55 protein-coding genes and 2 pseudogenes (2 of these 57 running past the window's edge) are annotated in these 56,756 nt (G+C 57.1%); 26 read left to right on the plus strand and 31 right to left on the minus strand.

Features of this window, described 5'->3' with window-relative positions:
* The 3 genes in view from BS630_RS23430 to BS630_RS38705 are tightly spaced (each overlapping or abutting the next) and all read left to right on the plus strand, a layout consistent with a single transcriptional unit that may run on beyond the window.
* Positions 1 to 695, plus strand: the 3' portion of a protein-coding gene (locus BS630_RS23430; RefSeq protein ID WP_077979324.1) for a Mu transposase C-terminal domain-containing protein. The gene continues 943 nt to the left of window position 1, outside the view; 695 of the gene's 1,638 nt are visible here — the last part of the coding sequence; its start codon lies beyond the left edge, outside the window; it ends in the stop codon at positions 693 to 695.
* On the plus strand, positions 692 to 1,606 hold the full coding sequence (locus BS630_RS23435) for a TniB family NTP-binding protein (RefSeq protein WP_077979325.1): 915 nt from the start codon (positions 692 to 694) through the stop codon (positions 1,604 to 1,606). Before BS630_RS23430 ends, BS630_RS23435 begins: the two co-directional genes overlap by 4 nt.
* Entirely contained in the window at positions 1,606 to 2,670 is a 1,065-nt protein-coding gene (locus tag BS630_RS38705; protein WP_077979326.1) for a TniQ family protein, read from the plus strand. Before BS630_RS23435 ends, BS630_RS38705 begins: the two co-directional genes overlap by 1 nt.
* Here BS630_RS38705 and BS630_RS23445 read toward each other — a convergent pair.
* Complete coding sequence (locus BS630_RS23445; protein ID WP_077979327.1) at positions 2,657 to 3,574, minus strand: recombinase family protein; 918 nt, start codon at positions 3,572 to 3,574, stop codon at positions 2,657 to 2,659. The two genes, BS630_RS38705 and BS630_RS23445, sit on opposite strands and share 14 nt — an antisense overlap.
* Before the next feature lie 120 nt (positions 3,575 to 3,694).
* Here BS630_RS23445 and BS630_RS36670 point away from each other — a divergent pair, with 120 nt between their 5' ends.
* The 5 genes from BS630_RS36670 to BS630_RS23465 all read left to right on the plus strand — a co-directional run bounded on the left by BS630_RS36670 (position 3,695) and on the right by BS630_RS23465 (position 7,843).
* Entirely contained in the window at positions 3,695 to 3,991 is a 297-nt protein-coding gene (locus BS630_RS36670; protein WP_143529482.1) for a hypothetical protein, read from the plus strand.
* Positions 3,992 to 4,085: 94 nt separating this feature from the next.
* A complete protein-coding gene (locus BS630_RS23450; protein ID WP_077979328.1) occupies positions 4,086 to 5,222 on the plus strand; it encodes an RHE_PE00001 family protein in 1,137 nt (378 codons plus the stop codon).
* A gap of 24 nt (positions 5,223 to 5,246) precedes the next feature.
* On the plus strand, positions 5,247 to 5,753 hold the full coding sequence (locus BS630_RS23455; RefSeq protein WP_077979329.1) for a GIY-YIG nuclease family protein: 507 nt from the start codon (positions 5,247 to 5,249) through the stop codon (positions 5,751 to 5,753).
* A gap of 27 nt (positions 5,754 to 5,780) precedes the next feature.
* Complete coding sequence (locus BS630_RS23460) at positions 5,781 to 6,854, plus strand: hypothetical protein (protein ID WP_077979330.1); 1,074 nt, start codon at positions 5,781 to 5,783, stop codon at positions 6,852 to 6,854.
* Positions 6,855 to 7,018: 164 nt separating this feature from the next.
* On the plus strand, positions 7,019 to 7,843 hold the full coding sequence (locus BS630_RS23465) for a hypothetical protein (protein ID WP_143529484.1): 825 nt from the start codon (positions 7,019 to 7,021) through the stop codon (positions 7,841 to 7,843).
* A gap of 502 nt (positions 7,844 to 8,345) precedes the next feature.
* Here BS630_RS23465 and BS630_RS23470 read toward each other — a convergent pair.
* Genes BS630_RS23470 through BS630_RS23485 form a run of 4 tightly spaced genes read right to left on the minus strand, consistent with a single transcriptional unit; the run spans position 8,346 to position 12,089 of the window.
* Positions 8,346 to 8,993 (minus strand): PIN domain-containing protein, encoded by a 648-nt coding sequence (locus BS630_RS23470; RefSeq protein ID WP_077979332.1) that lies wholly within the window; start codon positions 8,991 to 8,993, stop codon positions 8,346 to 8,348.
* Positions 8,968 to 10,158, minus strand: coding sequence for an XRE family transcriptional regulator (locus BS630_RS23475; protein ID WP_077979333.1), 1,191 nt, complete (start codon positions 10,156 to 10,158; stop codon positions 8,968 to 8,970). The genes BS630_RS23470 and BS630_RS23475 overlap by 26 nt, the downstream gene beginning before the upstream one ends.
* On the minus strand, positions 10,142 to 11,536 hold the full coding sequence (locus BS630_RS23480; protein WP_245310469.1) for a 7-cyano-7-deazaguanine synthase: 1,395 nt from the start codon (positions 11,534 to 11,536) through the stop codon (positions 10,142 to 10,144). Before BS630_RS23480 ends, BS630_RS23475 begins: the two co-directional genes overlap by 17 nt.
* Positions 11,517 to 12,089: a hypothetical protein gene (locus BS630_RS23485; protein WP_077979334.1), complete on the minus strand. Its 573-nt coding sequence runs from the start codon at positions 12,087 to 12,089 to the stop codon at positions 11,517 to 11,519. Before BS630_RS23485 ends, BS630_RS23480 begins: the two co-directional genes overlap by 20 nt.
* 317 nt (positions 12,090 to 12,406) lie before the next feature.
* On the opposite strand from BS630_RS23485, the gene BS630_RS38100 reads away from it, so the two are divergent.
* The 4 genes from BS630_RS38100 (at position 12,407) to BS630_RS23505 (ending at position 19,169) form a co-directional block, all read left to right on the plus strand.
* A complete protein-coding gene (locus tag BS630_RS38100; RefSeq protein WP_245310471.1) occupies positions 12,407 to 13,297 on the plus strand; it encodes a hypothetical protein in 891 nt (296 codons plus the stop codon).
* 448 nt (positions 13,298 to 13,745) lie between these two features.
* A complete protein-coding gene (locus tag BS630_RS23495) occupies positions 13,746 to 15,272 on the plus strand; it encodes a Shedu immune nuclease family protein (RefSeq protein WP_158081424.1) in 1,527 nt (508 codons plus the stop codon).
* A 71-nt stretch (positions 15,273 to 15,343) separates the two neighbouring features.
* Positions 15,344 to 17,416 carry an ATP-dependent nuclease gene (locus BS630_RS23500; RefSeq protein WP_077979336.1) on the plus strand — a complete coding sequence of 691 codons (2,073 nt, stop codon included), beginning with the start codon at positions 15,344 to 15,346 and terminating at the stop codon, positions 17,414 to 17,416.
* Positions 17,409 to 19,169, plus strand: a complete 1,761-nt coding sequence (locus tag BS630_RS23505) for a UvrD-helicase domain-containing protein (RefSeq protein WP_077979337.1) — start codon at positions 17,409 to 17,411, stop codon at positions 19,167 to 19,169. Before BS630_RS23500 ends, BS630_RS23505 begins: the two co-directional genes overlap by 8 nt.
* A gap of 45 nt (positions 19,170 to 19,214) precedes the next feature.
* Here BS630_RS23505 and BS630_RS23510 read toward each other — a convergent pair whose 3' ends face one another.
* On the minus strand, positions 19,215 to 20,156 hold the full coding sequence (locus BS630_RS23510) for a hypothetical protein (protein WP_062577887.1): 942 nt from the start codon (positions 20,154 to 20,156) through the stop codon (positions 19,215 to 19,217).
* A 361-nt stretch (positions 20,157 to 20,517) separates the two neighbouring features.
* Here BS630_RS23510 and BS630_RS23515 point away from each other — a divergent pair, with 361 nt between their 5' ends.
* The 4 genes from BS630_RS23515 to BS630_RS23530 all read left to right on the plus strand — a co-directional run bounded on the left by BS630_RS23515 (position 20,518) and on the right by BS630_RS23530 (position 23,170).
* Positions 20,518 to 20,913: a hypothetical protein gene (locus tag BS630_RS23515; RefSeq protein WP_143529486.1), complete on the plus strand. Its 396-nt coding sequence runs from the start codon at positions 20,518 to 20,520 to the stop codon at positions 20,911 to 20,913.
* 68 nt (positions 20,914 to 20,981) lie between these two features.
* Positions 20,982 to 21,281, plus strand: a complete 300-nt coding sequence (locus BS630_RS23520; protein WP_143529488.1) for a hypothetical protein — start codon at positions 20,982 to 20,984, stop codon at positions 21,279 to 21,281.
* Between the two features lie 591 nt (positions 21,282 to 21,872).
* Entirely contained in the window at positions 21,873 to 22,853 is a 981-nt protein-coding gene (locus BS630_RS23525) for a 3'-5' exonuclease (protein ID WP_077979340.1), read from the plus strand.
* A 170-nt stretch (positions 22,854 to 23,023) separates the two neighbouring features.
* A complete protein-coding gene (locus tag BS630_RS23530) occupies positions 23,024 to 23,170 on the plus strand; it encodes a DUF1127 domain-containing protein (protein ID WP_003551724.1) in 147 nt (48 codons plus the stop codon).
* A 361-nt stretch (positions 23,171 to 23,531) separates the two neighbouring features.
* Here the strand turns inward: BS630_RS23530 and dinB are convergent, their stop codons facing one another.
* Positions 23,532 to 24,614 (minus strand): DNA polymerase IV, encoded by a 1,083-nt coding sequence (dinB, locus tag BS630_RS23535; RefSeq protein WP_077979341.1) that lies wholly within the window; start codon positions 24,612 to 24,614, stop codon positions 23,532 to 23,534.
* 77 nt (positions 24,615 to 24,691) lie between these two features.
* Complete coding sequence (locus tag BS630_RS23540; protein ID WP_077979342.1) at positions 24,692 to 25,369, minus strand: SOS response-associated peptidase; 678 nt, start codon at positions 25,367 to 25,369, stop codon at positions 24,692 to 24,694.
* Positions 25,370 to 25,462: 93 nt separating this feature from the next.
* On the opposite strand from BS630_RS23540, the gene BS630_RS37085 reads away from it, so the two are divergent.
* The 4 genes from BS630_RS37085 to BS630_RS23560 are packed head-to-tail and all read left to right on the plus strand — an operon-like array spanning position 25,463 to position 31,370.
* Positions 25,463 to 25,981: a hypothetical protein gene (locus BS630_RS37085; RefSeq protein WP_158081425.1), complete on the plus strand. Its 519-nt coding sequence runs from the start codon at positions 25,463 to 25,465 to the stop codon at positions 25,979 to 25,981.
* Positions 25,920 to 26,675: an ImuA family protein gene (locus BS630_RS23550; RefSeq protein ID WP_077979344.1), complete on the plus strand. Its 756-nt coding sequence runs from the start codon at positions 25,920 to 25,922 to the stop codon at positions 26,673 to 26,675. The genes BS630_RS37085 and BS630_RS23550 overlap by 62 nt, the downstream gene beginning before the upstream one ends.
* A complete protein-coding gene (locus BS630_RS23555) occupies positions 26,596 to 28,107 on the plus strand; it encodes a Y-family DNA polymerase (RefSeq protein ID WP_077979345.1) in 1,512 nt (503 codons plus the stop codon). Before BS630_RS23550 ends, BS630_RS23555 begins: the two co-directional genes overlap by 80 nt.
* Entirely contained in the window at positions 28,107 to 31,370 is a 3,264-nt protein-coding gene (locus BS630_RS23560) for an error-prone DNA polymerase (RefSeq protein ID WP_077979386.1), read from the plus strand. Before BS630_RS23555 ends, BS630_RS23560 begins: the two co-directional genes overlap by 1 nt.
* 68 nt (positions 31,371 to 31,438) lie before the next feature.
* On the opposite strand, the gene BS630_RS23565 is transcribed toward BS630_RS23560, so the two are convergent.
* A complete protein-coding gene (locus BS630_RS23565; protein ID WP_077979346.1) occupies positions 31,439 to 31,642 on the minus strand; it encodes a cold-shock protein in 204 nt (67 codons plus the stop codon).
* Between the two features lie 145 nt (positions 31,643 to 31,787).
* Between BS630_RS23565 and BS630_RS23570 the strand changes: the two genes are divergently transcribed.
* Positions 31,788 to 32,174, plus strand: coding sequence for a type II toxin-antitoxin system RelE/ParE family toxin (locus BS630_RS23570; RefSeq protein WP_077979347.1), 387 nt, complete (start codon positions 31,788 to 31,790; stop codon positions 32,172 to 32,174).
* 30 nt (positions 32,175 to 32,204) lie between these two features.
* Here the strand turns inward: BS630_RS23570 and BS630_RS23575 are convergent, their stop codons facing one another.
* The 4 genes and pseudogenes from BS630_RS23575 to BS630_RS23595 all read right to left on the minus strand — a co-directional run bounded on the left by BS630_RS23575 (position 32,205) and on the right by BS630_RS23595 (position 36,750).
* On the minus strand, positions 32,205 to 32,699 hold the full coding sequence (locus tag BS630_RS23575; RefSeq protein WP_245310473.1) for a helix-turn-helix domain-containing protein: 495 nt from the start codon (positions 32,697 to 32,699) through the stop codon (positions 32,205 to 32,207).
* Positions 32,700 to 33,474: 775 nt separating this feature from the next.
* A pseudogene (locus BS630_RS23585) lies at positions 33,475 to 33,879 on the minus strand (Glu/Leu/Phe/Val dehydrogenase dimerization domain-containing protein); the annotation flags it as partial.
* Positions 33,880 to 33,902: 23 nt separating this feature from the next.
* Entirely contained in the window at positions 33,903 to 35,531 is a 1,629-nt protein-coding gene (locus BS630_RS23590; RefSeq protein ID WP_077979349.1) for a thiamine pyrophosphate-dependent enzyme, read from the minus strand.
* A gap of 31 nt (positions 35,532 to 35,562) precedes the next feature.
* Entirely contained in the window at positions 35,563 to 36,750 is a 1,188-nt protein-coding gene (locus tag BS630_RS23595) for an amino acid aminotransferase (RefSeq protein WP_077979350.1), read from the minus strand.
* 133 nt (positions 36,751 to 36,883) lie between these two features.
* Between BS630_RS23595 and BS630_RS23600 the strand changes: the two genes are divergently transcribed.
* Positions 36,884 to 37,372, plus strand: coding sequence for an Lrp/AsnC family transcriptional regulator (locus tag BS630_RS23600; protein WP_077979351.1), 489 nt, complete (start codon positions 36,884 to 36,886; stop codon positions 37,370 to 37,372).
* Between the two features lie 9 nt (positions 37,373 to 37,381).
* On the opposite strand, the gene BS630_RS23605 is transcribed toward BS630_RS23600, so the two are convergent.
* The 8 genes from BS630_RS23605 to BS630_RS23640 all read right to left on the minus strand — a co-directional run bounded on the left by BS630_RS23605 (position 37,382) and on the right by BS630_RS23640 (position 44,829).
* Entirely contained in the window at positions 37,382 to 37,732 is a 351-nt protein-coding gene (locus BS630_RS23605) for a hypothetical protein (protein ID WP_077979352.1), read from the minus strand.
* Positions 37,732 to 38,541 (minus strand): 4-hydroxy-2-oxoheptanedioate aldolase, encoded by an 810-nt coding sequence (hpaI, locus tag BS630_RS23610; protein ID WP_077979353.1) that lies wholly within the window; start codon positions 38,539 to 38,541, stop codon positions 37,732 to 37,734. Before hpaI ends, BS630_RS23605 begins: the two co-directional genes overlap by 1 nt.
* Before the next feature lie 9 nt (positions 38,542 to 38,550).
* Entirely contained in the window at positions 38,551 to 39,354 is an 804-nt protein-coding gene (hpaH, locus tag BS630_RS23615) for a 2-oxo-hept-4-ene-1,7-dioate hydratase (protein ID WP_077979354.1), read from the minus strand.
* A 1-nt stretch (position 39,355) separates the two neighbouring features.
* Positions 39,356 to 40,225: a fumarylacetoacetate hydrolase family protein gene (locus BS630_RS23620; RefSeq protein ID WP_077979355.1), complete on the minus strand. Its 870-nt coding sequence runs from the start codon at positions 40,223 to 40,225 to the stop codon at positions 39,356 to 39,358.
* Positions 40,226 to 40,237: 12 nt separating this feature from the next.
* Complete coding sequence (gabD, locus tag BS630_RS23625; RefSeq protein WP_077979356.1) at positions 40,238 to 41,704, minus strand: NADP-dependent succinate-semialdehyde dehydrogenase; 1,467 nt, start codon at positions 41,702 to 41,704, stop codon at positions 40,238 to 40,240.
* 82 nt (positions 41,705 to 41,786) lie between these two features.
* On the minus strand, positions 41,787 to 42,767 hold the full coding sequence (gene hpaD / locus BS630_RS23630) for a 3,4-dihydroxyphenylacetate 2,3-dioxygenase (protein ID WP_077979357.1): 981 nt from the start codon (positions 42,765 to 42,767) through the stop codon (positions 41,787 to 41,789).
* Positions 42,768 to 42,865: 98 nt separating this feature from the next.
* Positions 42,866 to 44,383 carry a 5-carboxymethyl-2-hydroxymuconate semialdehyde dehydrogenase gene (gene hpaE / locus BS630_RS23635; RefSeq protein ID WP_077979358.1) on the minus strand — a complete coding sequence of 506 codons (1,518 nt, stop codon included), beginning with the start codon at positions 44,381 to 44,383 and terminating at the stop codon, positions 42,866 to 42,868.
* Between the two features lie 56 nt (positions 44,384 to 44,439).
* Entirely contained in the window at positions 44,440 to 44,829 is a 390-nt protein-coding gene (locus BS630_RS23640; RefSeq protein WP_077979359.1) for a 5-carboxymethyl-2-hydroxymuconate Delta-isomerase, read from the minus strand.
* 119 nt (positions 44,830 to 44,948) lie between these two features.
* Here BS630_RS23640 and hpaR point away from each other — a divergent pair, with 119 nt between their 5' ends.
* The 4 genes from hpaR to BS630_RS38110 all read left to right on the plus strand — a co-directional run bounded on the left by hpaR (position 44,949) and on the right by BS630_RS38110 (position 47,901).
* On the plus strand, positions 44,949 to 45,407 hold the full coding sequence (gene hpaR, locus BS630_RS23645) for a homoprotocatechuate degradation operon regulator HpaR (RefSeq protein ID WP_077979360.1): 459 nt from the start codon (positions 44,949 to 44,951) through the stop codon (positions 45,405 to 45,407).
* Between the two features lie 82 nt (positions 45,408 to 45,489).
* Positions 45,490 to 46,905 (plus strand): aldehyde dehydrogenase family protein, encoded by a 1,416-nt coding sequence (locus BS630_RS23650; protein WP_077979361.1) that lies wholly within the window; start codon positions 45,490 to 45,492, stop codon positions 46,903 to 46,905.
* Between the two features lie 145 nt (positions 46,906 to 47,050).
* Complete coding sequence (locus tag BS630_RS38105; RefSeq protein ID WP_245310474.1) at positions 47,051 to 47,506, plus strand: ABC transporter permease; 456 nt, start codon at positions 47,051 to 47,053, stop codon at positions 47,504 to 47,506.
* A 32-nt stretch (positions 47,507 to 47,538) separates the two neighbouring features.
* A complete protein-coding gene (locus tag BS630_RS38110; protein WP_245310476.1) occupies positions 47,539 to 47,901 on the plus strand; it encodes an ABC transporter permease in 363 nt (120 codons plus the stop codon).
* Between the two features lie 318 nt (positions 47,902 to 48,219).
* Here BS630_RS38110 and BS630_RS23660 read toward each other — a convergent pair whose 3' ends face one another.
* From BS630_RS23660 to BS630_RS23705, 10 genes and pseudogenes are all read right to left on the minus strand, one after another.
* Positions 48,220 to 48,627, minus strand: coding sequence for a DUF3830 family protein (locus BS630_RS23660; protein ID WP_077979363.1), 408 nt, complete (start codon positions 48,625 to 48,627; stop codon positions 48,220 to 48,222).
* Between the two features lie 17 nt (positions 48,628 to 48,644).
* Positions 48,645 to 49,385 carry a GntR family transcriptional regulator gene (locus BS630_RS23665; RefSeq protein ID WP_077979364.1) on the minus strand — a complete coding sequence of 247 codons (741 nt, stop codon included), beginning with the start codon at positions 49,383 to 49,385 and terminating at the stop codon, positions 48,645 to 48,647.
* A gap of 37 nt (positions 49,386 to 49,422) precedes the next feature.
* Complete coding sequence (locus BS630_RS23670; protein ID WP_077979365.1) at positions 49,423 to 50,943, minus strand: amidohydrolase family protein; 1,521 nt, start codon at positions 50,941 to 50,943, stop codon at positions 49,423 to 49,425.
* Between the two features lie 3 nt (positions 50,944 to 50,946).
* On the minus strand, positions 50,947 to 51,699 hold the full coding sequence (locus BS630_RS23675; RefSeq protein WP_077979366.1) for a maleate cis-trans isomerase family protein: 753 nt from the start codon (positions 51,697 to 51,699) through the stop codon (positions 50,947 to 50,949).
* A gap of 65 nt (positions 51,700 to 51,764) precedes the next feature.
* On the minus strand, positions 51,765 to 53,264 hold the full coding sequence (locus BS630_RS23680) for an amidohydrolase family protein (protein ID WP_077979367.1): 1,500 nt from the start codon (positions 53,262 to 53,264) through the stop codon (positions 51,765 to 51,767).
* The gene (locus tag BS630_RS23685) at positions 53,264 to 53,740 is read right to left on the minus strand and encodes a RidA family protein (protein ID WP_077979368.1); all 477 of its coding nucleotides are present in this window, start codon (positions 53,738 to 53,740) and stop codon (positions 53,264 to 53,266) included. The genes BS630_RS23680 and BS630_RS23685 overlap by 1 nt, the downstream gene beginning before the upstream one ends.
* A 16-nt stretch (positions 53,741 to 53,756) precedes the next feature.
* Positions 53,757 to 54,521, minus strand: coding sequence for an amino acid ABC transporter ATP-binding protein (locus tag BS630_RS23690; RefSeq protein ID WP_028743859.1), 765 nt, complete (start codon positions 54,519 to 54,521; stop codon positions 53,757 to 53,759).
* A 22-nt stretch (positions 54,522 to 54,543) separates the two neighbouring features.
* Complete coding sequence (locus BS630_RS23695) at positions 54,544 to 55,194, minus strand: amino acid ABC transporter permease (protein ID WP_011654132.1); 651 nt, start codon at positions 55,192 to 55,194, stop codon at positions 54,544 to 54,546.
* A 54-nt stretch (positions 55,195 to 55,248) separates the two neighbouring features.
* Complete coding sequence (locus BS630_RS23700) at positions 55,249 to 56,016, minus strand: transporter substrate-binding domain-containing protein (RefSeq protein ID WP_028743858.1); 768 nt, start codon at positions 56,014 to 56,016, stop codon at positions 55,249 to 55,251.
* 668 nt (positions 56,017 to 56,684) lie between these two features.
* Positions 56,685 to 56,756, minus strand: a pseudogene (locus BS630_RS23705) (GlxA family transcriptional regulator); its annotated part runs 540 nt beyond the window's last position; the annotation flags it as partial.

A 56,756-nucleotide genomic window follows, 5' to 3' on the forward strand; every position in this document is an offset into this window, starting at 1 on the left:
GTGATGTAGCCTCCCGCGGCGATTATGATCCCCGAAAACATGCCGTCATGACCTTTGACGAGCTCGAGCGCTGGCTGACCCTGGAAATTGTTGGCCGCTATCATGCCGACATTCATCGCGCTCTGAGGATTCCACCTCGCCTAGCTTGGGAAGACGCCGTCCTTGCACGCCACGAGCTTTTGCGGCTCCCATACGACGAGCATCGTTTTGTTCTCGATTTTCTTCCCTTCGAGGAGCGTGTCATCCGCCGAGACGGATTGCATCTATTCGGCCTGAAATACTGGGATGATGTCTTGAGCCCTTGGGCTGGTGGGCCGGGCAAAATGCGGGTCCGCTATGATCCCAGGGACATTTCATGCGTATTCGCCGATGCGCCAAATGGCGAAAGCTGGCCGGTCCGGTTTGCAAACCTCGGCCGACCACGGATCACGCTCGGAGAGCATCGACAGGCTGTTGCCGCTTTGAGAGCCCGTGGACTTCAATCGGTCGATGAACACCTGATTTTCGAGACCATCGAAGCCCAGCGGCAGATCGTCGAAATGGCCGGCCGTCAGACACGCAGCATGCGTCGAGGAGTGGAGAGGCGGGCGCGAGCGTTGGCCGCCACCGAGCGACATACGATCGGAACGAAGGATGATGACGACGAGAGCGAATTCCTCGACCTGTCGCCGTTATCGGTAGAGGAGTGGTCATGACGGAATATCCCCATCTCCTGCCGGCCTATCGCCAATATGCCGAGATGGGGATTGAAGAACGGGTGGCCTGGATCCGGGCAGATCGTTGGTTGGAAACGGCCGATGCGAGGGCAGCGCTGGCGCGGCTTGAGGATTTGCTCTCTTATCCGCCGCGAGACCGAATGCCATGTCTGCTCCTCTACGGCGACACCGGGATGGGAAAGACCAAGATCATCCGAAAGTTTCTTCGCGACCACCAGCCCAAGTTCGATCGCGGAACCGGGGTGACCATCATGCCCGTCGTGGCGATGCAGATGCCCGCCGAACCTGTTGAGCGCGACGTCTATGGTGAGCTTCTCAATGCGATGAGCGCGCCTGGCCCGGGCGGAGATGCAACGTTCCGTCTGAAGACCACTTGCCGGACCCTCATGCGCAAGATGGGGGTGCGGATGCTGATCATTGATGAGATCCATGCCATGCTGACCGGGACATATCGGCAGCAACGGATCTTCCTCAATGTCATTCGCTTTCTGGCAAATGACCTCAAAGTTCCGCTGATTTGCGCCGGCACGGATCTGGCCCGCCAAGCGTTGTTGACGGATCCGCAGCTTGCGGAGCGGTTCGAGGCCTTTCACCTCAAGCGCTGGTCCAATACGCAGCAGCTTTCTCAACTGCTTGCAAGCCTTGGGAGCATCCTCCCTTTGCGCGAGCCGTCGCAGCTTGGGACTGCAGCGGTGCGCCGCAAGGTGCTGGATATGACCGACGGCGTTACGGTGCGAGTTTTCCGGCTCATCGAGACCGTTGCAGTTGACGCGGTCCGGACTGGGGCGGAGGCAATCAAACTGGACAGTTTCGATGGTGACAACCTCGTGCTGCCACTGGTCGCCATGGCACGGCGATCGGAACGCCGCCTACAGCGGCAGGCAAGCTGATGAGGCAGGTGCGGCTGCTGGCCATAGCACCTCGTCCCTGTGACGACGAACTCCTGAGTTGTTGGCACTGGCGGGTCGCAAGCCATTATTCCACCTCGCCCCAGCAGGTTGAAAGCTGGATATCCGAGTCGAGTGGCGGCCAGAACCAAAATTTTTCCAGCTGGGACTTCCATCCGGATCGAGACCAAACTCGGCTTTGGGCACTTGCCTGTCGGATCCGTAAACCCGATCTGGACCGACTGTCGCTGCAAAGCGCGGGGCGGCCCAGGAGTTCTTTCGTGAGTGATCCCATAAACAGAGGCGTCTGTCCGGTGTGCCTTGATGAGGATGCCGAAGAGGGGAGGGACCACTATTGCCGGCGACGGTGGGCAGGCGTCGAAGCAGTGGTCTGTCCTCGACACGAAATCGGCCTCGAGAATAGCTGTGCCCGGTGTTTTCGCAGTGGTCTGTTTCAGTTTCGGCAGACACCCGCCGGTGTCGCCAGGCTGTTTTGTCGTTATTGCGGAGCAGTCGTCTCGGCGCGGGGTTTTCAGCGAGGCGATCAAGCAGAGATAGCGCAGGTAGCTTCGGTGATCACCGGTGCCATCGCCAAAGGCGGAAGGGAGCTTGACCTTGTAGCCATGGCAAGTCGCTTCTTCTGGGCGCCGACTTCGGAAGGAGCGCCCTACATCACCTCGCTGGGCCTGCCGCTACCCTATGGTCGACGTCCCTCGGCACCTACAGACGTTGCGCCGCTGACGAACCTTCCACCGGCATGGCGGGCGGTGACGATTGCGGCGATCGCAGACCTGCTCTTTGGGATGAGCTCCGAAACGAAACGACTTCCGGTTTCCGCTCGCGCGGCTTTTCGGCACTTCGGACTCGAGCTCCCCGCCCCAGATCCTCACGCCCCTTTACCGGCGCCGGTGACTTCACCCATGAACCTCCGCCCCGAACCCGAATACCGAAAGCTCGCCAGCGACATCATCCGGAGCCAAGCCTGGAAATCTCTGCCGCCAAAAACAGGGCGCGCAAGAAACCGCGCAATCGGCAAGTTGATGCTCCGTGCCCTCAATGACGGATGAGACCAAACCGATGCGCCTCATCCAGCAGGTGACGAACGGATGATGGCTGCCATTTGCGTCCGCCGCGCGCCGGCCGTTCTCCCATTTGATCAAGCTGGGCGGCGATGTCGCGAAGCGATAGATCGGGATCGGCAATGGCAATCGCTGCGACGAGCTTCACGAGGTGGTCTTCTGGCGCGCGGCGCGGAGAGCGGACCAATAGCTCAGGCTCGGCCAGCTTCTCGCGGACCATGCGATGCACGGCTCGACGTAACCTTTCCACCGTCCAGTCATGGCCTCGGCGATTGAGGACCCGCACGACATTGTCCCAGCTATGCTTTGGACGAAGTTGCCGAACGGTTGGGAGCCAGGTCTGGGCGGTGGAGATCAGTTCGTCGAGATAGAGTTTTTCCCGGGCCTTCGACACCGCCTTGATCGCCTCCGGTCGCCTCTCCCGAAGGCCTGGATTGCCCGGCAGCTTGCCGCGGGCTTTTGCCGCCTTGATGCCGGCCTTGGTTCGCTCAGCAATCAACGCTCGCTCGAGCTGCGCGACGGCACCAAGGACCTGGAGAGAGAACATGCCCTGTGGCGTGGACGTATCGATCGGATCGCGGATCGACCGAAAATGGACACCACGCTCTTCGAGATCTTCGATCACTTGCAGAAGGTGGCTCACAGACCGGGCGAGGCGATCCAGCCGGACGACGACCAGCACGTCGCCGTGTGCGAGCTCGCCGAGCAGTCTCGTAAGAACCGGTCGGGCTCGGGATGCGCCCGAACCGTGCTCCTGAAATATCCTCTCACAGCCGGCAGCACGCAGCTCGTCCATCTGTGCGTCATGCACCTGATCGTCGGTCGAAACCCGGGCGTATCCAATGAGGCGCTTAGGAGCGGGTGGCGGATCGGCGGATTGTCGTTTTGCCATCGGTTTTTTCGGTTCTTTTATGGTGCTTTGTACAAATAAGGAATGCGTGAGAAAATGACCAGTTGCAAGCGTGTTTTATGGTCTAAATGCAGCCCCACCAGACTCAATATGCAGTGCAGAATGAGCGTGGGTCTCCGGGATCTGCAAAACGCGCGCTGGCGGCGCTCTGCGGCGAAAATGCCTGAAAATAAGGAGATCGGAGGAGGGGAGGGCCATGAAGGCCCGCTCGAGCGAAAGGACGATGGAGAATTCTGCGCTCATCGGCAGGGGAGGGCTGCTCTCAGTGGCCCGAGAGCGAAGACGGTTCCGCCGAACCTGGCCGGAATCTACCAAAAAGGCCGGAAAACCAGCCGTTTCCGTTCATCCAAGCCGACCGACAACGGTGATTTGCGCGTCAAATCAATCAACCATCGATAAACGCTTGTTATCGATGGTTAAGCCGCCAACCACCAATCATACCATGTGAGGAACCGTAATAATCAGATAGAGTTCTTATAAGAAATCATTTACCATAATATCAATGGCTTACGATCTCGCGAAAATCAGCATGACTGCTTTCATGGAGCCGGCATTCCGCGCCGGTGTCGAATTGGCGCGTCTGGACGAGCGGATCGCCCGTTCGGCGGTCGGGCAGGGATGGATCGAACGATCCCAATTCACCGACGCCTGCGCCTCTTTGTGGATTGACGGCGAACTCGTCCATCTCGAAGACCTCGTCCTCCATGACGCCACGAAGGATATTCGCACACCCACCCATGAGCTGACAATCGCCCGCGACGTGCTGCGCACCCGTCGGCGCATCGCCACCCAACTCCCCGGCTGGGCACTTTCGACCGAGGGCGTCCGCACTCTCAGAAAAACCGCGGAGATCAGGTCGGCCGCCGCCGAAGCGGAGCCGGCAGCTGCCAACCGGCGCCCGGTCGCGACAGATCCGGAAGGGGAGGCAGAGGATGGTGATGAGGTCGAAAATCTCCTCGGCGTCGACTACGCCGCCATCGATGCGGTTCTGGCCCGATCAGACGCGGCGATCGAGAACGCAACACGACCCGGCCGTGGCGTGACGCAAGAGAAAGATCCGCTGATCTATGATCTCGATTGGGACGAGGACGCGCGGCTCGAGGAATGGCGCGGCGTGCTGCGGCATGCCCAAGGACAGCCGGCGATGCTACAGGCCATCGTTGCCCTCGATGCCTGGAACGAACTCTCCGTCCTTCAGCACGCGCCCTGGCTCGGCCGGTTGCTGGCCGCTTCGATCCTGCGGCAGGCGGGCATCACGTCAGGTGCTCATCTCGCGGCCATCAACTTTGGCCTCAAAACCATTCCGGTCGATCGGCGCCGGCATCGGGATCGCGAGACCCGGCTGCTGGCCATCGCCCACGGATTTTTGGCGGCCGCCGAGATCGGAATTAAAGAGCATGACCGGCTGACTCTGGCGAAGACGATGATGGACCGAAAACTTGAAGGACGGCGAACCTCGTCGAAATTGCCGGAGCTGGTCGAGCTGGTGATGGCGAAACCGCTGGTGTCGGCTGGGATGGTGGCGAAGACGCTGGACGTCACTCCACAGGCGGCGCGGCGGATTGTTTTGGAGCTGGGTCTGCGGGAGATGACGGGGAGGGGGAGGTTTCGGGCGTGGGGTGTCATATAATGCAAATACTTAGGGGAGGGGCATATGTCTGTCCATTTTCTAACAGAACTCGATAACAGTTTTTCAGGCCGGCTGTATGTGAAGATAGGAAGATCGAAAGCACTGAAGCGCCGTATTGCAGATTTGCAAACTGGTAATAGGCGAACAATCGCACTAATGGGGGAAATCCGGACGTCTTCTATCAAGGAAGATAAGGAGATCGAGAGGGATCTTCACGATCGCTTCAGTGATAAGTCTGATACGCGTGAATGGTATTTTCTCAGCATCGAAGACGTAATCACTGGTTTGAAGCAATATTCTGCCACAGCCTATATTACGGTCGGCAATGACGCTTTCGAGATTGTGTCATATGACAGAGACGCGGTACCAGAATTTGCTAGTCCGTGGCTGTGGGGGGATGTCGATGTCTACGAGTTCTGCCCAAACTGCGGGTGGGCATGCGGGTGGACTTACAGCGAGAATTTTGGCGGCGATTTGTGCTTGGAATGTGGTGCCTCGGAGCACGACTATGATACTTCCAACCCAGATTAAACGTTCAGCTATCTACGAGTGACAGCTATGAAACGAGTGAGAAGAGATCCAGCCAAATTCGACGCCATTGAATTGTATACGGCGGTCGGCCGGGACCGGGGATACAGGCTCAACGTTGAAGGCGACATGGAAAACTTCCTCGACACAGTGAAAGGCTCTCTCCAGGCGTCGCAAACAAACCCACTCTTGCTCCATGGAAAACGCGCTGAGGCGCTCTTCGCTTATGTTGCCGGCGCATTGGGCCACTGCAGGCTCATCAAAAAGGAAGACTCCGGCGATATTTTTACGGCGGCGGGAAATGTTATCGCTCCAGATTATAGGATCGTGCTCAACGACGGCTCGAAATTGCTTGTTGAGGTGAAGAACTTCTTCATCAAATCGTTCAGCAAGGAATTTACGCTGCCCGTTAAGACTATGGCCGGTCTCGAACATTATGCTGAGCTCAACGGACTACCATTGAAAATCGCGGTCTATTTTTCCAACGCAAATGCATGGGTCTTGTTGTCGAAGAGTGCGTTCAAAAAGAGCGGAAAGCATTTTGCGATATCGTTTGTTCAGGCTATGGCCGTCAACGAGATGGCTACTCTTGGTGATCGTAGCATAGCCACGCTTCCGAGATTGGCGATCCAATTTTGGACAACGCCAGAACTGGCGATGGAACCCGACGAGAACTCGGAAGTGGTTTTCACCATCAAAGCGATTAAATTCGAGTGCGGGGACACCGAGATCATTGGTGATGAAGCTCGCGACATCGCATTTTATCTAATGAGATATGGGCGATGGTCATGCGGTGAGCAAACACCTCTGTTCGACGGAAATAAGGTCATCGCGCTGCAGTTCGTGTTCGAGCCGGACGAGGTGCATGCAGACCAAGGGTTCGAAACGATCGGTGGCCTTAGCCAAATGGTCAGCAGTGCATACAGGGAGCTGACGGTTGACGACACAGGTGTTATGGCGCTCGATATCCGGCATGATCCTGAAGTATTCACTCTCCGCATTCCGCAAGGCTTCAAGAACGAGACCTTGCCGCTTTGGCAATTCATCCTGCAGCCTAACCCGAAGTTCGGCAAAGCCGATGCAGAGAAGTCTATAGATTTGTAGGCGTGCGATAGAGTGAGCCCATAAGCCGAAAAGTAGCAGCTGTTACTTTTCGATCCGGTGGTCTGACAGGCGGCTGACGCGGATAGCTTGGCGGAAGCAGGCAACCTGTTGAGATCGAACGAAATTCTCAATAGAGTTTCAGAGGGGACTCGGGGATTTCGAAAATGACTGCGATGCTATCTAAAGAGGTTGAGGTTGACGATGACGTCACCGGGCAACTGTGGACGGTGAAAGACAGGAAGAAGCTGGCGCAACTGATAGCGGTGATCGCACTCGGTCAAGCACAGCACGCGGTTAGAATAATCGACGAGCTCGAGCCTCTTGCCCCTGCCCTGTCAGCTGCGGAGCTCTTTCGAGGAGCCCGGGGACAAATGCTTATCAGGGGGACGACCGAGGCACAGAAAGACACATCGCGCTACCATCGAGATGGCTTTCTATTTGAGTGCATCTCATGGATCGTCGCGCGCCAGTCGAGCTCAGCGCGCACTTTCATGAAGGATCCGCATATCGCAGCGACGACGCAGGGTCTGGATGGCCTGGCGATTGAGATGGACTCCGAGAAAGACGTGATGATCGGGGCAACCATATTCGAGGACAAATGCACGGATAACCCGAGGAAGAAGTTCCATAGCGAGGTGATGGTGACCTTCGGGGAGCATCACACGAGCAAGCGGGTCCGAGACCTGGTCGCCAATGCGGTGTCTCTCATAAGAGAGAGCGGGCTCAACGGTTCAGAAGCGACGAAGGCGGCAGCAAGAGTGCTTGACCGGTCGTTTCGAACCTATAGGGCATCGCTCACGGTAGGTTCGGACATCTCGACCCCACAGCGGCGGAAGAAGCTGTTTAAGGGGTACACTGACCTCGAAGAGATCAAGAAAGAGCAACGTATTGGAGCAACCTTGATCGTGGAAGAACTCCGCGAATGGTTTCAGGGCCTGGCCGATGAGGTCATCGTCGCCCTCAACGAATACGAGGATGCCGATGTTTGACGTACGGACCGCGGAACTGCTTCGCTCATCGCGAGATCTTAGGACGAGTTCAGCTTCATCGGTTCTATGATGAGACCTACTCCTTCCCTGAGCTGGACCTTGACGACGAGCTGTAGTGGCCGGGGTGCTCCGCACAGCCTTAGAAGGCCCAGTCGGCCCGAAGCTGCGATTTCGGCCAACTCGAAGAACGTTGTGGGAACATAGCTTGCGGGATTGACCCGCGACGCGCAGGGGGTGAAGCACGTCTATGCCTTGGACGGCTCAAATATTGTAGAGGTTCGGCGCGGGATGTCTAAACGGCCTTCCGTATCTCTCTCGTGGAACTGTCGAAAAGGCTGGTGCGATGAGCTATCTTAAATTCTGCCTCGGCGTGGCATAAGCTCGCTTTCAAGATTTCAGCCCGGCAGCTTTCGGTTTCCAGATATCCAGAAAATTCTAGTCGGCATCTTTACGCGACATCTCGGTCAATTAACGAGTGCCGCTTCGCGCTGAAACGAATGTGTTAAAGGAGCAACCGGTCGACATGCATTTGCCGCTGAGCGCGGCGTGCGAAAAGCTGCTTGTAACCCGGCAGACAGGTGCAGTATTCGGCATTTTCAATGCCTATGATACCGACAACATGGGACGTGCTTTCTGGAGGAATGCGCATTCGACCGTCGCGCAGTGCCCGGAATAAGGCCTCCCTGTGACCCTCCGCCCCCAGGCTCTCAGCAGTAACCGGATGAAGAACGAGATCGAGCGACCATGCAGGTTCGACACCCATGATCGCTTTGGCACGAGTACGGCCGCGTTTCTCGTCTATTACCGGGAAGAGGCCTCTCGCGCTTGCGAGCGCGATCGTCGCCGCCTCACCGTCATCGAGTGATGGCGATACTGAAGTGAGCTTGAAAAACATCTCGAATTCCTGATCCGACAGATCAACCACCGCGACGTGTCCAGCTGCGGAAAGCGCTCGCAGGAATGCCTCTTCGCCATTGCGACGGCTCGTCTCATTCTCAAGCTCACCAGCTACGACGTTCGCGACGACGATCGGATTGGGGATCGAAGTAAGGATATCGACCCCGCACCTGGAGGCATGCAGGTTGATGAGCACGCTCGTATCGAGAACCAAAGGGACGGTATCGTCACTCAGGGAATTTGAGTAGGTCATCCGTCTCTTTTTCCTCGAGCTCGATTTCGTCGACGATCTCGCGCAGCTGCAGCCTCGTGATTTTCAGGAGTTCGGCGAGCTGTCCCTCAGACATTAGCTCGCGCTTCCAAGCCGCATGTGCCATCAGACTCATTCGTTGCGAGACCAACCGATCTGCATCAGCCTTTCCAACGTCGCGCCGGTCTGCAGCGCCCCCAAGAACCTCTCGTGCCTGCTCGTCCGTGATACCTCCGTTATCTTCAAACCAGGACCACGTTCCCTTCTTCACAAGCCCCAATTCTTCCAAACGCAGAACACAGGCTTGGCGGGAAATCCCATACTGGTCTGCAAGGAGAATGACGAGGCGGCGGGTCGTCTTTCCAGTGATCTCCTTCAGTTCTCGAAAGCTCTCGCCAAAACTCTCCGCCGGCGCGACGAATGCGCGGCCGAAGGCATTTGCGTAGCGCTCGTCCCGCGACAGAAATTTCTCGTCCTCTTCGAGGACCTCAGGTACTTGCCGCGTCCCATAGAAATGCCCGGTTTCGTGTGCCGTGGTCTGGACCCGGCGAGGCAGCGGATGGTTTGCGTTCAGCAGAATGCAAGCGCCCACGTTATCATCGTAAGTGAACAAGCCCGCTACACGTGACTTTGGAGAAAGGCGCCGCTGGTAAAGGCGAATTCCGAGTCCTTGCTCCACGATGGAAAAGATATCGGCGATCGGGCCTGATCCCAGCCCGAGCCAGTCTCGAAGTTCTCTCGCATGAGCTTCCCCCAAAGCGACCGCGTCACCCTCGTTGAGGCCCCGCTCCGGAGGATAGTTACGGCGGCGCTGTATACCGAGAATGTTTTCGAGCTCCACGTCCGCTTTGATCAGGTCATTGAGCAGCCGAATTGCCTCCAGCGTATGTTCGTCTTCCGTCTCTCGGAGCTTGCGAAACCGCGGCATCAGATCGGTATGGACGGCCTCGCGTCGCAACAGTGCATTTACCGACACGCCGTAGTGGCGAGCCAAAGTCTGGATCTCCTGGATGCGAACACGTCTTACGCCCTTCTCGATGGAGACCAGCGTCGGTCGCGAGACGTCGATGAACTGCGCAGCGTCATCTTGGCGAATATCGGCGTTCTCGCGAGCAATCCGGAGACGGCGGCCGATTTCCTGCGCGCTCAGCTCATTCAGAGCACTCATAGCGGCCTCCGTCCATCCAGTTTTTCAAGAAGCTTTTTTCACCTTGCGCGGACAAGAAGGTCCGCCATTCTTGGGCATGCGTCATCAACATTATTCTCAGGTTTCGAAGGGTTTGCTCATAGGCCTCACCAGTCGCGGCGGCAATCTGTGAAGCGAATGGCCGTAACGCTGCATCGGGCAATTCCGACATCGTGGCGAGGTGGTCGAGATGGCGAGCCCCCACGCTTCCGTATTCAACCATGATGGCGCGATCAGCGTCGTTGGTGATGCTCGCGAGCGCCGAATCAACTTCTGCAGCGGATAGATCCGAGACAACATAGGTGTCAATCGGCTCTAAGATTTCTGCCGCGTGAAGGCTCATTCGGCGCAAGAGGCAGGCAGCGCAGAGACCGCATTGCCGCCGGTGCTCGGCATTGACGATCCTGCGCGTCTGCCAGCACGAACGGGTATTGATCAAATGCTGGTGTTTCCTGCCTGGCAAACCTAGGAACGCCTTCATCGTCTCACCTTTGGTCGACCATAGGCGTGGCTGTTCGAACTTTATGATGCAGTCGAGCAAAGCCCGCGTGAACCGCTCCATCTTTCTGAAGAACGCCGGAAAATTCCGGTAATCAGTGTAGATATTATAAAGCGGTACGAGAACCGGTCCCAGCGCGCCTTGCCCGCTTTCGGGCACGATAATCCTGCTTATATTGGAAAGATGCGAGGCAATCGTCGCCATTGCCGCGAACTGGAAACCGCGAGATCGGAAGCTACTCTCCTTGCCCTTGAAGCCCTTCACCCGGAACGGAATCTGAGTGAAGTGGCTGTCGCCATCCATCCGGCGCTGTTTGGTGCTGGCAACGCGGATACACAACGCCTCGGAGGGAGGACCGCTCAGCGCGGACACTGCGCGCGAATCCAATCCGTTGCTATAGGCGATCGCGAAAGTCTTCGGCTGCTCAAACATAAGCGGTACCTGCCGCCAACCTATCGGAGACGCGTTGGCGGCTTTGAGAAAGGTGAAACGCCAGCTGTCGCCGGTCAGAAAGTTCATGGCGCTTCGGAGTGACGACTGAACCTCAGGTCTCGACCAGCATGCGTGGTCGATGACCGGGATCGTAACATGCAGATTGCGGAGCCACGATGCCGGCCGCCTCCACCGGCGATCGGCGAACTCGATCGCGGCTGCCAAGACCATCAGGTCATAGTGTTTGGCCGCAAACCCCTTCACGTCAAAGGTATCAAGAATATCTGGAACGAACTGTATATGCTTGCCGATCTCGGCAATGACAGTTTTATCGAATCCTGGGCATTGGACGGCCTGGCCCTTCTCAACAGCGAAAAGGAGCTTTTCCTGCTGGACCTCTGCGAGCGCTTCAGCCTTCATCTGGTCCATCGTTCACATCCGTGCGCGCGGTCCGGCGGAACGCGTTCTTGTTGCCATTCTCGAGGGCAGCACAAATGCTACCAACATCGATACTCGCGAAGGTTTCTCGATTCCGCTGAATGCCTTTTGCAAAATCCGATCGGCTCATATCTCCAACATCTCTGGCGCGAAGACATTCCTCGTGGATACGATTTTTAGCGTTTTCGAGAAGTTCGCTGACAGCGCTCCCGAGGGCCACATCGAGCGATTTTCGTTCCGACGTCCCCTCCCGAAGATTGCAGAGGAGATTTCGTTCGAGCGCATCGCCGAGACACGAGCGCTCGTTGTTGTCGAAGATGGATTCAGTCGCGGCGACGGAATCCAGATCCATCTGGTCACGCGACGCGCGTGAATCCAATTCACGATAGAGGCGGTCGAATGCCTTCGTATCGATCGCCCCAAGTACGCTGTGACAGGCCTGCTTAGCACGCTCATCCTGGGAGGCCGCGTCGTTGACGAGGTCCCGTCCATACTGCTTCCACTTATTGCTCAATGCAGAATTTCGGAAAGGTCCGTCGGTCATCATCGCCTCCAATGTTTGCAATGTAGTGGTAAAAGCTGACAAAGTCAATATCTACATAAAAATATCTGACAATTCCGTAATGCGGTTACTGGCTGACTTGGAGGAGAAGTGTTGAGGGAACGCACCAAAACGACACGGTGCATGGGCAGCTATGACGAAAGCAATAATGCTAAGGGGTCGAGGCACGGCATCATATTATTGCCCAACCGCTTGAATCCGATAACGATATATGCAGCTTAATCTGCCATAGATTGCCGATTGCACATATTCGCTGCTCGCGGGATTATTCCGCGGACATCGCTACTTGGATGGTTTGTATGGACTCTGACGCAATCGTTTCTCTGACTGGTTCGGATTTCAATTATCATTACAAGGAGCTTCCGACCCGCTGCTCTGACAGTGAGATCCAAAACTATATCAGCCGGACACGAGATCTATTTGATCCGATCGCGCGTGCTTTTGAAGATGCACACAACACCGAATGGTTTATCCGAAGCTATCTGGCACTAAAATACGTCCTTGGCTCTACGGTTCTAGCGAATTCTGCTGAGTATGCCGAAGAACGTAACCTGCAGGTGACCCTGCCTTATCTGCGATACTATATGCTACTGAACTGTAGCCGCGCATTTCTCCTGACGCTTCCGTGCCTTGGTTGGCGGGGCGAAAAAACAATCGAAATGACGCACAACAATATCCTCAACCTGACCGGTGACAAACTGAAGCGCCTCGGTCAGCGCCACGAAGATACGGTGAAACCGAGGCTACTCGCTGCAAAAGACCAACGGGAATTGTTCTCGTACAGGTTTCCATCAACAGCTTTGCGCATATTTGGTGATGACATTGTATCCGTTGACGAGGCTATAGACATCGCTCGCCTTCTGACGGACTTGGCGCAAATCAATCTCGCCTGCCTCGAAAGTCGGGTGGAAAGGTATCATCCGAAGAGGAGGTTCGGCCTGCTCGATGTCGACGACATGTGGCATACGATGCAGTACGACGTTGTCACGGCACCTCTCATTGATGACGAGGATTACAACCGAGTTGCATATTTCGTTCGGAAGTACACGGGCCCCACATGCTTGGGAGCCCTAGCTACGGATGGACTCGTCGATGAGTTCTTCAGCGCGTGGTCGCCACTAAACGACATAGATGATGAGGGCGCCTTCAATGCCGACCGCCAGTGTAATCTGTTGCTGGATATATGGTGATATCCCGATAGGTTTGATCGTAACAAAGCGCACCCATAATAGAGGACATTATTATTAGTATTCAGCGTGTTGATCTTTTCAGAAATTTGCAGTTTGCAGTTCGATTCCGACCAATTGCATTGCAGCGGGTAGAGCTCTCCCAGGCCTAACGAACTTCCTGTCGGCGTCGAGAGCTTTGCCTGCTCTGCGCCCTCATCTCGGCCGAATAGGGAGCCGAGACGATATCTCGGTACTGTCATCGGCGGCAGGCTCATATTAACGGCTGCATCGAGGTGCGAAGCTCGGCGCCCGACTTCCCGCTCCAGCTGCAATACAGGTTGGGGTCCAGCGACATCGCTATCCCCATCTTTATGCCAATCTGCACCCTTTAAGTGGCGATATCGCGCCGGACCAGTTGCCTGCGGCGACCAGCGCAGTCATGTTATCGGTAGTGGGAGACGAAAGAACAGTGGTCGAAGGTAATAAGCCGAAAGTTCAGCAGGTTAGGGAAAGGATTGAGGACGGTTCCATCCTGTTCCTTTATACGCAGCCTAACGGATATCAAGAGTTCACCGTCAAGGTGACCGATGGGATGCGTGAATTCCTAATCGAGGAAGGAAACGCACAGGTGTTGGACTTCGGCAGCCACGAAATACTGTTGGCCGAATACGACCCAGAGCTGAAGCTGCTCACCACCTATCCAACGATCCTTCTCCCCCGAAGCGCGTACTTTGGCATCAACAAATACCGCTCGATCCAGCGCATCAGTGTCGATGAGGCTATGCCCATCTTCGATGATGAGGAGGATGACGACGGCAGATATCACTTCCGCCAGTTTCCGGCTGGTTTCAGTTATGACCCGTTCGACGGATTTGGGCTGATATACATGCTGCGCTTCATTGTGGAAGCCATCGAAGAATTCGATAACGTCGATGAAATCCGCATCACTCGTGGTTCCGAGACCTCTATTGAGGACCGCATTTTCTTTCTGCCGAGGGCGATTTACGAACCGATCCGCAAAACACTAAACCGCACCCATAAAGCCGCCGTTGATTTCGCCAATGTTGAGAAAAAGAACTTCCTCCTATCAGACCTCGTCTTCCCCCTGAAACCAATAAGTGAGCAGCGACCCATTGTGCGTCGCACAAAGGGGGATCTCCACGCGATCCTCGATGCTGCTATCAACGCTCCTGGGAGGCGATCACAAGCGCGATCGACGAACCAGTCAGCGGCCGTCCGTGTTGTTAAATCGTCCGCGAAAGAGCTCCTCAACGAAAACCACGATGAACTTCTCGAGCTCAATCGGGAGATCGAGCTCGTTACGCTGGAAGATGTGATCACAAAATTTGAGGCCAGGCTTGCCGACAAAACACTGAAGGAAGGGAGTTGGCAAAAGTTTTTGTCCAAAAACCCGTTCATCCTCCGGCTGGCGTTCGGGCTGCCCGCTATCATATTCAAGGAACAGATGCCGGTCGGCGGGTTGGACATTGACAACAAGGGCGGCAAGCTCGCCGATTTCGTCGTCAAAAGCGGAGCGATCGGCAATCTATCCATCGTCGAGATCAAGACGCCCAAAGCGAAACTACTCGGCAAGACGGAATATCGTGGCGGCATTCATGCGCCCTCCTCTGGTATCTCTGGAGCGGTGACGCAGGTCATGGACCAGCGGTACCTTCTCCAGGAAAATATTGGCCAGCTTTTAAAATACTCTCGAGGAGAGGAGGCCTTCACATATGCCGTCGGGTGCATCGTCATTATAGGCACCACCCCGACTATCGAAGCGCACAAAAAATCCTTCGAGCTGTATCGTAACAACCTCCGCGGCGTTGTGGTCATTACTTTCGACGAACTGCTGGAGAAACTGAAGGCACTTCATCAGTTTCTTGCAGAGCCTTCGACGGAGGACATGGAGGAGACCGACGAGGTGAGCGATACCATCGACTACGGAATCGGCGAAGATGAGGATCTGGAAGACGACGACGACGGCGAAGAATAGTGCGCTCTCATGGCGCATTGCTCGGATTTAACCGCGAAAGCCAAGCGCGGTAAAAATTGAGGCGGGGGCTGATGCGGATCAAGAGCGTTGACATCGAGAATTTTCGACTATTGCGGCACGTTGCGGTCGGATTGGAAGAGCGGACGACCCTGGTTGTAGGGCGGAACAATAGTGGCAAAACGTCGATCGCGGAGTTATTTCGGCGGCTCCTGAGTGAGAAGACGCTATCGTTTCGGATGGAGGATTTTTCGCTGGGCTGCCACGAGGGGTTCTGGGCTGCTTTCGCAGCATTCCAGGCCGGGCAGCCGGCGCCTGACGTGGTCGCGCTGCTCCCAGCGATAAAGGTTTCGATCGACATCACATACGACGTCGACTCAGCGGACCTTGGCCCGCTCAGCGACTGCATCGTTGATCTTGATCCGGACTGCACGGATGCGCGCCTCATATTGACTTATGGTCCACGCCCAACTGCGCCGGCTCTGCTCTTTGCCGGCGTGGTGGTCGGCGACGACGTCGCGGTCAACCGACTGAACTTGTTTCGCGCTGTCAGTGTGGGGCTGTCCGGCGCGTATGGAGCATCGCTGGAGGCCGTTGATCCCAATGACCCGACTAATCGCAAGGCACTGGAGCCAAAGACGCTTACGACGTTGATCCGAGGTGGTTTCATCAACGCTCAGCGCGGGCTCGATGACGACACGCACCGTGAGCGCGATGTTTTGGGCAAAGTCGTGGAGGTGCTTTTCCAATCTGCGCTCACCGACCCCGTCGACCCTGAGAAGCGGAGTACGGCCGAGCAACTGAAGGCAGCCGTCGAGCAAATTCAGGGTGATCTGCACGCAGGATTCAACGCGAAGCTCACCTCGCTGCTGCCGACCTTCGACTTATTCGGTTATCCCGGTCTTTCCGACCCCGGCCTCGTTACAGAAACAAGTTTCGACGTCGATAAGCTGCTGAACGATCATACGAAGGTCCGCTATGTCGGCGTCAATGGGATGACCTTGCCAGAGACCTATAATGGTCTCGGCGTTCGCAACCTCGTTTACATGCTGCTCCAGCTGTTGCGGTTCTTCCGCGAGTTCCAGGCCGCCCCGACATCGGCCGGCGTGCATCTGATCTTTATTGAGGAGCCGGAGGCGCATCTTCATCCACAGATGCAGGAGGTCTTCATCCGGCAGCTGGACCAGATCATCAGCGCGTTTGTTTCTCAGCTTAATGAGAATAGGCCTTGGCCCGTCCAGTTTATTGTGAGCACGCACTCCCCGCACATGGCCAACGAGGCTCGGTTCGAGGCCATGCGCTATTTCCTTTCTGTGCCTGATGGCGATGGAATGCGCCGTTCCGTTGTAAAGGATTTGCGTAGAGGAATGGGCGGCGCGCCAGAACCGGACCGCGAGTTTCTCCACCAATATCTGACGCTGACGAGGTGCGATCTATTCTTTGCCGACAAGGCGGTGCTCATTGAGGGCACCGCAGAGCGCATCCTACTCCCCGAGATGATTCGTAAGACCGATGCCTTCGCGGTAGGTGAGCCGCAGCTCGGAAGCCAATATCTTACGGTCATGGAGGTCGGCGGGGCGTATGCGCACCGTTTCTTCGATCTGCTTACCTTCCTCGAATTGCGCACCCTCATCATCACCGACATCGATTCCGTGTCGCCTAATGGCACGGGAAAGCGGGTCGCTGTGCCGGTGGCGGAAGGCACGTTCACGAGCAACGGATGCCTTAAAGCGTGGTTCGACGCCGATGTGTCGCCAGCCGCGTTGCTCGGGAAATCCGAGGCAGAGAAGACGACTGGCGGCCGGCGGCTTTCCTTCCAGGTGCCGGAGGTTGATGGAGGGGCGTGCGGCCGGAGTTTCGAGGACGCCTTTATCCTCGCAAATCCTGTTCGCTTCCCGCTTGGCGACGGTGACCGGGCATTGGCCGCCTATGAGTTGGCTGGTGATCAAAAGAAATCGACCTTCGCATTGGAGCATGCGATCGTACACACAGACTGGATTGTGCCGCGCTACATCAGCGAAGGTCTGCGCTGGCTGGCGCAGGGCAATCCGGCGCCAGTGCAGCCGGCACCTGCGGTTGCTGTTGAGATCGTCGCGGGCGTTGCTGGGGTAGCGGTGAACGTCGCCGAGGTTGCCGATCATGGTTGAAGAGGCTGAAAATCCTGCGGATGCCGCTGGGCGAATTGCACTCCAACGGATGTTCGGCTGTCTCGACGACGGCAGCAGCTTTCGGCTTGAGGCTGGCGCTGGCGCCGGCAAGACCTTCTCGCTTGACAAGGCGCTCCGCCGTCTGATCGATCGGCGGGGTGCGGAGCTTCTTCGGGCTGGTCAGCAGGTTGGTTGTATCACCTATACCAATGTCGCCAAGGACGAGATCATTTCGCGTATCCAGGCGCATCCCGCTGTGCGCCCTGAGACAATCCACGGCTTTTGCTGGTCCCTCCTGAAGGACTTCCAGTCGACGCTTCGGGCACTTGTTCCCAATCTCGACGGCTGGGCAGAGCGGCTGGATCCTGTCGCCGGCATTGGCGCGCGACGCGTCCACTATGAGTTGGGATATCCAAGCGTCGGCGACCATCAGGTCACGCTCCGGCACGACGACGTGCTGGCACTGATGATTGAAGCGTTAAGCTATCCCAAGTTCCGATCTGTGCTTACAGCCCGCTTTCCAATTCTCCTGATCGATGAATATCAGGACACCGACGCTGGCTTCGTCGACGCGATCAAGGCGCAGTTCCTCGATGGGGGACATGGACCGCAGATTGGCCTCTTCGGCGATCATTGGCAGAAGATCTACGGAGAGGGCTGCGGTTTGGTCGAGCACCCTGCGCTGGTGGTGATCGACAAGAACGCGAATTTCCGGTCGACCGACCCAATCGTGCAGATGCTCAACCGGATGCGACCAGCGCTCCCACAAATGGTTCGCGATCCCGCGTTGCCGGGTGAAGCTCGCCTGTTTCATACCAACCAATGGCCTGGTGCTCGCCGTACCGGGCAAGGTGGTGGCCACTGGACGGGCGATACGAGTCCAGAAGCGGCGAGGGCGTATTTCGCGCATATCAAACACCGGCTGGCTGGCGAGGGATGGAACTTCGCGGTCGAGAAGACCAAGATCCTCATGCTCAGCCACAGCGTGCTTGCCCGGGAGCAAGGCTATGCGAACATCCCGCCGATCTATGGCCAGTTCAACGATCCCTGGCTCAAGAAGGACGATCCACACATCAAGTTTCTCGCAGATCGGCTCGAACCCGCATGCGCAGCGTTCGAGGCCAAGCGATACGGTGAAATGTTCGAGTGCTTTGGGACCGGGGCGCCGAAAATCCGCAAGCATGCTGATAAAGTCGCTTGGACGAATGCCATGACCGCCTTACTCGCTCTGCGCATGTCGGGCACGATCGGCGAGGTTGTCGATTACATCGCTGGTCAGCCGCACATGCGTCTACCTGAGACTGTGGAGGAAGCGGAGAAAAGGCTGGCCGATGCTGGCCCTGAACCGATCGAAGGGGAGTCTCGGCGGGTCACTAGGCTGCGGAAGCTTCGCGCGGTTCCCTACATTGAGCTGATAGCTCTCGATCGGTTCATCGACGGGCACACGCCCTTCGCGACCAAGCACGGCGTCAAGGGTGCCGAGTTCGAGAACGTATTGGTGATCGTTGGGCGCGGTTGGAACAAATATAATTTCGGTCAGATGCTTGAATGGATAGAGGCGGGGCCGCCCGCCGATAAGGTCGAGTTCTTTGAAAACAACCGCAATCTTTTCTATGTGGCGTGTTCTCGACCAAAGGTGCGGTTAGCCTTGTTGTTCACGCAGTTGCTCAGCGCTGATGCCATGGCGCGGCTGAGTGCGTGGTTTGGCGCGGACAACATCGTCGCGCTCCCTGCTGATCCGGGGGTGGCATGAGCATCGCGCGAGATGAAGGCCGGCTCGATTTCAGTGGCCTGGAAGCTAGCTAAGCACCCGTTCCCGGATTGCCTCGATTTTCTCCCTGTCTGCACAAAGGAGGATTTGCCGGATATCATGCGCTTTATGCAGCCAGCGACCGTAGTGTCGAAGGCGATCGAAGGCCGTCCCAGAGGACCTCAGACCGGGAATGTCGAAGTTGTACTGCTCAGCGACATACTCGCACACGCCAAGAGCTTGTTCGGGCGAGGGGAGATCGCCAGTACCGGCAATCATCTGTCGGACCCTGCTTGTCATGAAGTCAGATAGCCTGAACGGGCCCCCTGGAACTACAGAGGGCGAATGCCAGCTGACTTCATCGCCGGAGGCGCTAAAGGCGTAGAAGTGGCGGTGTGTGCTTACTCTCTCGTGCGGAGCGATCGAAATATGGTTCCTTAGAAAAGGCTGGAAGGCGTAGCGGCTCAACCATGCGCGATGCCCGACATCCGACAATAGTTCGGCGCGTTTCCATATCCACGGGTCGTCAAGGTGCCTCTTGCCGGTCAGCAAATCGACAAAGTAGCGCTCCTTGTCTAGGTGTAATGGCGCGACGTAGATCGCGTGACTGCTTTCAGGTCGGTGATGATCCAGAAGTATGTTGTGCTGAAAATCGCTGGCGTGCTCGGCCATAGCGCGAAGACCAAAAAAGAGTGTGGGATCGTCTGACAGCATATTGTCTCTACGAAATCGACGGACAGATTGCATCTTGTCCTCAACTACGCGGCGCTTTCGCTGTTCCGGAGGAAGCGGCTGCAGACCCTGCGACTTTTTGAATTGTATGTAGATCGGTACGGTGACCGTCGAAAGCTTGTCGGCCCCCGTTTCTTGCTCGTCGATATCAAGAAGCCGAAAGGGCATCTCGTTTGAGCACCAACCTAGATAAAACGACACATCCGCTTCGATCTGCTTTTCCGAAAGCTGGCTTTTTAACAAGTACGATGGAGACATGCCGTTACTCTTGACTAAGTGATCTGATCGTTGCCGGAGAGAACTCGACAAGTTGCTTGTTAGCGAAGCTGAAGATGGCGGTGCTGTGCACTATTCTGCGACATCGGGAAAGCCGGTAAAAATTTAATCGGAACTTTTCGCGGCGCGGAATTCTGTGGCGGGCCTCAATTCAGCCGTTACTTTAAAGACCGGTATACCTCTGAGGCTGAGCAATTTCAGCGCGTTAGTTCGAAGTAAATAACAGGGTTGAAGGTTCCTATCCTTTCAAGGCGACCTGGGTTTGATGGGCCGGGCCAGTGGTTCGAAATCAAATCGTGTCGGGAGATGACGGCGGCGAGTTATTCCGGCATTATCCTTTACCATGTTCCCATCCACGCTCTCCCCCTTTGTGTATTTGTCTCCGGCTCTTCATCAGGATGAACTGGCAGCTAGCCCACTTGCCACCAATGGCATGAAGCTTCTCCGCTATGCCGAGCAAAACGGCGGCGTTCCGCTGACGCAATCCTTGGGCGCTTTTCATAGGAAATGTGTCGAATGGGCCGCACATGAATTTCAGTGGCCCGGGTATGAACCGGAAATCCTCTATTCCGTGAATAAGGTTCTCAACGAGCCGGATTTCCCTCCGCTCTCCATCCTGCATTGGGCGCTGCAGGACCTTCGTATCATTCGCCACTCCAAAGGCAGGGCCGTGCTCACGAAGCGCGGCAGGTCGATCCTCGGCAATCACGGGGAGCTTCAGGCAGTTCTCGCAGTATGATACTGGTCGCTCCGCTGCAGGAGAGCCTGTCCCCTGAGGCTGCCGCCCTGTTCTGGGATCTTAGGCATATGCTGGGCATCGTCTCGACCCGGTTGGGCGACTGGGTGACGCTTGGCGATTATACCGAATGGGCACTCCCGGTGGAGATTTTCCCGGCGAGGGGACCGCTCGGCCCCCGACACGAGGCAGGTTGGTTTATCGCACATAATCTCGTTCGCCCGCTGACCTGGCTGGGCGTACTGGAGAACTCGCCGCAGAACGTGCCAGCCATGTCGATGATGGACAGGCAATTTCGCAAGACGGTGTTGTTCGATAAATTTTTCAGGATCGGCCTTCCGATCGGGATCGAGGCGGCCATCATACATTGATGAGCCCCAGGGACTGGGTCGCTGGGGCTATCGCGTAGCGGCACCCTGACGCCCACGGCGGCGCATTTGTCGTCGCACGACAGATGCTCAGCCAACAATACATTCTGCGGGTTGTGAATCGCCGCGCCTGACGATGCAGCACCGGGCATTTACACCGCCAACCAACACTTCCCTATGCCTGGTGGATGCTGCAAATCTGGTCCCATCGCGGCAGGGCTTGGGATCCCTTTGCCACCCATTCTGATCATCGATGCAAGGTGGTCTCTGGAATGAGAGAAGCGGCCCCGCGCGCCGGGGGCTGTCGATCCCGGATCCCGGCGTTGCCGTCGCTATGCTGACCCTCCTGCGGCAACCCTTTTAGCCGGTCTTGCGGGAGGCGAACGGCTTTCGCGGTTCCCGCTGCAGCTTGTATGCCCTTTCCTGTTTTGGACGCTGCTGCGCATCGACCCAAGAACGGCCACTGCGTGAAACTTCGCGATTGCAAACCTTGCTCGACAGTTTGGCTGAAATCGCACCCCGCCAAGAAGGTTGATCTGACGATCGTGCCGTGTTTTGAAGGTGGCAAATTGCGGCGGGGCCTTGACCACAGGAATGGCAGAACAGTTTGACATGTTTTCGGAGCAGGCTCGGCGCGACCATGTGGTCACGCGTAGCACCGCCAAATCTGCCGAAACCGACAAGTATGCCATCCCCATGAGTGAAGAGGACATGGTCCGACATCTGTCGGAGACCGGTCGATATCGGATCCTCACGAAACTTATGCCGCGCGCAATCGCACCATTCGCTAGACCAGCCTACCCCCTCAAGGGCATCATTCTCGACACTGAGACCACGGGCCTCAATGCTCGCAAGGATGAGATCATCGAGATTGGCGTGATTGCTTTCACCTTCGATGCCAAAGGAAACATCGGTGACGTCACCGGGGTCTATGGTGGACTTCAGCAGCCAAGCGTTTCCATTCCTCCCGAAATCACCAAACTCACCGGGATAACGGACGACATGGTCGCCGGGCAAACGATCGACATGGCGGCGCTAGAGGCGCTGATTGAACCTGCTGATATTCTTATCGCCCACAATGCCGGTTTCGACCGGCCATTCTGCGAGGCATTTTCTCACCTGTTTTCTGGCAAGGCCTGGGCTTGCTCCAACTCCGAGATCGACTGGTCGTCGCGGGGATATGAAGGCACCAAGCTCGGCTACCTGATCGGGCAAGCAGGATATTTTCACGATGGGCATCGGGCGGTCGACGATTGCTTTGCACTTCTGGAGGTCCTGGCTCGAGAAATGGACGGACCGGCTTTCACCGCTTTCGCCGAACTCTATGAAGCAAGTCAGACTTCGCGTGTCCGGATCTTTGCAGAGAACAGCCCCTTCGATATGAAAGATCACCTGAAGGCGCGAGGCTATCGCTGGTCCGACGGAAGTGACGGCCGTCCCAAATCTTGGTGGATCGAGGTGGGCGAGGAAGCGCTCGATGATGAGCTGCGCTATCTCAGAGCCGAAATCTACCGTTATCCAGACGCCGATCCTCCAATCAAACGCCTCACTGCCTTCGACCGCTTTCGGGCCTGATAGCCCCCTTCAGCACATCTTTGATTGGACCCATGCTTTGAGCGCATGGCCGACCTGAGACCTTGTGGCTTATCGACGTGCAGACAACAGCCTATATTCCAATCATCGAAACGACGTTGGAACCAAGGCATGGTTGCTGGCGTCAAGAGACCTCACGAAAGGGGATCATCATGAACGTAGCACGCTCCTTCAACAACTGGCGCAAGTACCGTCAAACCGTTACCGAACTTGGCCGCATGAGCTCGCGCGAACTGCAGGACCTCGGTATCAATCGTGCCGACATCCACAGCGTCGCTCGCCAGTCGGTCGCTCGTTAAGCGACTTTTTCCTGCCCATGCCTATTGAATCTACGCCCGCTGATGACGCGGGCGTTTCTGTGTCTGGCCGCCGCGAGGCGCTGTGCTGGAGTTCGCTCTTATAAGAATTATGTCGTGCAGTTTCCGCATAGCTGCACTGCAGCAAAGTCCATTTAATGTGCGGAGAGAATGAGTATCTTGGTATTCATCGAAGCGATGCACCTCCTCCCGCAGAGCTTCGAATTCAGACGGCCCACTCCTCCTCCCAAGGGGCGTCTGTCGGAACAGCGGCACTCCTCCTCCCAGCCGTTGTTCGGTTCTTTTCGGAAAGCCTGCCGCACCTCCTCCCGCGGCAGGCTTTTTCGTTTTCAGGGCCGTAGCATCAGAGTTCGAGCGCGAGCTGCGGTTCTTGCCCGCTCTCGTCGGTGTTCAGCGATGACAGGGTGATCCCAAGCAGCCGCACCGGATGTTTGAACGGGAACACTGTGGCGAGCATGGTCTCTGCTATCTCCAGGATCATGTCGATGCCCGAAACGGATCCCGCCACGGTCTTGCTGCGTGTCGCCTGGCTGAAATCAGAATATTTGATTTTGACGGTCACGGTCTTTCCCGTGATGTTGTGCGCCTCGCAATAGCGCCAGACCTTTTCGGCCAGGGGCCGCAGCTCGGCCTTGGCCGGATCGAGATCATCGATGTCCTCAACGAACGTGTCTTCGGCGCCGACGGACTTCCGGATGCGATCAGGTCTAACCTGCCGTTCGTCGATCCCACGGGCAATGCCGTAGAAATACGGACCGGACTTGCCAAAATGCTGCTGAAGGAAGGCGAGTGATTTCGATTTGAGATCGAGCCCGGTTTCGATGCCATGTCGTTTCATCCGCTCGGCGGTGGCCGGCCCCACGCCATGAAATTTCTTGACGGGGAGGGCTTCGACAAAACCCGGGCCGTTCTTCGGCGTGATGACAGCCTGGCCGTTCGGCTTGTTCAGGTCGCTCGCCATCTTGGCCAGGAACTTGTTGTAGGAGATGCCAGCAGAGGCATTGAGGCCCGTGACCGCCTTGATCTTCGCACGGATCTCCAGCGCAATCTCGGTCGCGATCTCCATGCCCTTCAGGTTCTCGGTCACATCGAGATAAGCCTCGTCGAGTGAAAGCGGCTCGACCAGCGGCGTATATTCCGCAAAGATCTCCCGGATCTGCTGCGAGACCTGCCGATAAACCTCGAATCGCGGTGGGACGAAGATCAGATCCGGACATTTGCGCTTGGCGGTCACCGACGGCATGGCCGAATGCACGCCGAAAACACGGGCCTCATAACTCGCTGCCGCCACAACGCCACGTGCCGCGGATCCACCGACGGCCAATGGCAGGCCACGCAGCTCCGGATTGTCACGTTGCTCGACCGAGGCATAGAAGGCATCCATATCGACATGGATGATTTTGCGCAGGGGTTGTACGCTCCCCATGACGTCAGTGCCCACAGGATAAGCCGGCATTTCGTGTACGGGCATCTGACTGCTCTGGTCGTGCTGAGTAGAGCTGATCAAAGCAACAGACCTTCCTCGTCCGGCTTCGGTTTGGCCTGTGGCGGCACGATCACCAGCATGTTGCCCGGTAGCGGACGCTGTAGGTGGCGGGCTTCATCCCACGATGCTGTCAGCCAAGCCTCGACTTCTTCAGGCGTGGTCAGGATGGAGGGCATGGCCTTTTGATGGATAGGCGAGACGATCTCGTTGGGCGAGGTCGTCAGAAATCCGAAGAGTTCGTATTCCTGTTCACCATCCCTGACCTTCCGCACGCCTTTCCAGGGCGTCCAGAAGCCCGCGAAAAACATCAGCGGCCGATCTTCATTGCCGGCAAACCAGGCGTTCGGCACGCGTCCGCCCTCCACCTTGCTGCTTGGGTCGGGCTCGGCAAAGGACGTGAACGGCACGACGCAGCGGCTAGTTGGGCCGAGCCAGCGGCGCCAATGAGGGGAGTTTACATTGCGGATATTGGTGACGCCCGGGTCGTAGTTTTTCACATAGGCTGGCGGCGACGGCATCCCCCAGGTCGCCCGAGCAATCTCGCGCTGTCCGTCCTCGGCGACGCGGACAATCGGCGCCTGATAGCCTGGATAAACATCGAAGGAGGCTTCATTCCAGCCGGCTCGATCCCGGAACGCCTTTGTAAATTGCAGAACCGCGTCACGCGTGGTCGTCACATTATAGAGATTACACACTACCCGTCCTCCTATCCAATGCGGGTCAAGGCGAAGTTTCCGACCCTTCGGAACGCAATCAAGCTTTGAAAGCCCCAGCGATCACGTGGGCACTTGCAGCTCAACAGCCTTACCGGCCTCCAACAAACAGGGAAATCCCGTCCCGCATCTATCCTGCCCGTCAGAACAGTGCATCTTGTCGCAACCCATTGCCATCCGACGGCGCAGATCCACAAAACGCATGCCGGCGCCAAACTGTTTCACCAGCGCCTTGCGATCAAGCTCGCCCTGCTGACCGCATGGCTTGCATTGGACGGTGATCACCGGTCCCTTGAAATCTCTAAGCGTCAGCAGGCCGGGCATATCTCTATTTTCTCATCCACGATATTTTTCATCACATTCTGCATCGGATTGAATCTGCTTGATGAATCGATTGAACAACAGCCGTCTCGTGATGATGGCGGCTGTCCACCTGATTCTTGCCCGTTGACTCATCGCCGGTTAAAGAACAAAAACAGAACATATCAGCCTTTTTTTGGCTATGCAAATGCACTCTTGACGTGGGAAACCGATGCCAATCACTGCCGCCAACCTCGTCATTTCCGAACTTCAGGACCGCATCCGGCGGCTTGAAGGCGGAGCTGCGCGCAAGGGCGAGGTGCTGTCGTTCGGAATTGCCGAGATCGATGCAAAGCTACCCGGTGGTGGGCTGGCCTGTGGTGCCTTGCACGAAGTGGCTGGTGGTGGTGCCGATGCGGTGCATGGCGCAGCCGCCGCGCTGTTTGTCGCTGGGATCGTCGCGCGCACCAAAGGCGACATTCTGTGGTGCCTGACACGGCCGGATCTCTTCGCGCCGGCATTGGCTCAGGCAGGCCTCCATCATGATCGGGTGATCTATGTCGAAGCCGACCGGGAAGAGGACGTGCTGACCAATTTCGAGGAGGGCCTGCGTTTTGGCGGGCTTGGGGCTGTGGTCGCCGAGCTCGTGCGACTGCCGATGACCGTCTCGCGGCGGTTGCAGCTGGCGGCCGAGGCGTCGGGAACGATCGGCATTGCGCTGCGACGATGGCGTCGCCCGACGGAGGCCGCCGATTTCGGGCAGCCGACGGCCGCCACGACACGCTGGCGCATCAGCGTCCTGCCCTCCGAGCCGCTTCCCGTGCCGGGCATCGGCCGGGCGCGGTGGCTGGCGGAACTGATCAGAGCAAGAGCGGGAGAAGCCGCAGAATTTGAAATAGGTGCCTGCGATGCCACGGGTCGTATCAGTCTTTCTCCCAACGCTCGCGACGGACAGGATCAGGCGCGCCGAGCCCGGAATCTTGCCTGAAACCCCCGTCGTGGTTGTCGCGCGCAGTGGATCGAAACGCACCGTCGCAGCAATCGACGCTGCGGCCTTCAAGGCCGGCGTTCGCATCGGCATGCCCGCCGCCAAAGCCCAGGCGATGATATCCGGCCTGCATCTGGTCGATGCCGACCCGAACGGCGATGCCGCGGCGGTGGAGCGCCTGGCGCTGTGGATGCTGCGCCAATATACTCCGGTGGTGGCAATGGACGGTCCCGACGGCATCGTCATGGATACCGAGGGGGCAGACCATCTGCGCGGCGGCGAGTTGTCGATGCTGACTGGCCTGGTCAACGCTCTGAGAGGCCGCGGCCTTCAGGCCCGTGGCGCCATTGCTGATACCTGGGGCAGCGCCCATGCCATCGCCCGCACTACCCTGCGAGAGGTGGTCATCATACCGGTTGGCGAGACGTCCAAAGCTGTCGTCAACCTGCCAATATCCAGTCTTCGCCTCCCTCATGAAATCGTCAGCGGCCTGGCCGTGCTCGGGTTCCGTACCGTCGGCGAAGTGTCGGCAACGCCGCGAGCGCCTTTGACACTGCGTTTCGGGCCGGAGATCGGCCGCAGGCTAGATCAGATGTTCGGACGCCTTGCCGAACCGATCGATCCCATTCGCACAGCCGACCTGATCGAAGTGGCCCGATCTTTTTCCGAGCCGATCGGGGCCTCTGAGACCATCGCCAAATATATCGGTAAGCTGGTGGTCGAACTCTGCGCGGCGTTAGAGACGCGCGGGCAGGGTGTTCGCCGCGCCGATCTCATCGTCTACCGCGTCGACAACACCTTGCAGTCCCTGCGTGCCGGCACGGCCAAGCCGGTGCGCGATATCCCCCATCTGACAAAGCTTCTCTGTTCCAGCATCGAGAAGATAGATCCCGGTTTCGGCATCGAGAAACTGTCGCTTGCCGCGACGATGATCGAGCCATTCGAAGAAAAGCAGTCCATCTCCTCGCTGGTCGAGGAAACCATCGTCGATGTGACGCCTCTGCTCGACAGTCTTGGTAATCGCGGTCAGCGCATGTACCGGCTGGCGCCGGTCGAAAGCGACGTTCCCGAGCGCAATGTCGGACGTGTCTCCCCCGTTTCCGCAAAACTGGGTCAGGCGTGGCCGACCCGCTGGCCCCGGCCGAGCCGGATGCTGGAGCACCCGGAACGGATTGAGGTGATTGCGCTCACACCCGACCATCCGCCGGCATCCATGACCTGGCGCGGCAAGCGCCGGCGCATCAAGCGTGGTGACGGGCCGGAACGAGTATTCGGCGAGTGGTGGGTTCGTTCCTCCGAGATGGAGGCTGTCAGGGATTATTATTCTGTCGAGGACGAGGACGGCAATCGCTTCTGGGTCTATCGCTCCGGCGACGGCGTGGATCCCGCGACCGGAACGGCCAAATGGTTTTTGCACGGGATCTATGGCTGATGCGCTACGCCGAACTCCAGGTCACCAGTCATTTTTCCTTCCTGCGCGGCGCGTCAGGCTGTGATGAGCTGTTCGCCACGGCCCGGGCACTCGGCACCGAGGCGCTCGGCATTGTCGATCGCAACAGCCTTGCCGGGATCGTGCGCGCCTGGGAGGCTGCCAAGGAAACCGGCGTCCGGCTGGTTGTCGGCTGCAGGCTGGATCTGACAGACGGCATGTCGATGCTGGTCTATCCGACGGACCGGGCCGCCTATTCGAGGCTGTGCCGGCTTCTGTCGCTCGGCAAGGAGCGGGGCGGCAAAGGCAAGTGCGTTATCGATCTGTCGGATGTCGCCCTTTATGCGGACGGTCTGCTCGCCATCCTGATCCCTGACGAGGCCGATGACGCGTGTGCCGTCCAGTTGCGCAAGGTGAAGGAGATATTTGGCGACCGCGCCTATATGGCGCTGACGCTGCGCCGGCGGCCGAACGATCAACTGCGCCTGCACGAGCTCAACACTCTGGCGATCCGGCAAAAGGTCCGGCCGGTCGTCACCAATGACGTGCTGTTTCACGAGCCGGGCAGACGACAGCTGCAGGATGTCGTCACCTGTATTCGCCATCGCACCACCATCGACCAGGCCGGCTTCTTGCGCGAACGGCACGCCGATCGGTTTTTGAAGCCGCCAGCGGAAATGCACCGTCTGTTCAGCCGCTATCCTGAGGCACTCGCCCGCACCCGCGAGATTGTCGATCGCTGCCGCTTCGACATGAACGAGCTGACATACCAATATCCCGACGAAGCGATCATCCCGGGATTGACGGCGCAGCAGTCGTTGGAGAGATTCACCTGGGAGGGTGTTCGCGTTCGGTATCCCGAAGGGGTGCCTGATGATGTGGTGAAGATCCTCAATCACGAACTCGACCTGATCCGCAAACTCGATTACGCGCCGTATTTCCTGACGGTCTACAGCATTGTCCGCTTTGCGCGATCTCAGCATATCCTCTGCCAGGGCCGTGGAAGTGCCGCCAATTCTGCCGTCTGTTATGTGCTGGGGATCACGGCGATCGATCCGGCCGCAAACGATCTGTTGTTCGAGCGCTTTATCTCGGAAGAGCGCAACGAGCCGCCCGACATCGATGTCGATTTCGAACATGCCAGGCGCGAAGAGGTGATCCAGTGGATCTACAAGACCTATGGTCGGCAGAAAGCTGCGCTTTGCGCCACCGTCACCCGCTACCGCGCCAAAGGCGCACTTCGTGATGTCGGCAAGGTGCTCGGCCTGCCCGAAGACATGATCACGGCGCTATCTGCTGGCGTCTGGGGCTGGAGCAAGGAGGGCGTCGGCGAAAAACAGGTCAACGAGCTGAACATGAACATGTCCGACCGCCGCCTGCGGCTGACATTGGAACTGGCGCAGCAACTGATGGGCGCGCCCCGTCATCTTGGCCAGCATCCGGGCGGTTTTGTCCTGACCAATGACCGTCTCGACGAACTGGTGCCGATCGAGCAGGCGCGGATGGAGGATCGACAAACGATCGAATGGGACAAGGACGACATCGAGGCGCTCAAGTTCATGAAGGTGGACGTGCTTGCCTTGGGAATGCTCACCTGCATGGCCAAGGGCTTTGCCCTTTTGCAGGAGCACAAGGGGATAACGCTCGATCTCGCCACCATCGAGCCGGAAGATCCGCCGACCTACGCGATGATCCGCAAGGCCGACACGCTCGGCACGTTCCAAATTGAGTCCCGCGCGCAGATGTCGATGCTGCCACGGCTGAAACCCCAGACCTATTACGACCTGGTCATTCAAGTGGCGATCGTTCGCCCCGGGCCGATCCAGGGTGACATGGTGCATCCTTACCTGAGACGGCGCGAGGGCAAGGAGGCGGTCGTCTACCCGAAGCCTGAACTGGAGGCTGTTCTCGGCAAGACGCTGGGCGTGCCTCTGTTTCAGGAGAGCGCGATGAAGGTGGCGATCGTCTGTGCCGGCTTTACCGCCGGCGAGGCTGATGCGCTGAGGCGTTCAATGGCGACATTCAAGTTCACCGGTGGTGTCAGCAAGTTCAAGGACAAGCTCGTCCAGGGGATGGTGAAAAACGGCTACACGGAAGAGTTCGCGGAAAAGACCTTCTCGCAGCTTGAGGGTTTTGGCTCCTATGGCTTTCCGGAGAGCCATGCCGCTTCCTTCGCTCTGATCGCCTACGCCTCCTCCTATGTGAAATGCCATTATCCGGATGTGTTCTGTGCCGCCCTCATCAATGCGCAACCGATGGGATTTTACGCACCGGCGCAGATCGTCACCGATGCCCGGGCCCACGGGGTGACGATCCGGCCGGTTTGCATCAATCGATCGCGGTGGGATTGCACGCTCGAAGAGATCAAGGGGACCGACGACCATGCCGTGCGTCTCGGGATGCGTCTGGTCAGGGGGCTGCCTGAACAGGATGCGGCAAAAATCGCGGTGGCGCGGGGCGACGAGCCCTTCGTTTCCATCGACGATATGTGGCGCCGCGCCGGAGTGTCGTCGGCCTCCCTGGTCAAGCTGGCCGAAGCCGACGCGTTTCGACCGTCCTTGAACCTTGAAAGACGCGATGCGCTCTGGGCGATCAAGGCCTTGCGCGACGAGCCGCTTCCACTATTCGCGGCTGCTGCAGATCGCGAGCGGGCTGTGATTGCCGAACAGCAGGAACCGGATGTGGCACTTCGGCAGATGACCGAAGGCGCCAATGTCGTCGAGGACTACGGACATACGGGCGTGACGCTGCGCGCCCATCCGGTCAGCTTCCTGCGCGAGGATCTCATTCGGCGAAACATCGTCACCTGCGCCGAGGCGACCTCGGCGCACGATGGCCGCTGGTTGATGACAGCGGGGCTGGTTCTGGTCCGCCAAAAGCCCGGCAGTGCAAAGGGCGTGATGTTCATGACCATCGAGGACGAGACAGGCGTCGCCAATGTCGTCGTCTGGCCGAGCTTGTTTGAAAGACAGCGCCGCGTCGTGCTCGGATCCGCGATGATGGCGATCAACGGCAAGATCCAACGGGAAGGGGGCGTCGTGCATCTGGTGGCGCAACGGATGTTCGATTTGACTGGCGATCTGGCAAGCCTTGGCGAGCGGGATGGTTTCCGGCTGCCGCCAGGACGGGGCGACGAGTTCGCCCATGGATCACCGGGCAGTCCGGACAGTCGCGAGCGGCCGCCGATGGGCGTCAAGGCTCGGGAAATTTACATAGATGACCTTCATATCGATACGCTGAAGGTGAAGAGTAGGAATTTTCAGTAAGCACGTAGAGCGCGGACGAGACCAGTCGGCCCAAATCTATCGGTCAGGCTGGCCTCGCGGCCCGCAGGTCAGAGCACGCTAACGTTCTCAGCCTTCGATTTTCCGGTCTTGCGGTCCTGGCCAACTTCGAAAGTGACCTTGTCACCTTCTCTGAGCGAACCGCCTTGCTGCAAGGCGGACACGTGAACGAACACGTCGGTTCCGCCAGTTTCCGGCGTGATGAAACCAAATCCCTTGTCATCGTTGAAAAATTTAACAGTACCGTTTGGCATGACAGTTCCTTTTCAATTTTCGCAGCCGTTCACTCAAAGCTGTGTTAAAGTTGCATATCTGGGTGTGCTTTGCATCCAGGCTGAAACCCAACCCCGCTTCGCGGGAGAAAGAGAGTCCTATAAGCAATGAGGAATTTGAAACTAGATGTCCAAGAAATTTAAGTTTGTGAACGACGGCGCCAAGCGCGCCTTTATGGACCTGCCGACCGATATTAGAATCAATTTTTCAGGCGAGATCCGGAGAGTTCAGGACGGTGACGACCCGCTGGATGACTTCAAGGTTCTCAGAGGCGAATGGAAGGGCGTCATCGAACTGCGCGAAAATGGTTCGCCCGCCTATAGAGCGGTCTACTGCGCAAAACACCTCAACACCGTCTACATTCTCCATGCCTTCACCAAGACCAGCGAAAAGGCCGATCAGAAGGAGATGGACACTGCACTGTCCCGCTACAAGGAGATGATGGCCGAGGTCCGGGAAGTGACCCAGGCTGAAGCGAAGGCGGCTAAAGACAAAAAACCGACGAAGAAATAACGCTCCGAAACTGGAGCAAGGAGAGGCCGGTTATGCGGCCTCTTTTTGTTTTTCTTCGACACGGCAAACCACGTGATGGTTGCCATCAAGCGACGGCTTGAAGCGGTAGCCGAGGACTGCCAGGTAGCCAAAAAGCTTCTGGACTGAAAGGACGGCGATCTTACCGCGCACGAGTTCACTGACGCGCGACTGCGGGATGTCGAGCGCGGCGCCGATATCGGCATTCTTCCAGCCGCGCTCCTTGAAGATGGCGACCAGCGTGTTGACAAGGTCCGATCGCAACGTCAAATCCGCAGCTTCGATCGGATCGCCCGTGATCGCTTCAAAGATGTTGTCGTATTCAAGCTGTGTCATCGCACAATTCCGGACTTTAAAAATTACAGAATTCTGTAAATAGGCCAAAATGACGGAGCCGTCAAGTTGGCGACGCTGTATCGTGCGAACCCGGTGCGGAACGCTGCCACGCTCTCGCCCTTGGGCCGGCCAGGTGGCTGCGCTAAAGTCTTGCTGCCAGCAAGTCTTCACCGTTCAAGCTTTCATCCCTGATGCCCGTCTCGGCGGGAACGTCCGGAGCGCATCAGCAGCGACTTTGGCCATCCGCTGTAATGCGGAAGGCAGAACTCAGCCCATAGGTATCCGGGGGTTTTGTATGCCGACGGATCGAATGATCGGATGGTTGGCCTGCAATTCAGACCGGATCGATGAACGCTCCAACCATTGGCGTTTCCGACCCCGCTCTCTTGTCTGGCATCCCTAATCCAGTCCCGTCCTTGGACGGTCAACCCGCAGGGGGTTCGCAAAGGAAAGGGTTCCGCTTGGCTCACCACTGTGGGAGCTCGGGACCCATCGTTTTCAAATCGACAAGCTGAACTACCTTTTGACGCAGAGGTGGGATTTCGGTCGCGATATCATAGGCGCCGACGTGCACATCCAGCATTCCTCCTTCCTTCAGGAAAGCCATCTAGATGGACTGCATATTTATTTTAATCCGTATGCTGAAGTGCCATTTGACCCGAGCTTTTCGTGGCCGGGCGAAGTTTCCCGGAACTACTATGACGTGGCTGTCGACCAACCGATCCAAATACACCCCGACCGCGCGTTAGTCTCCCGGCAGGTTTTTGAAATTAGCCCCTTCTGGATCCATCACCTACTTACAAGCTACGGCTTTGTCTGATGTCCCCATCCTCTACATCCAGCGGCTCGTCTTTGGTGGCAGCGACGGCGCGCTGGGACACATCGATCTGGTCGAAAGCGGTCACCAATCCTGACAACAAGGTTGCCCCGGCATCCGTAAGGCGACGATCATCCCTTGCATATATCTGCGCGATAGAGCTTCCAGCTCACGAATTGAGAGCTGTCGCGGGTCTACTGTGATGCCGCCTTTGGCTCCTCCGTAAGGGAGTCCTGCGAGGGCGCATTTCCAACTCATCCAAACAGCCAAGGCCGCGACTTCCCCGATATCAACGTTCGACGCCAATCGTGTCCCACCTTTTGTGGGGCCGAGGGTCAAGTGATGTTGGACGCGATAGCCCTGAAAGACGGCGACTTCGCCGTTGTCGAGATGGATAGGACAAGAGATCGTTATCGCCCTTTTCGGATAGAGAAGGCGATTGCGCTGACCGTCTGGGAGATCCAGACGGTCAGCAATACGATTGAACTGGGTCCTCGCCATCTCAAAGACGGGACCGGAATAGATGTCTGTCATTTTGAAAACCCAGTTGATATTTCTTATCCAGCGGGCGGCGTTGGGTGGATGAAGGGCCAAGGGCTTGCTTCGGATCCCTTCTCGATCGGCACTTCGATAAGAACGGGAACATTCAATTGCAGAGCCTCACTGACTGCCAACTTCAGCCCATCCGGAGAGGTCACGCGATACGTTTTCACGCCAAAACTCTCGCCCAGTTTTACGAAATCAGGATTGGTGAGGTCTGAGCCAATGTACCGACCGGAATAGGCTTGCTTCTGATCCCGCAATACGTTTCCGTAGGCATTGTTGTTGAACACGATAGCGACGACCGCGATGTTATGCTGCACGGCTGTAGCCAACTCCTGCACACCAAACATGAAGCCACCGTCGCCCGAGACTGAAACGACTGCCTTGTCCGGATTGCCGACCTTGACCCCAAGCGCGGTATTAAACCCGAAACCAAGATTGTCCTGATAGCCACACGTCACGTACTGTCGAGGACCGTAGACAGGAAAAGCAAACCTGGCGGTGAAGCCCATCTGGCTGATTTCTTCAACAAAGAAACCGTCCCGCGGCAACGCCTCTCTGATGGCGTTCAAATAATCGACTTGAGGCTGAACGGCGGAGAACCGCTGTTTCGCGTTGCGATTCAACTCCGCGAACTCTTTAGTCCGTGGGGCGCTGCCGGTTGTGCCGAGGGCTTCGGACAAAGCCGCGGTTCCAGCCTTTGCATCCGCGACAATTCCGACATCCGGCTTCAACCGAACCATTTCCGTTGGATCGATATCAATCCGTATCACTTTTAGGCCCTTCGGGAGCCACTTCCACCGCATGAATTCGAGCTCAAGACGGCTGCCAATACCGATGAGCACATCGGTGTCTTTCCAGTAATCGAACGCGGCGACAAAATTGAGATAGTTCGGGTGGTCGTCGCTCACCACGCCTTTTCCCGATCGATGGGACGTAATCGGCGCATTAAGCGCTTTGGCCAACTCGGCAACTTCCGCACCCGCATCAACAGCGCCGCCGCCCACCATAATCAGAGGATTTTTGGCGTTTGCCAGGATAGCAGCCGCAGCCTGAATATTGTCAGGATTGACCTGCGGGTCCTCTGCGCGTCTGGTTTCAGGAAGGTCCAGCTCCGGGCCGGTCATTCCAAACACATCCCACGGCGCCTCGACCGCCCCGGGTCCCTGACGTCCGGAGAGCATTTTCCCGATGACCTCGGCCATGACCGTGCCTGTCTGGGACTGATGGTCAATCCGCTCTGCGACCTTCGTGATCCCACGCATGGTCGCCAGCTGATCGGGGAGCTCGTGGAGCTGGCCACGGCCCTGGCCGATCAAGTGCGACATGATATTGCCCGTCAAACACAGGACCGGGGAATTCGCTCCATAGGCAGTGCATAGGGCGGCGCCGGAATTGAGAACACCTGGGCCGGGCACAACCGTATAGGCGCCGATGCGTCCAGTGGACTTCGCGTAACCGTATGCCATGTATCCCGCGCCCTGCTCGTGGCGGGTATGGATGAAACGGATCTCGTTGCGCTTTTCATAAAGAGCATCGTTGAAGTCATACATATGGGCGCCGGGAATGCCGAAGACAGTGTCAACACCGTTTTCGACCAGTGAACGAGCGATGGCCTGCCCTGTGGTCTCTTTGTTCTTCATAATGATTTCCAAACCTGGTTTTTGGGGATGCTCAGGCCGCCGAGCGGGTGCTCAGCGTGCCTTCTGCCGACAGAGCCTTGACGATCGCACCAGCGTCGGAGGGCTGCATCCCCGCCAGGTTCATGCGACCGGAATCCGCCATGTAGATTCCGTGTTTCTGGCGCAATGCGACCGCCGTTTCTTTCGACATCGCCAGGTTGGAGAAAAGCCCTCGCTGGTTTGCGATGAAGCCCAGTTCCGGATGGGCAGATGCAAGGGCGGCGCGGTTACCATTGACCCGAGCGCACATTTCAACCAGCTCCTGCTTCCAGATTTGGGTTAGCTCCGCGCTCTCCAGAATCACGCGTACGGTGGCCGCGCCGTGGTCCGGGGGCATCGACCAGTTGACACGAGCCAACGAAGCCATGTTGCCGTCGGCAATCTTAAGCTGGTCCGCATTGCGGCTAACAAGGTAAAGGGCACCAACACGTTCGCGATAAAGACCAAAATTTTTGTCACACGAATAGGCGACAAGCGCTTCGTCTACTGCCTCGAGGATAAGGCGGGTCGGTTCTGCGTCCGCTTCGAGGCCGTCGCCCAAGCCTTGGTAGGCAAGATCGATGAAGGGAAGGAGTTTGCGCTCCACCAGCTTTGCAGCGATCTGCTTCCATTGGTCGATATCAAAATCAATGCCAGTTGGGTTGTGGCAGCAGCCGTGTAGCAGGATCACATCACCAGCCTGCGCCGCGTCGAGTGCCTCCAAAACACGATCGAAGTCGATTTGCTGCTTGGCAAGGTCGACGAAACGATAGTCTTTCACGGTCAAGCGCGCCGACTCGAAAATCGGAGCATGGTTGGGCCAGCTTGGTGTGCCAAGCCAGACTTTCGCGCCGGGCGCGGCAGAGGCGATGAGTTCAGCGCCCAGTCGCAGAGCGCCGCTTCCACCTGGCGTCTGGATGCCCACAACGTTGCCGGCATCATGATTTGCGCCGAAAATAATCGGCTTCATGAGGTTGACGAAATTCAGGTCCCCTTCAGGCCCGAGATACCGCTTGCTGTCCTGGGTCTCGAGGAGCTGCTTTTCAGCGAGCTTGACGGCCCGCATGACTGGTGTTCGCCCCTGTTCGTCTCTGTAGATGCCGACGCCGAGGTCGACTTTGTAGCCTCTTGGATCGGCCTGAAACGCTTTGATGAGCGCAAGTAGGCTGTCGGCTGGTTGCGCGGTGAGTTTCTCAAACATGTTGTCTACCTCCTAAGAACGTGGCGTAAGCCTACAGGCGCTTTGGTGAGGTTTGTTTGCAATTTTCAGCAAGCTGAGATATTATCGTGCATGAAAATCATCACATTTCCGCCAAATATGCAGATATTTCGACATGACATCAAAGTCACACCCTCTAGATCTGTTCGATGTCCGTCTTCTCGCGGCCATTCAAAGCAATGCTGAGCTGACACAGACTGAGCTGTCGCAAGTCGTCAATCTGTCAGCAGCTCAATGTTCGCGGCGGCTTGACCGGCTGAGAAGTGAGGGTCTGATCCAGAACGTTGTAGCGATCTTGAACCCAGAGAAACTCGGTTTTTCCGTAGTCGCGCACACGTTGGTTAGTCTTCGGTCCCACACGGAGGAAGGGAATGCTCAACTGCATCGCTTCATTGAAACAGCACCTGAGATTCTGGAATGCTATTCCCAGACGGGCGATGCGGATTTCCTGATGAAGATCGTGGCTAGCGACCTTGACCACCTCAGCATCTTTTTGGAACGTATGATCAAGGCCACGGGTGGACTAGCGTCGGTCACCTCGAGCATCGTGCTGCGGACCATTAAGAAGAGCACTGAACTCCCGTTGCAGATTATTCAGACCTAGCGGGATCAACTACAACGACAAAAGCAGGCTATCGGCTACCTTCGATATCGCTACCCGATCTGCGATTGCGATGACAAAACCGGACGCCATAACCATTCCGGCGATTGAAGCTGTCGCAAGAAGATAGCGCCTTCTCCGCCAAAGCGACGGCTCAAGCGCGAATTTGGTGAATGCAATTGTCATAAGAATCATCCCGACGACTGCTGGAGCGATCGTTACAGAAAGAGCATCCGGACGATAAGCCAGTATGAGTGAGCATATTGTAAGGATAGCCGATGCGACGAGCAGCAGAAGAAAACACAGCAATCCGTCTTGCTTCAGAGCGAGACGGTCCGCCTTGGATTTTTCAGGATACGACATCAGTACACGCTCCCTGAGCTGGCAGAACCCTGGCTGGAGACGGTGCGATTGAATTCTTCAATCAACCGCGTCGTGGCGTTCGCGAACAAGGTGACGTCATTTCCAATGGCAACAAATGTTGCGCCGAGATCTACGTATCGTCTGGCAAGTGACAGATCGGCAGTCAAAATTCCTGCAGCTTTTCCATGGGACTGGATGCGCTTGAGAGCCTTCTCAACTTCTTTTTGAACTTCCGGGGTTCCCGGCTTACCAAGATGGCCCATGTCAGCTGCAAGATCAGCCGGGCCGATAAATATGCCGTCGACGCCGTCGATCGATGCGATTTCATCGAGCGCGGCCAGGCCTGCGCGGCTTTCGATCTGAAGCAAGAGACAGATTTCGTCGTTTGCCGTCTGGAGGTAGTCCGGAATCCGGTTGAAGCGTGAGGCACGAGCCAGCGCTGCACCAACGCCCCGGACCCCGCGTGGGGGATAAGACACGGCTTTCACCAAATTCTCGGCCACCTCTTTGCTGTCAACCATCGGGATCAGGAGTGTTTGCGCGCCGATGTCGAGCAGCTGTTTTATGATGTACGTCTCGCCGATTGGCGGCCGGATAACCGCGTGACTGGCTGAACCTTTCATCGCCTGCAACTGGGCGACCAGGAGCGGGATGTCGTTTGGTGCATGTTCGGCATCGAGAAGGAGCCAGTCGAAGCCGGCGTCCGCTGATATTTCGACCGTGTAAGGATTTGCCAGAGCTTGCCAAAATCCGGTTTGAAGCCGCTTTTCCTGAAGCGCCCTTTTGAAGGTGTTGGTTGGAGCTGGCATGGTTTTCCCCTATTCGAAATACAGGCTTAGAGTTCCGTAGGGCCCGAAATCGCCTACGATCGTGTCTCCATGACGGGCCTCAATCGGTCGAATGAACGACCCGGCAAGAACGACCTGCCCTGCTTCTATTCCGTCTCCATATTGCGACAGCCGATTGGCAAGCCACGCAACACCACGAGCAGGTTGATTGAGAACGCCTGCGCCAAGCCCAGTTTCTTCGACCTCCGCATTGCGAGACACGATGGCGCCCATCCAACGCATATCCAGCTGATCCGGGCGCACGGCACGGCCGCCCGTTACGATGCCGGCGTTCGCAGCATTGTCAGAGATCGTATCGAACACGTTGCGAGCCTTTTTCGTCTGGGGATCCAAACGAAGAATCCGCGTGTCGAGAATTTCGAGGGCTGGAGTGACATAATCGGTGGCATTGAGCACATCGAAGACGGTCACGCTCGGCCCCTTTAGAGGCGCCTTCATGATAAAGGCGATTTCAGCTTCGATCCTCGGCTGAATAAACCGGTCTTTCGGGACGACCGAACTGTCCTCAAAGACCATGTCGTCCAGCAATACCCCAGAGTCTGGAATGTTGATGTTGAGGGCATACTGCATCGCCTTGGATGTGAGACCAATTTTCCAGCCCACCACCTGACGTCCGTCGGATACTTTCTTTTTGACCCACGCAGACTGGATCGCATAGGCGTCATCCATCACCATGTCCGGATGCTGAAGTGACAAAAGTCCGGTCTGAACGCGTGTCCGCTCGGCTTCGTCCAGCGCGGTCACAGCTGTTTCTATGTCTGCGTTCGACAGCATTTCAGATCCTCTCGTCGGCAATGGTGTTGCGCAGCAAACCGATACCGTCGGCCTCGACCTCCACGATATCGCCCGGCTTCAGCCAGATCGGCGGATCGAAACGTGCGCCCGCGCCAGTAGGTGTTCCGCAGACGATCACGTCGCCTGGAACGAGTGTCGTAAAGGTTGAGACGTAGTTGATGATCTTCCGGAATGAGAAAATCATTCGACTTGTTCGATCACCCTGGCGGACCTCACCATTGACCCGCGTCTCCAGCTTGATGTCCGCCAGCTGACTTTCGTCAGTATACGGAACAATCCATGGTCCAATCGAGCCCGAGGCATCGAAGTTCTTGCCTTGGGTAACGTTGAACTTGGCGTGCCGGACCCAATCCCGCAGCGTCCCTTCGTTGCAGAGCGACAGAGCCGCTATATGTGAGAGAGCGTCGCTTTCTGGAATGCGTCGGCCTTCTTTGCCAATAACGATAACTATTTCCCCTTCATAGTCGAGCTGAGGGCTCTCCGGCGGCCGGATCAGCGGCTGATCGTGACCCGTGAAGGATCGTGGAAAGCGGATAAATAGCGACGGATTGCTGGGCGCCGTCTGCCCATCTTTGTATTCCTCGTTTCGGTCCGGAAAATTGACGCCGACGCAGATGATCTTTTCCGGCGACGGGATTGGAATGTCCAATGTAACTGCAGCCAAGGGATAGTCGACGGGTGCCGATTGACCTTTCTCAGCCAGCATGTCCAAAGCACCTGCGGCAATAACCTCGCGCAGGGTCGAAAAACGCGGGCGGAACCTGACGGACAGGTCCACCACGCCATCTTCGCGGATTAGGCCGTAACCCTGGCGACCGGAATTCGAAAAAGATGCAAAACGGGGACGCATACGGACTTTCCTTTATTGTTCTTTTGTTGTGACGCCACCAAGGCATACGTATTTGAGCTCGAGGTAGTCATCGATGCCGTATTTGGAACCTTCACGGCCTAGCCCGGACGACTTAACGCCGCCGAACGGCGCTTCAGCGGTGGATATCATGCCGGTATTCACGCCAACCATTCCATATTCGAGGGCCTCGGCTACTCGAAACACCCGCGACAGATCCTTCGCGTAGAAATAGGAGGCGAGACCGAATTCCGTGTCGTTCGCCTTTTCAACCACATCAGCCTCATTCTCGAAGCGAAAGAGCGGTGCGATAGGCCCAAAGGTTTCCTCGGATGCCACGGCCATGTCTTGCGTGACGCCTGTGAGAACAGTCGCTTCGTAGAAGGTGCCGCCAAGTTCATGCGCTTTTCCGCCTTGAATGACGGTCGCTCCCTTCGATACGGCATCCTCAACGTGCTCTTCGACTTTCTTAAGAGCCGCTTCATCGATCAAGGGTCCGAGCGCAACACCCTCATCGAACCCATTTCCGGTCCGGAGCTTACTGACGGCTTTGGCCAGCTTTTCAGCGAACGCGTCATAGACCGCATCCTGGACGTACAGGCGATTGGCGCAAACGCAGGTCTGACCATTGTTCCTGAACTTCGCGATCAAGGCGCCTTCGACCGCTGCGTCGAGATCTGCATCATCGAACACGATAAAGGGCGCATTGCCGCCCAGCTCCAGACCAAGCTTTTTAATCGTGCGAGCAGACTGACGGTAAAGCTCGGCACCAACCTCCGTCGAACCAGTGAATGTGAGTTTGCGTACGACGGGATTAGAGGTCATCTCCGCACCGATCTCACGAGATGAACCGGTGATCACGCTGAACAATCCTGCCGGCAATCCTGCCCGCTCCCCCAATACCGCCAAAGCGATTGCGGAAAATGGCGTCTGAGCAGCAGGTTTCAATACCATTGCGCAGCCCGCTGCCATCGCGGGTCCTGCCTTTCGCGTAATCATCGCGTTCGGGAAATTCCAAGGGGTAATGGCTGCAACGACGCCAATCGGCTGCTTCATCACCAGAATGCGCTTGTCGCGCTGATGACCGGGTATAATGTCGCCGTTGATGCGTCTGGCTTCTTCGGCGAACCACTCGATGAAACTCGCCCCATAAGCGATCTCACCCTTTGCTTCGAGAAGCGGCTTCCCCTGTTCGAGTGTGAGAATGTGCGCCAAGTCGTCCTGGTTTGACATCATCGCTTCAAACCACTTGCGCAGGATTACGCTGCGTTCCTTCGCGGTTCGGGCGGCCCATTCCTTCTGCGTTTCTTCGGCATGCGCGATCGCCGCACGAGCTTCAGCCGCCCCGAGCTTGGGAACGGAGCCGATCTTCTCGCCAGTTGCGGGGTTTGTGACCGCGATGGCGTCCATCTCGTTTGCTTCGATCCAGCCGCCGCCAATGTAAGCGGCCTGGCGAAATAACGCTGGGTCTTTGAGGTTCATCGCTTCGTCACTCCGTGTGGGCCGGGAGAAGAGGGACACAGGACTTGCCAATGTCCCTCGTAGTCTACGTTCGCAATGTAGATCAGGGCGCGATGATCGGTTGAGCCTTAAGAAGCGGCTCCTGAGTTGGAAGGTCGGTGAACAAACTGCCGTGTTCGAACCACGACCGCGGCGCTGGCGCGCCCCACAGTGTCTGACGCTGCGGATCCTTCAGGTCCCACTTGATTGGCTCCAGGTCGGGATCGACAGTCTGGTAGTCCGAGCAGTAAATCTCGATGCGATGGCCGTCTGGATCAAGAATATAGAGGAAGAATGCATTGGAGATGCCGTGACGGCCTGGACCTCGTTCGATGTTTGCCAGATATCCCGTGGTCGACATGAGATCGAGGAGATCGATAATGTTCAAAGGTGTTGGAACCCAGAATGCTGTGTGATGCAGTCGCGGGCCGACGCCGTTTGTGAACGCCATGTCATGGACGCCACCCTTTCGATGCAACCAGGCGGCAAACAGTTTTTTGCTTTCCGCATCCTCAGTGTATTCGGTAACACGGAAACCAATGTCGTTGTAAAAGGCAACGGATGCATCGACGTCGGGCGTGAAGCAGTTGAAGTGGTCGATCCGAAGTGGTTTGACCCCGTGATAAAGCGCGTACTTTTGATGGATGGGCGTCAGGCGATCCATTTTGAAATAGAATTCGAGGGGGATGCCGAAGTTGTCATGGGTGCGCAGGGTGCGTCCCTGGAAAGGGCGCTCCACCCATGCCGTCTTATGGCCTTTTGCATCGAAATAGGCCTTGGCTTTGTCGAGATCTTCCTCGGAGTAGACTTTCAAGGCAAGGTAGCTGATTGCCGAAGTATCGCTCTTCTTGAGCACCATGCAGTGATGGCCGCGTTCTTCCATGGCGCGCAGGTAGACAGTATCTGAGTCTTCGTCTGTGACCTGAAGGCCGAGCATGTCCACATAGAAGGCACGGCTGGCAGCGAGATCCTTGACAAGGAATTCGACATGGCTAAGCCGGACCGTGTTGAACGCTGGGTAGAGATTGAATTGCGGGAGCGGCATAGTTTCCTCCTCGGGGCCGAGACAACCCGTGTTCGGCACTTGTTGTTAAGAAGCGGCCGCGTCTTTCGTTGACGCGGCCGGAGTGTCGCGAAAGCTTGTCAGCCACCCAGCTTCTGGATGGTGTGAGCCGTCGTTGCGAAAGCAATGTTCTTTGTTTCCATGTAAAAATCGAACGACCAGTCTCCGCCGTCTCGTCCGATACCGGAATTCTTCACGCCGCCGAACGGAGTCGGCAGGTGGCGGACATTCTCTGAATTGACCCAGATCATGCCAGCCTCGAGCTGGTCGGTCAGCCTGAAAGCGCGCGTGACATCGGAAGTCCAAAGATAACCGGTCAAACCGTACTGGACATCGTTGGCAATCTTCAAAGCATCCGCTTCGTCCTTGAACGGGATTGCCGTCAGAACCGGACCAAAGATCTCTTCCTGGGCGATCCGCATTCCATTATCGGCACTGGTAAAGAGCGTAGGAGCGACATAGCATCCGCCTCCCGGTCCATCGACCTTATAGCCACCGGCGGCGACAGTTGCGCCTTCGGCTTTGCCGATCTCGACGTATTCCAACACTTTGCGTTCATGGACAGGGTGAATCAGAGGTCCGACGACCGTCTGCGGATCGAGCGGGTGACCGACCTTGATACGTTTGGCCCTCTCGGCAACCATTTCAGTGAACTTGCCGTAGATGCTGTCCTCGACCAGCAATCGGGATGAGGACGTGCAGCGTTCGCCGTTGAGCGAATAGATCATGAATACGGCAGCATCCGCCGCTCGCTCCAGATCAGCGTCAGCGAAAACAATGACCGGGTTTTTGCCACCGAGTTCGAAGTGGACGCGCTTGAGCGTGTCGGCACCCTGCTTCATGATCATTGAGCCCGTCCGGCTTTCGCCAACAAAACCGATCGCCTTGATCAATGGATGTTCTGTCAGCGCTTTGCCGGCGTCCTCTCCTAAACCATTGACGAGGTTCCAAACACCTTTAGGAAGGCCGGCGCTTTCGGCAATCTCGACCAGCAAGCGTGCCGTAAGCGGCGAGAATTCCGCCGGCTTGTGGACGATCGTACAACCGGCCGCCAAGGCCGGTGCAATCTTCCAGGTGGACAGCATGAATGGCGTGTTCCAAGGCGTGATCACACCGACCGGGCCTATGGGGTTCCGGGTGGTTACGTTTACCTGGCCAGGAATACGGATCGATTTGCCGTCTCTCGCTTCTGGTGCTCGGTCTGCGAAGAAACGAAAATTCTCTGCGCCACGTAGCGCCGCCTTCGCCATGAATTTCAGCGACTGTCCGGTGTCCATGCACTCAATGAACGCGATCTCCTCGGCGCGGGCAACGATCGCGTCAGCGATTTTGTGCAAGAGCGCCTTGCGAGCGTCACCAGGCATTGCCGCCCAGGCGGGAAATGCCTTGGATGCGGCTTTGGCAGCACGATCGATGTCTGCCGCTTTGCCGTGGGCGACTGGCGCCAGAGGCTGCAAGTCGACGGGCGAGATTGTTTCGAACGTGGCACCATCTAAAGCAGGGACTGCCTCGCCGGCAATGTGGTTGAGGACGCCGTCGATGCGAAACCGGGCAAGATAGGCATCGGCCTTTTTCTTGTTCTCTTCAAAATTCGTCATGAGATCTCCATCTCGAATGCAGCAGCATTCGCTCAGCCAATGTTCAATGGTGTTTTCTAGGTCCCCGCCCGAAGGCGCGCATGCATCGCATTGTCTTTCCAGCTGAGGGCTGGATCGATCTCGCGCACCTCAAGGGAGAGGGCAAAATGTGGCTCGCTGAAAAGGTCCAGCAGCTCGGCCTTGACGACTGCCATGATCGCGTTGCCAACACGCTTCTTTTCTTCTGAAGATCTGCCCGCGCCAATGCGAAAGCTCATGTCGATGAAAGAATTGCGCTCGTCGAGGTCAGCGATCGCGTAGTCATCGCTAAGCAAAACTCGGACACGAACCGCGCCACGTTCGAACAGCCCACTGTCGAGGATCGCTTTATGAATGACCTCACACAGCGATTTGAAATCGACGCGCGGTTTCAGGTTCGCGGACCCTTCAATAACGAAATGTGGCATTTATCGCTCCTCCGATACTTAACACGTTAACAATCATTGAGCCTTTGTCAACCCACGTCGGGTGATCTCGGCCTGATCGATTATTGACGGGCCGGTAAATTCTCACTTAGACACCTCATATGGATCAGGATAAAAATCACCCTCGCCTTCTGCGTAGCACCCGCCAGGCACTCCCAATCGCACTATTGAAGGCGCGAGAAGCAGTGATGGGTCATTTTCGACCGATGCTTGCGCAGCACAATGTGACTGAGCAGCAATGGCGTGTGCTGCGGCTATTAAGTGAACGGGGGCAAATCGATGCCACCGAATTGGCGCAAGGTGCCGCGCTCCTTGCCCCCAGCCTGACAAGGATGATCAAGGCGCTTGAGGACCGTAAGCTCATCAGGACGACGAAGGATACTGCGGATGGCCGACGTCTGCTTGTCCGGATTGATGACGCAGGCGCTAAGCTCCTCGAAGAAGTGCGGCCCGAAAGTCTTAAAATTTATGAAGAGCTCGAGCTTCGGATTGGCCACGACAAGATCGAAGCCCTGATTTCACTGCTTAACGAGGTCACGGATAAGGCGACGACGCGCTAGTCGAGTTTGCGCCCTTGCTTTCCTTCGCTGATTTACTTAACATGTTTAGTAATTCAGCGACGGAAATAGGAGGAGTTTTCCCATGGTGGACCACCAATACAGGCTTGTCATCGACGGCCAGTCGATCGCAACCGAAGGAACATTCGACGTGCTAAATCCCTCAGATGGTCAAGTCGTGGGGGCAGCGCCAAAGGCAACCGTGGCCCAGTTGGACCAGGCGGTTTCCGCGGCGCAAACAGCTTACGAAAAGTGGAGCAAAGCTGACGACACGACGCGCCAGAAGGCCTGTGTCGCAATCGCTGACACCTTGCGCGATCATGCGGAGGAGCTGGCCCAGCTTCTCACCCTGGAACAGGGAAAACCCTTGAATGGAATGGGCTCCCGGTATGAGCTCGGAGGGGCCGAAGCTTGGGCGCGATACACTGCCGGTCTGGAGCTGCCGGTCAAGGTTTTGCAGGATGACAATCAGGGCCGGGTGGAACTGCACCGCAAACCGGTGGGCGTTGTAGGATCAATTACGCCCTGGAACTGGCCGTTGATGATTGCGATCTGGCACATTGTACCGGCCATACGAACCGGGAACACCGTTGTGATCAAGCCCTCCCCGCTCACCCCGCTGTCCACCATCCGGATGATCGAACTGCTCAACACAGTTCTACCCGCAGGTGTGTTGAATTGCGTGACGGGTGAAAACGACATCGGGGCCGCGATGTCCTCCCACCCTGGTATTGCCAAGATCGTTTTCACGGGCTCGACCGAGACCGGCAAAAAAATAATGGCAGGCGCTGCGGCGACATTGAAACGCCTGACTCTTGAACTCGGTGGTAATGATGCCGGCATTGTCCTGCCCGATTGCGATTCCCGCCAGATTGCCGAGGGACTATTCTGGGGCGCTTTCATCAATGGCGGGCAAACCTGTGCGGCATTGAAGAGACTTTATGTTCACGAGGACATCTACGAGGACGTTTGCCGCGAGCTGACAAGCTTTGCAGCGACAGTCAAAGTCGGTGATGGACTTTCGGAAGATAGTGTCCTGGGTCCGGTCCAGAACCGCATGCAGTACCAGAAGGTCAAAGACCTGGTGAACGACGCGAAGGGGCGTGGCGGGCGCATTCTCATTGGAGGGAATTCTGACGACAACGCTCCTGGGAATTTCTATCCCGTGACGCTGGTCGCGGACCTTAATAACGGTGATCGTCTGGTGGACGAGGAACAGTTTGGGCCGGCTCTCCCGATCATCAAGTATTCTGATCTCGACGAAGTCATCAGGCGCGCGAATGACAACCCCAACGGTCTTGGTGGTTCCGTCTGGGGCAGAGACATTGCAAAAGCAAAGAAAGTGGCAAGCCAGCTGGAATGTGGATCCGTATGGATCAACAAGCATGGGGCTATCCAGCCGAACGTGCCGTTCGGTGGCGTGAAGGGCTCCGGTCTGGGCGTAGAATTTGCTGAAGATGGCCTGGCGGAATACACGACGATCCAGGTCATTTTTCAGTAAGAGCCTGGAGCGCGAGAAAAGAAAGGGACGCCGGGTTCGCCGGCGTCCCTCTTCTTATGTTGTTCCGGGATCGAAGGCTCCGAATTCTACCGATAGGAGACCTGTGTCCGCCAGTTTGGCTTCAAGCGATCTCAGATAGGAAACGTTGAGCACGTTCGGTCTTTGGGTGGTCGAGGAAATCGTTCGAAAGCCCCTCCTCGATGATTTCACCGCTTTCGAGAAACACGATGTGGTTGCCGTCTTCATGGCCGCCCCCATTCTGGTGGTGGTCATCAATGCATTCAATATCAGTGCCTATAACGCATGGCCGCCACCAGGCTTGACGCTGTCGTGGTTCCAAAAGGCGCTATCCACTGCAGGGTTCATCACCGGGCTCTGGAGGTCGCTGACTGTTGCGATCTTTGCGACCCTGACAATTATCCTGATCGGAATACCTACTGCCTACGCGATCTCGCGCTTCCGTTTCCATGGGTGCGAACTTTTGCGGGCAATCCTCTTTGCTCCGCTTGTCGTGCCGAGGGTCGTGCTGGGTTTCGGACTTTTCATCCTGTTCGTGACAACGAGGTCCCAGTATTCGGCACGCTTCCGGGCATTGCACTAGCACACGTAATCCTGGTCGTCCCTTTCGTCGGGGTGATATTTCTCGCGGCCCTGGAAGAGGTAGATCCAACACTTGAAGAGGCCGCGCGCGACCTCGGTGCCGGCCCGATCCGTACGTTCTTTCTGGTGACGTTGCCACAAATGCGCATCGCGCTGCTTTCAGCTTCGTTCTTCTGCTTCATCACATCTTTCGATGAAGTCGAAACTACGCTTTTTCTGGTCCAGCCCGCAGTGAAGACCTTGCCTGTTGCGCTCTATCATTATCTCGAATCCCGGCAGGATCCGACTATTGCTGCGGTCTCCAGCTTAATGATCGCGATTGCTTTCGCTTTCATCCAAGCCGGCATCAATCTGACCAACGGACAATTTTGGAAGCGAATATTTGGGGCTCGATAGGTAGAGATCTAAGCGCTTAGATCGCTCCGCTACACCGCTGCGGGGCGATCTGTTTTCGGCCCAGGCGCTGAAGCGCCTTGACGCCTCCGTCGTCCATGCCGATCGACTTCCTGCGGGTGCCTATGGCTGCCCTGGTGGGTTCTGATGCTTATGCCTAAGCCATCGACCTCCGGGTCTTTCCCGGCGGCGCGATTAATTGTTTTCGAACTATCGGGCGGTGATGGCGGAGCGGCGCGCGGCGATCGCATGAGAGGGCGCATTGGATTTTTTTTCGCAATTCCGCACGCAAAATCGCTCCGCAGTTATGCTGGAATTGCTTTAGATTTTGCTGAACCTGATGTCCTGCGCGCCCTCCCAAAGCACTTTCCTTCCCAATGCGGGGAGCTGGTCGAGCCCTTCCGTGATGGTCAGGAAATGGTTGCCGGCAAGCTGGCCCATCTTGCTGGCAAAGTTGACGCCGCCATAGGCAAGCAGGATTTCGGTTTCGCTGAAGCCGCCGGGATAAAGGATGAACTGTCCGGGCGCCGGGTAGCTCGTGGCGTTTTCAAATCCCAGGCCAAGATCGGTATCACCTAGAGGAATCCAACATCCCTCTCCGCTCCAGCGTACATGAATGATGCGCTCTGCGTATGGCAGCAGTTCCAGGAACCGAGCGCATGTCTTTGGCGCCGCTTCGGTCTCCAGACGTGCTCTGAAGGTGAGGTCTGCTGCTTGTATCTCAATCATTTCGTGCTCTCTTTCAGTCAGGATTTTGCCGATGGTCGCAAACGCTTTTGGCCCGCCTGCGCGGCCCGCAGGTCGCTCAGCGCGGAAATCACGGCTTCGCAGGTGGCCTTGTTGTGTGCTTCAAGCCGCTCCATCAATTCCGCCTGGTCATGGCGACGCAAGGCGTCCATGAAGTCAGTGTGTTCGATCAGCGACTGGTCCCATCGCTCATGACCGTAATTGGCCATGGTTCTTGCCCGGTAGACCTTCTTGGACAGTGCCTCATAGGTATCCTGCAGCGATCTGTTGCGGGTGAGCGCCGACATCCGCCGATGGATCTCCTGGTTGATCCTGAAATAACCGACCCTATCCTCGGCCGCATGGCGGCGCGCCAGTTCCAGATGCATTGCCTGCATTTCCAGATGCTCGCTCGGTACCATCCGTTCGATCATAAGTTGGCCTATCAATCGTTCGATGCCGCCGAGTAGTTCAAAGACCTCGGCCACTTCGCCGACGTCGACTTCCGAAACCCGCGCACCGTGATTAGCCTTCCAAACCAGCCATCCATCCGCCGCCAATACCTTGAGCGCCTCGCGCAGCGGGGTTCGCGACACGCCGAAGTGCTCGCAAAGCTGGATCTCCGGCATGCGGCTGCCGGGCGGAAGTTCCCCTTCTTGGATCATCTCCGTCAGACGCGCGACGAGATCCTCATGCAAGGTCAGGCGCTTTGTAGGCTGAGAATTCCATGTCCTGGATTTCTCTTGCGGGTCTATTGGCATGCACTACCCTCAAAACATGTTGGGACGTTCATAGCATTCAGGACAAGATATCGGGAACGCGGGTGTCGGCCGTCAGGCGGCTGTAAAATGCAGTCAGGTAAGGCTTCAGCCTTTCGGTGAACTGGACGTCCTCAGGGCGTTCGGGCAGTCTTGCCGCCTTTGCTGCGGCTGCTGCCCGGCGCGCCACCTCGCCCGCATCGAGCGCGGTGAGCACGCCATCGCGGTAGAGGATTTTGCCGGCCACCATCGTCAGACGTGCGTCGGCACCTCGGCCCCGCGCGACGAGCGCCTCGATGATCGGCATGTCCTCGTCGAGATAGACGCCCCTGGTGTGGGCGAGCGAGAAGGCAGTGAGATCGGCAAACCAGCCGTTTTCCAACCTGCCGATACGTCCATCAAATCCCGCGATGGCGGCCCCTGATGTCGTCAGCATCTCGATGACCTGTCTGGCCGTGGGCTTTGGCGGCGATGTCCAGTTGCGCCGCCCCGTCAGCATGGAGGCTACCCGAGCTTCGGAAAAGAGGTCTTCGTCATCCATGACGCTGGAATTGTCACTGCCCACGCCCACGCGGACTCCGCTTGCGATCAGGGCCGGCACCGGAGCGGTGGCGTCGCAGAGCCTGAGATTGGAGCCGGGATTGGTCGCGACCATTGCGTTGCCTTGCGCAAGGATTTCGATATCGTCAGGGGTGAGGAACACGCCATGCGCGATGACGGTCTTGGACCCGATTGCGCCAAGTGCTGCCAGATGACGCATGGTCCCTTCGGGATAGAGGTAACGGCAGGCCGCGTATTGCCCAGTGGTTTCCAGCGCATGGATGTGGAGACCGATATCGCGGCGGCGTGCGTCCGCGGCAGTGGCGGCAAACAGCGGATCGGTAACCCATTGAGGCCCCGACGGACCATAGCAGAACGAGACCAGGTCGTTCTGTCCGAAGTCTGCGAGCAGCCGATCCAGGAGAGCCGACGTTGCGGTAAAGTCTTTTTCATAAGGCGTATCGTTGCGTTCTCGCAGGCGGTTCGCCAGATCGTCTGGCAATCCGGCAAGAAACTCGGCTTCCGCTTCCTGCGGAAAAACAATGTTGCCCTGGTCGCAGACACCAATGGCGATGCAGGCTCGTAACCCGGCCGCGCCATACCCGGCAATGCTGCCCCGCAACTCGGCTTCGTAATTCCCTGTCCCATAGGCCAGATCGGCATGCACGGCACAGGTGACGCCGTTCTTCAACATCTCCGCTGATGCCAGGGTTCCTATGGCCCCAAGATCCGGCGAGCCGCGACTGCGTCTCTGCGCCATCCAATGTTCCAGACGCTGGTCGGGATAGCCAAGCTGGATTTGGCTGACGCCCCGGCCATGCTGATGCGCGTTGACCAACCCAGGCATCAGGATCGCGTCCGGCAGATCGATGACCTCGGCATGCGGGTAGGCTGCTTCAAGTGCAGCGACAGGGCCGCTGTCGGCAATCAGCTTTCCGTCCACAACCAGCCCATGGCCCTGTTCCAGAGGAACATCGTGGCCGCGCAGCAGGTATTCCGGCTTCAGCAATATCGGTGTCATCGGCTAGTTTCCTTCGCGCATGGCGATGGGTTGGACGTTCTGGAACAGGCTGCCCCAGCCTTTTACCAAACCCGGATCGATTCCGGCCAGGAAGAGGGATTTCCATACGACGGCGGCGATGCTGTCATAAATGGGTATCCCGATTTCCTGCTCCATGCGATCGATTATGGTAGCGGCCCTAAAATTCGTGCACATCACCATGATCGCGTCGGGTTTCTCCTTGGCGACGTCGCGGATGAGATCGGCAATCTGGTCTTCGCTCCACTGCGCAAAACTGTAGTTTCCGGGGTCGTCGAGGTGCCGCTCGATCGAGCAATCAATGCCCAGACCGGCGTAGTTCTCGATGATCTTTCGCTGGATTTCGGGTTGGTAGGGCGAGACAAGCGCTACCTTCCGGCAATTCGTGATCGATAGTATTTCGTTGATAGCCAATACCGATGTTGTCGCGGGAATGCCGGTGCGCTGGAAAATCTCAGCACAAAGTGCCTCATCATTGGCCTGTCCCAGCCAACTCCCCGAAGTCCCGCTCCAGCCGATCACATCGACCTTCGCGTCGGACAGCAATTCGGCTGCCTGAACGATATGAGATGTCTGAAACTGCACGAGATCGTGTGGTTCGAGCGAGATGCGCGTCACCCGAAATCTCTGGAAGTGACTGCTGACCGATCGGATATTGGCCGTCATGGCCACCGTGACCGGTTCAAGCACCGTGTTGGAGGATGGGGTCAGCATTCCCAGCCGCACCCGCTCGTCCAAGGAGGTTCCTCTTGTAAAACGGTCAGCACCGTGACTTGGCATGTTGGTTCCTCCTGATGATTTTTTTATAGCGCGCATTCGAACCTGGCAGGATAAGTGTCGGAGGCAATCGGATGACAGAGGCACCGGGCATGGATGCGTCTGTAGGGTGCGAGCAAAGGTGCGACGCTTTCCTCGACGGCGGTAATGATCGGTTCAAGCTCGGCATGGATTTCCTGTGCTTCCCGCAGAATCGCCGCCTCGTCGATCAGCGTCAGCTTTCCGTCGCGGAAAATGACCGTGCCATCGACGATGGAGAGACGAAGACCGGAGCCTGTCTCGGCATAGACCAGTTGGCGGATGGGGTCGTTTAGGGGAACGAAGGCGATCTGGTCGAGACTATAGCCGGACAGGTCGGCTTTCATGCCCACCTTGATCTCGCCGATCTGCTTCTCAAGGCCCAGTGCCCGTGCCCCGCCCTTGGTCGCTGCATGAAATGCCTCCGGGGCGGTGATCCATCGGTCCGGATCGTTGCCACGCAGCTTCTGGACATAGGCGGTATTGGAAACGGCGCGCAGCATGTCGGCCGTTTCGACGAGGCCGCACCCGTCCGTGCCGAGGCTGACATTGATGCCGGCATCCAGCATCTCCCGCATTGGCATCAGGCCGGAGCCGAGTTTCATGTTGACGGTGGGATTATGCTGCACGGAAGCGCCTGATGCGGCGATGATGGAGATATCCGCCGGCGTCAGCCAAACCGCGTGTATTAGCGCCGTTTTTTCCTTGAGAAAGCCCAGCCGATCGAGATGGGCAAACATGCTCGACCCATACATGATCTGGCCCGTGACGGCTTGAAGGCGCGTTTCCTGCACATGGGTCATCACAGGAAGGTCGAATTCGTCGGCGAGGCTGCGGGTCGCCTTGAGAAAATCATCGGTGCACCGCTGGGGAGCCGATGGAGCAACGATATATCCGACGCGATGTTCGGAAGGATGACGGGAACGTGCCATCTCCCGCGCCAGCGCGAGGATATCGCCGGCAGGGGTCGGACGCACGGCGTCGAGTTGCGCCAGCAGTTCTGCCGGGAACTCTTCTTCGACAAACGGCATGGCCCGAAAGAACGGCCGGTCAAACAGGGTGAACCCCAGGAGGGCGCGGATGCCGCAATCCTCGTAAGCCTGGAAGGCTGCATCGACATGGCTGCGATCGAGCATCGGACTGACGTTCATGTCGTCTACCAGCGTGGTGGCGCCGCTGCGGATCGCCTGGATCGCACTGATAAGCGTTCTGACATAAACCTGCCGGGCCGTCAGCGGCACCGGTTTCAGCGGTCGGACGAAGTTCATGACAAGTTCCAGTGGTTGCCCCTCGAACCGTCCCTTCAGATAATTCTCGTGGGAATGATGATGTCCGTCGATGAACCCCGGAGTGACCAGGAGCCGGCTTGCATCGATGACAGTTCCTTGGGGAGGCCTGGCACCGGTGGGCTGAAGGTCCGCGATCCGGTCGGCCTCAATGAAGATATCCGTCGCACGGCCGCGCTCGTTGCCGGCGAGCGTCGCGGCGGTCAATGTGATCGAGTCCATTAATTCACCTCCACAATGCAATCCACCTCGACGGAGGTGTTGAAGGACAAGCCTACGACACCGATCGCAAGGCGCGTGTGCGTGCCGGCCTCGCCAAGGGCGGCTATCAGAACATCGGAGCAGCCGTTCAGCACGAGATGCTGGTCGGTGAAGCCAGGGCCGGAATTGATGTAGCCGGTAAGCCTGACGATTTGCCTGATCCGGGAAAGGTCGCCGAGCATTGTCTGAGCACGATTGAGAAGACCAATGGCGCATTGCCGCGCCGCCTCATAGCCTGCATCAACTCCAATCTCGCTGCCGAGCTGTCCGGTGATGCCGGCAACGACCCCGTCATATTCCATGGCCGACAGCTGTCCGGAGAAATACAGGAGATTTCCCACGCGGATGGCCGGCTTGTAGAGGCTCGCAGGCTCTCTGTAGCCTCCGAGCACGATGCTCATATCAGCCAATCTCTGGGTGATCGTCGCGTGTGACATTGTTAGGCTCGCATCGTCAGACATGGTTGAAAAACCTGAGAAACTGCTTGGTTTCCGGCTGCTGGGGATGGCGGAAGAGCTCTTCAGGCGTTCCCGACTCGCACACCAGGCCGTTTGCCATGAAGATGACTTCGGACCCCACATCTGCCGCAAACTTCAGTTCGTGGGTTACCACGACCATCGTCATGCCGGTGCGGGCGAGATCGAGCATGACGTCCAGCACCTCATTCACCAACTCAGGGTCAAGCGCCGAAGTCGGTTCATCGAAAAGAATGACCTTCGGCCCCATGGCCAGGGACCGGGCGATGGCCACACGCTGCTGCTGGCCACCGGACAGTTGCGAGGGACGTTTATTCATGTGGCTGCCGAGGTGGACCTGCTCGAGAGCGGCGGTGGCTATCTCTCGTGCCTCAGTTCTACTCTTACCCCGAACCCGGTGTGGCCCAATCGCGACATTGTCGAGAGCGGTCAAGTGGGGGAAAAGGTTGAACCGTTGGAACACGAAGCCGATGTCCGATCTCTGTCCGGCAATCCTGGCTTCGGAATCCCGCACCCATTTTCCACCATCACCAATGAAGCTGCCGCCAAGGCTGACGCCTTCGAGATAGACGACGCCCGATGTCGGCATTTCCAGGAGATTGAGGCAGCGAAGCAGGGTGGTCTTTCCGGAGCCGGACGCGCCGAGCAGCACCACGGTCGACTTTTGGGGCACGTTGATATCGATGCCCTTCAGCACTTGAGTGCCTCCGAAAGACTTGCTGAGCTGTTCGGTCCTGAGCATGGGAACTGTAGAAGGCATCACGTCACCACTTCGGCAGGATGTTTTCGAGTTTTCGGGAGAGAACAGTCAGCGCCTTGACGATGACATAGTAGTAGATCGCCAGTAGGCCGTAGACTTCCAGAGGCGCGAAATACATGGAGACGATGGATTGACCGGACCGGGTCAACTCAAAAACGGAGATAGCCGAAAGAAGCGATGTGTTCTTGGTAAGATTGATCACTTCGTTGGTGGTTGGCGGCACGATCTGGCGCAGTGCCTGCGGCAGCAGGATCCAGATCAAGGTCTGGTGTTCCCGCATTCCGATCGAACGGGCGGCCTCGGACTGCCCTTTCTCAATCGAACCTACAGCGCCGCGGACGGTTTCCGCTATAAAGGCCGCTCCGTTCAGCCCAAGGGCGGTCACGCCCGCCCAGAACTCGTTGAAGCCAATGCCGAAGCCAGGCAGCACGAAGTAGACGAAGAAGATCTGTATCAGCAGCGGCGTGCCGCGGATAACGTCGACATAGATTGCAACCGGCGTGCGGATCAGCCGCGACTGTGCCAACGACACAAGCCCGAGCGCGATTCCGAAAACGATTTCCGCTATCCCGGCAAGAACCGCGATCTGTATCGTTACGACCGAAGCCTTTGCCAGAAGTGGCACAGACAGCCACACTATGTTCCAGTCAATCATTATCGAGCCTGCCGAGGGAGGGTTCCGGTGGCGTCGCGCCACCGGTCAGGGAAATCATTCCATTACGGGAACGGTGGTCGGCATGTCGAACGCAACGCCGAACCATTTCGTCTGCAGTTCCATCAGCTTGCCGCTCTTGGTCGCAGCCAGGAGCTGTTCGTCAATATACTTGCGAAGTTCCCCGTCCTCCTTGCGGATGCCGATCCCGGCAAGGCTGCTGCCGGCAACTTTTTGCACCAGCGCATATTTGCCGGGCGCGTTCTTGATGACAAGACCAAGGTTGGTCATGTTGCTGATCACGCCATCGACCGTGCCCTGGTTGAGGGCGAGAATGGACATCGGCTCAGAATCGAAAACTTTTACCTCTCCGAAACCGTTGCCCTTGGCCTTCTCCACCTGCTCGTTGAATTTCGGCATCGACGCTTCCTCGGGCGTGCCGGCCTTGATGGCAATGGGTTTTCCCGACATGTCGTCGAAGGACTTTATCGTGCCTTCGTCTGCGGCGCGTACCAGCATGGCAAGCGAGGAGTCCGCGTAAGGGATGGAGAAATTAACCTTCTGCATCCGCTCCTTGGTATAGGACAGCGAACTCATGATGATATCGAACTTGCTGGAAAGCAGGGCAGGGACGATGCCTGACCACTGGGTATCGACGAACTCCGGCTTCACGCCGAGATCCTTGAACATCATCTCAGCGAGATCAACGTCATAGCCAACGATCACGCCATTCTCCCGATAGCTGAAAGGCGCAAAAACGCCTTCGACCCCGATCTTGATGACGCCGTCTGCCTTGATGGCGGCGAGCGTCCGCTCGGCTGCCATGGCGGATCCTGCGCCAACGGCTACAGCCAAACCCGTTGTGGCTGCCAAAAACAGTCTGCGAGTGAAATTCTGCATTGTGTTCCCCTTTTTTATTCCAAGAGTGAAATCCAGGAAGCAGCAATCATGTAATACATTATACAATCATAGTAAATATCAAAAAAATAGGCAAAGTCGTGATCAAAAAATATGCAAATGCTTTCTAACAATATAAATATGCCAATTTGAACAGGTAATGTACAATATTTACAGCCTTGGATAGTTGGTAATTTTGAAATACGAAATCTGGAAGTGGTGAATATTCATTCTAGAGAATATCGAGGGCGATATTTTTCCTGATGACTGAAGTGTCACTTGGCCATCTGCCAACGCAGGGATTTGATGCACCCGAGTGCGCAACACCCTTGCTCACGAGGTGATGTGGCGGCGGCTCTTCATTGTTCAGAGAGAAGGCTTCGTCAAAAGCCTTCCGACCCTCATTCCGCTGAAGGCGGTTTTTCGGGCAGCCTGCACTGGCTTTGATGCACGACGCTTTCCTCTCAGCATAGACACGGGCTGGCGGTTGAGCCTCGACGTCATGCTGTGGTCAAACGGCGCAAGAGAGATGGGACCACTTTGTCGGAGAAGCCAGCGATCGAAATGCGTATGCTGGGGACCGTATCCCAAAATTATCAAAGCGCACGGTAGCTCAACACCGTAGCACGCATTCTGGTGGGGCTTTGTCCGAATGTCTGGGAAAATGC

The sequence above is a fragment of the Rhizobium laguerreae genome (genome assembly GCF_002008165.1).
GTDB lineage: Bacteria > Pseudomonadota > Alphaproteobacteria > Rhizobiales > Rhizobiaceae > Rhizobium > Rhizobium laguerreae.

Bases quoted from the DNA above. Each gene is read 5' to 3' on its own strand.
- hpaR (WP_077979360.1), top strand. From the start codon at position 44,949: ATGGATCAGGATAAAAATCACCCTCGCCTTCTGCGTAGCACCCGCCAG.
- BS630_RS23500 (WP_077979336.1), top strand. From the start codon at position 15,344: ATGCGGATCAAGAGCGTTGACATCGAGAATTTTCGACTATTGCGGCAC.
- BS630_RS23455 (WP_077979329.1), top strand. From the start codon at position 5,247: ATGTCTGTCCATTTTCTAACAGAACTCGATAACAGTTTTTCAGGCCGG.
- BS630_RS23510 (WP_062577887.1), bottom strand. From the start codon at position 20,156: ATGTCTCCATCGTACTTGTTAAAAAGCCAGCTTTCGGAAAAGCAGATC.
- BS630_RS23445 (WP_077979327.1), bottom strand. From the start codon at position 3,574: ATGGCAAAACGACAATCCGCCGATCCGCCACCCGCTCCTAAGCGCCTC.
- BS630_RS23660 (WP_077979363.1), bottom strand. From the start codon at position 48,627: ATGATTGAGATACAAGCAGCAGACCTCACCTTCAGAGCACGTCTGGAG.
- BS630_RS23475 (WP_077979333.1), bottom strand. From the start codon at position 10,158: ATGAGTGCTCTGAATGAGCTGAGCGCGCAGGAAATCGGCCGCCGTCTC.
- BS630_RS23485 (WP_077979334.1), bottom strand. From the start codon at position 12,089: ATGACCGACGGACCTTTCCGAAATTCTGCATTGAGCAATAAGTGGAAG.
- BS630_RS23670 (WP_077979365.1), bottom strand. From the start codon at position 50,943: ATGACACCGATATTGCTGAAGCCGGAATACCTGCTGCGCGGCCACGAT.
- BS630_RS23685 (WP_077979368.1), bottom strand. From the start codon at position 53,740: ATGTCACACGCGACGATCACCCAGAGATTGGCTGATATGAGCATCGTG.
- hpaH (WP_077979354.1), bottom strand. From the start codon at position 39,354: ATGCTGTCGAACGCAGACATAGAAACAGCTGTGACCGCGCTGGACGAA.
- hpaE (WP_077979358.1), bottom strand. From the start codon at position 44,383: ATGACGAATTTTGAAGAGAACAAGAAAAAGGCCGATGCCTATCTTGCC.
- hpaD (WP_077979357.1), bottom strand. From the start codon at position 42,767: ATGCCGCTCCCGCAATTCAATCTCTACCCAGCGTTCAACACGGTCCGG.
- BS630_RS23700 (WP_028743858.1), bottom strand. From the start codon at position 56,016: ATGGCAGCCGAGCGGACGCTCGCCGCCATCAAGGCAGACGGCGTCATC.
- BS630_RS23460 (WP_077979330.1), top strand. From the start codon at position 5,781: ATGAAACGAGTGAGAAGAGATCCAGCCAAATTCGACGCCATTGAATTG.
- BS630_RS23550 (WP_077979344.1), top strand. From the start codon at position 25,920: ATGCCAATCACTGCCGCCAACCTCGTCATTTCCGAACTTCAGGACCGC.
- BS630_RS23680 (WP_077979367.1), bottom strand. From the start codon at position 53,264: ATGGACTCGATCACATTGACCGCCGCGACGCTCGCCGGCAACGAGCGC.
- BS630_RS23515 (WP_143529486.1), top strand. From the start codon at position 20,518: ATGTTCCCATCCACGCTCTCCCCCTTTGTGTATTTGTCTCCGGCTCTT.
- BS630_RS23565 (WP_077979346.1), bottom strand. From the start codon at position 31,642: ATGCCAAACGGTACTGTTAAATTTTTCAACGATGACAAGGGATTTGGT.
- BS630_RS23650 (WP_077979361.1), top strand. From the start codon at position 45,490: ATGGTGGACCACCAATACAGGCTTGTCATCGACGGCCAGTCGATCGCA.
- BS630_RS23640 (WP_077979359.1), bottom strand. From the start codon at position 44,829: ATGCCACATTTCGTTATTGAAGGGTCCGCGAACCTGAAACCGCGCGTC.
- BS630_RS23665 (WP_077979364.1), bottom strand. From the start codon at position 49,385: ATGCCAATAGACCCGCAAGAGAAATCCAGGACATGGAATTCTCAGCCT.
- BS630_RS23570 (WP_077979347.1), top strand. From the start codon at position 31,788: ATGTCCAAGAAATTTAAGTTTGTGAACGACGGCGCCAAGCGCGCCTTT.
- BS630_RS23480 (WP_245310469.1), bottom strand. From the start codon at position 11,536: ATGGACCAGATGAAGGCTGAAGCGCTCGCAGAGGTCCAGCAGGAAAAG.
- BS630_RS23695 (WP_011654132.1), bottom strand. From the start codon at position 55,194: ATGATTGACTGGAACATAGTGTGGCTGTCTGTGCCACTTCTGGCAAAG.
- BS630_RS23505 (WP_077979337.1), top strand. From the start codon at position 17,409: ATGGTTGAAGAGGCTGAAAATCCTGCGGATGCCGCTGGGCGAATTGCA.
- BS630_RS23435 (WP_077979325.1), top strand. From the start codon at position 692: ATGACGGAATATCCCCATCTCCTGCCGGCCTATCGCCAATATGCCGAG.
- BS630_RS23530 (WP_003551724.1), top strand. From the start codon at position 23,024: ATGAACGTAGCACGCTCCTTCAACAACTGGCGCAAGTACCGTCAAACC.
- hpaI (WP_077979353.1), bottom strand. From the start codon at position 38,541: ATGCCAGCTCCAACCAACACCTTCAAAAGGGCGCTTCAGGAAAAGCGG.
- BS630_RS23555 (WP_077979345.1), top strand. From the start codon at position 26,596: ATGCCACGGGTCGTATCAGTCTTTCTCCCAACGCTCGCGACGGACAGG.
- BS630_RS23520 (WP_143529488.1), top strand. From the start codon at position 20,982: ATGCTGGGCATCGTCTCGACCCGGTTGGGCGACTGGGTGACGCTTGGC.
- BS630_RS23470 (WP_077979332.1), bottom strand. From the start codon at position 8,993: ATGACCTACTCAAATTCCCTGAGTGACGATACCGTCCCTTTGGTTCTC.
- BS630_RS38100 (WP_245310471.1), top strand. From the start codon at position 12,407: ATGGACTCTGACGCAATCGTTTCTCTGACTGGTTCGGATTTCAATTAT.
- BS630_RS23605 (WP_077979352.1), bottom strand. From the start codon at position 37,732: ATGTCGTATCCTGAAAAATCCAAGGCGGACCGTCTCGCTCTGAAGCAA.
- BS630_RS23600 (WP_077979351.1), top strand. From the start codon at position 36,884: ATGACATCAAAGTCACACCCTCTAGATCTGTTCGATGTCCGTCTTCTC.
- BS630_RS23590 (WP_077979349.1), bottom strand. From the start codon at position 35,531: ATGAAGAACAAAGAGACCACAGGGCAGGCCATCGCTCGTTCACTGGTC.
- BS630_RS38705 (WP_077979326.1), top strand. From the start codon at position 1,606: ATGAGGCAGGTGCGGCTGCTGGCCATAGCACCTCGTCCCTGTGACGAC.
- BS630_RS23620 (WP_077979355.1), bottom strand. From the start codon at position 40,225: ATGCGTCCCCGTTTTGCATCTTTTTCGAATTCCGGTCGCCAGGGTTAC.
- BS630_RS23560 (WP_077979386.1), top strand. From the start codon at position 28,107: ATGCGCTACGCCGAACTCCAGGTCACCAGTCATTTTTCCTTCCTGCGC.
- BS630_RS23525 (WP_077979340.1), top strand. From the start codon at position 21,873: ATGGCAGAACAGTTTGACATGTTTTCGGAGCAGGCTCGGCGCGACCAT.
- BS630_RS23690 (WP_028743859.1), bottom strand. From the start codon at position 54,521: ATGCTCAGGACCGAACAGCTCAGCAAGTCTTTCGGAGGCACTCAAGTG.
- gabD (WP_077979356.1), bottom strand. From the start codon at position 41,704: ATGAACCTCAAAGACCCAGCGTTATTTCGCCAGGCCGCTTACATTGGC.
- BS630_RS36670 (WP_143529482.1), top strand. From the start codon at position 3,695: ATGAGCGTGGGTCTCCGGGATCTGCAAAACGCGCGCTGGCGGCGCTCT.
- BS630_RS23595 (WP_077979350.1), bottom strand. From the start codon at position 36,750: ATGTTTGAGAAACTCACCGCGCAACCAGCCGACAGCCTACTTGCGCTC.
- dinB (WP_077979341.1), bottom strand. From the start codon at position 24,614: ATGGGGAGCGTACAACCCCTGCGCAAAATCATCCATGTCGATATGGAT.
- BS630_RS23465 (WP_143529484.1), top strand. From the start codon at position 7,019: ATGACTGCGATGCTATCTAAAGAGGTTGAGGTTGACGATGACGTCACC.